Origin of the sequence: Pseudomonas sp. AL 58, from assembly GCF_036348395.1 — a bacterium.
Lineage (GTDB): Bacteria > Pseudomonadota > Gammaproteobacteria > Pseudomonadales > Pseudomonadaceae > Aquipseudomonas > Aquipseudomonas defluvii.
This window is the reverse complement of record NZ_JAZBQR010000005.1, coordinates 345,557-388,106: the sequence shown is the minus strand read 5'-3', so window position 1 is coordinate 388,106 and position 42,550 is coordinate 345,557. Positions and strand designations below refer to the sequence as shown.

At 60.7% G+C, this 42,550-nt stretch carries 34 protein-coding genes and 1 pseudogene (1 of these 35 only partly in view); 22 read left to right on the top strand and 13 right to left on the bottom strand.

Going from position 1 to position 42,550, the window contains the following annotated elements; genetic code table 11:
* Positions 1-598 precede the first annotated feature (598 nt).
* From tpx to UIA24_RS09285, 6 genes are all read left to right on the top strand, one after another.
* Positions 599-1,099, top strand: coding sequence for a thiol peroxidase (tpx, locus tag UIA24_RS09310; RefSeq protein WP_099774504.1), 501 nt, complete (start codon positions 599-601; stop codon positions 1,097-1,099).
* Positions 1,100-1,315: 216 nt separating this feature from the next.
* Entirely contained in the window at positions 1,316-2,608 is a 1,293-nt protein-coding gene (locus UIA24_RS09305) for an MdtA/MuxA family multidrug efflux RND transporter periplasmic adaptor subunit (protein ID WP_330522733.1), read from the top strand.
* Positions 2,605-5,700 (top strand): MdtB/MuxB family multidrug efflux RND transporter permease subunit, encoded by a 3,096-nt coding sequence (locus UIA24_RS09300; RefSeq protein WP_330522732.1) that lies wholly within the window; start codon positions 2,605-2,607, stop codon positions 5,698-5,700. The genes UIA24_RS09305 and UIA24_RS09300 overlap by 4 nt, the downstream gene beginning before the upstream one ends.
* A gap of 22 nt (positions 5,701-5,722) precedes the next feature.
* Positions 5,723-8,833, top strand: a complete 3,111-nt coding sequence (locus tag UIA24_RS09295) for an efflux RND transporter permease subunit (RefSeq protein ID WP_330522731.1) — start codon at positions 5,723-5,725, stop codon at positions 8,831-8,833.
* The gene (locus UIA24_RS09290; protein WP_330522730.1) at positions 8,830-10,317 is read left to right on the top strand and encodes an efflux transporter outer membrane subunit; all 1,488 of its coding nucleotides are present in this window, start codon (positions 8,830-8,832) and stop codon (positions 10,315-10,317) included. The genes UIA24_RS09295 and UIA24_RS09290 overlap by 4 nt, the downstream gene beginning before the upstream one ends.
* Positions 10,318-10,488: 171 nt before the next feature.
* The gene (locus UIA24_RS09285) at positions 10,489-12,570 is read left to right on the top strand and encodes a putative bifunctional diguanylate cyclase/phosphodiesterase (RefSeq protein WP_330522729.1); all 2,082 of its coding nucleotides are present in this window, start codon (positions 10,489-10,491) and stop codon (positions 12,568-12,570) included.
* A gap of 3 nt (positions 12,571-12,573) precedes the next feature.
* Here UIA24_RS09285 and UIA24_RS09280 read toward each other — a convergent pair whose 3' ends face one another.
* A complete protein-coding gene (locus UIA24_RS09280; RefSeq protein ID WP_330522728.1) occupies positions 12,574-12,831 on the bottom strand; it encodes a DUF1652 domain-containing protein in 258 nt (85 codons plus the stop codon).
* A 303-nt stretch (positions 12,832-13,134) separates the two neighbouring features.
* Here UIA24_RS09280 and UIA24_RS09275 point away from each other — a divergent pair, with 303 nt between their 5' ends.
* Entirely contained in the window at positions 13,135-14,331 is a 1,197-nt protein-coding gene (locus UIA24_RS09275; protein ID WP_330522727.1) for a pyridoxal phosphate-dependent aminotransferase, read from the top strand.
* Here UIA24_RS09275 and UIA24_RS09270 read toward each other — a convergent pair.
* A complete protein-coding gene (locus tag UIA24_RS09270; RefSeq protein ID WP_065757873.1) occupies positions 14,320-14,967 on the bottom strand; it encodes a DUF1345 domain-containing protein in 648 nt (215 codons plus the stop codon). The two genes, UIA24_RS09275 and UIA24_RS09270, sit on opposite strands and share 12 nt — an antisense overlap.
* A gap of 80 nt (positions 14,968-15,047) precedes the next feature.
* On the opposite strand from UIA24_RS09270, the gene UIA24_RS09265 reads away from it, so the two are divergent.
* The 3 genes and pseudogenes from UIA24_RS09265 to UIA24_RS09255 form a co-directional block, all read left to right on the top strand.
* Positions 15,048-15,719 (top strand): DUF3313 domain-containing protein, encoded by a 672-nt coding sequence (locus tag UIA24_RS09265; RefSeq protein WP_102052130.1) that lies wholly within the window; start codon positions 15,048-15,050, stop codon positions 15,717-15,719.
* 262 nt (positions 15,720-15,981) lie between these two features.
* Complete coding sequence (locus tag UIA24_RS09260; RefSeq protein WP_409277229.1) at positions 15,982-16,827, top strand: site-specific integrase; 846 nt, start codon at positions 15,982-15,984, stop codon at positions 16,825-16,827.
* 124 nt (positions 16,828-16,951) lie between these two features.
* Positions 16,952-17,041: pseudogene (locus tag UIA24_RS09255) on the top strand (hypothetical protein); the annotation flags it as partial.
* On the opposite strand, the gene UIA24_RS09250 reads toward UIA24_RS09255, so the two are convergent.
* On the bottom strand, positions 17,041-17,706 hold the full coding sequence (locus UIA24_RS09250) for an HAD family hydrolase (RefSeq protein WP_102052132.1): 666 nt from the start codon (positions 17,704-17,706) through the stop codon (positions 17,041-17,043). The pseudogene UIA24_RS09255 and the gene UIA24_RS09250 sit on opposite strands and share 1 nt — an antisense overlap.
* Before the next feature lie 101 nt (positions 17,707-17,807).
* Here UIA24_RS09250 and lexA point away from each other — a divergent pair, with 101 nt between their 5' ends.
* The 6 genes from lexA (at position 17,808) to UIA24_RS09220 (ending at position 25,123) form a co-directional block, all read left to right on the top strand.
* Positions 17,808-18,425, top strand: coding sequence for a transcriptional repressor LexA (gene lexA / locus UIA24_RS09245; RefSeq protein WP_065757877.1), 618 nt, complete (start codon positions 17,808-17,810; stop codon positions 18,423-18,425).
* Positions 18,425-19,042 carry a translesion DNA synthesis-associated protein ImuA gene (gene imuA / locus UIA24_RS09240; protein ID WP_330522725.1) on the top strand — a complete coding sequence of 206 codons (618 nt, stop codon included), beginning with the start codon at positions 18,425-18,427 and terminating at the stop codon, positions 19,040-19,042. Before lexA ends, imuA begins: the two co-directional genes overlap by 1 nt.
* Positions 19,043-19,048: 6 nt before the next feature.
* The gene (locus UIA24_RS09235; RefSeq protein WP_330522724.1) at positions 19,049-20,464 is read left to right on the top strand and encodes a Y-family DNA polymerase; all 1,416 of its coding nucleotides are present in this window, start codon (positions 19,049-19,051) and stop codon (positions 20,462-20,464) included.
* Complete coding sequence (locus tag UIA24_RS09230; RefSeq protein WP_330522722.1) at positions 20,440-23,538, top strand: error-prone DNA polymerase; 3,099 nt, start codon at positions 20,440-20,442, stop codon at positions 23,536-23,538. The genes UIA24_RS09235 and UIA24_RS09230 overlap by 25 nt, the downstream gene beginning before the upstream one ends.
* A 193-nt stretch (positions 23,539-23,731) precedes the next feature.
* Positions 23,732-24,430 carry a CoA transferase subunit A gene (locus tag UIA24_RS09225; protein ID WP_330522721.1) on the top strand — a complete coding sequence of 233 codons (699 nt, stop codon included), beginning with the start codon at positions 23,732-23,734 and terminating at the stop codon, positions 24,428-24,430.
* 36 nt (positions 24,431-24,466) lie between these two features.
* On the top strand, positions 24,467-25,123 hold the full coding sequence (locus UIA24_RS09220; protein ID WP_065757882.1) for a CoA transferase subunit B: 657 nt from the start codon (positions 24,467-24,469) through the stop codon (positions 25,121-25,123).
* An 89-nt stretch (positions 25,124-25,212) separates the two neighbouring features.
* Here the strand turns inward: UIA24_RS09220 and UIA24_RS09215 are convergent, their stop codons facing one another.
* Both UIA24_RS09215 and UIA24_RS09210 read right to left on the bottom strand, forming a co-directional pair.
* Complete coding sequence (locus UIA24_RS09215; protein WP_330522720.1) at positions 25,213-26,097, bottom strand: dihydrodipicolinate synthase family protein; 885 nt, start codon at positions 26,095-26,097, stop codon at positions 25,213-25,215.
* Between the two features lie 25 nt (positions 26,098-26,122).
* The gene (locus tag UIA24_RS09210; protein ID WP_065757884.1) at positions 26,123-26,905 is read right to left on the bottom strand and encodes an aldolase; all 783 of its coding nucleotides are present in this window, start codon (positions 26,903-26,905) and stop codon (positions 26,123-26,125) included.
* A 160-nt stretch (positions 26,906-27,065) separates the two neighbouring features.
* Between UIA24_RS09210 and UIA24_RS09205 the strand changes: the two genes are divergently transcribed.
* The gene (locus UIA24_RS09205) at positions 27,066-27,608 is read left to right on the top strand and encodes a helix-turn-helix domain-containing protein (RefSeq protein WP_065757885.1); all 543 of its coding nucleotides are present in this window, start codon (positions 27,066-27,068) and stop codon (positions 27,606-27,608) included.
* 26 nt (positions 27,609-27,634) lie between these two features.
* Positions 27,635-28,420, top strand: a complete 786-nt coding sequence (locus UIA24_RS09200; protein WP_102052137.1) for an AraC family transcriptional regulator — start codon at positions 27,635-27,637, stop codon at positions 28,418-28,420.
* Here the strand turns inward: UIA24_RS09200 and UIA24_RS09195 are convergent.
* Positions 28,409-28,996, bottom strand: a complete 588-nt coding sequence (locus UIA24_RS09195; RefSeq protein WP_330522719.1) for a LysE family translocator — start codon at positions 28,994-28,996, stop codon at positions 28,409-28,411. The two genes, UIA24_RS09200 and UIA24_RS09195, sit on opposite strands and share 12 nt — an antisense overlap.
* A 272-nt stretch (positions 28,997-29,268) precedes the next feature.
* Between UIA24_RS09195 and UIA24_RS09190 the strand changes: the two genes are divergently transcribed.
* Positions 29,269-30,840, top strand: coding sequence for a TerC family protein (locus UIA24_RS09190; RefSeq protein ID WP_330522718.1), 1,572 nt, complete (start codon positions 29,269-29,271; stop codon positions 30,838-30,840).
* On the opposite strand, the gene rarD is transcribed toward UIA24_RS09190, so the two are convergent.
* The gene (gene rarD, locus UIA24_RS09185) at positions 30,803-31,690 is read right to left on the bottom strand and encodes an EamA family transporter RarD (protein WP_102052139.1); all 888 of its coding nucleotides are present in this window, start codon (positions 31,688-31,690) and stop codon (positions 30,803-30,805) included. The two genes, UIA24_RS09190 and rarD, sit on opposite strands and share 38 nt — an antisense overlap.
* Positions 31,691-31,739: 49 nt before the next feature.
* On the bottom strand, positions 31,740-33,311 hold the full coding sequence (locus UIA24_RS09180; RefSeq protein WP_330522717.1) for an EAL domain-containing protein: 1,572 nt from the start codon (positions 33,309-33,311) through the stop codon (positions 31,740-31,742).
* Positions 33,312-33,738: 427 nt separating this feature from the next.
* Between UIA24_RS09180 and hppD the strand changes: the two genes are divergently transcribed.
* Complete coding sequence (gene hppD / locus UIA24_RS09175) at positions 33,739-34,815, top strand: 4-hydroxyphenylpyruvate dioxygenase (protein WP_065758954.1); 1,077 nt, start codon at positions 33,739-33,741, stop codon at positions 34,813-34,815.
* An 84-nt stretch (positions 34,816-34,899) separates the two neighbouring features.
* Here the strand turns inward: hppD and UIA24_RS09170 are convergent, their stop codons facing one another.
* The gene (locus tag UIA24_RS09170; RefSeq protein WP_065758955.1) at positions 34,900-35,691 is read right to left on the bottom strand and encodes a CSS-motif domain-containing protein; all 792 of its coding nucleotides are present in this window, start codon (positions 35,689-35,691) and stop codon (positions 34,900-34,902) included.
* 168 nt (positions 35,692-35,859) lie between these two features.
* On the bottom strand, positions 35,860-36,555 hold the full coding sequence (locus UIA24_RS09165) for a type 1 glutamine amidotransferase domain-containing protein (RefSeq protein ID WP_330522716.1): 696 nt from the start codon (positions 36,553-36,555) through the stop codon (positions 35,860-35,862).
* Positions 36,556-36,711: 156 nt separating this feature from the next.
* Here UIA24_RS09165 and UIA24_RS09160 point away from each other — a divergent pair, with 156 nt between their 5' ends.
* Together UIA24_RS09160 and UIA24_RS09155 are read left to right on the top strand one after the other, a co-directional pair.
* Entirely contained in the window at positions 36,712-37,161 is a 450-nt protein-coding gene (locus UIA24_RS09160) for a nucleoside deaminase (protein WP_330522715.1), read from the top strand.
* A 36-nt stretch (positions 37,162-37,197) separates the two neighbouring features.
* A complete protein-coding gene (locus UIA24_RS09155; RefSeq protein WP_330522714.1) occupies positions 37,198-38,448 on the top strand; it encodes a two-component system sensor histidine kinase NtrB in 1,251 nt (416 codons plus the stop codon).
* Positions 38,449-38,471: 23 nt separating this feature from the next.
* On the opposite strand, the gene UIA24_RS09150 is transcribed toward UIA24_RS09155, so the two are convergent.
* The 3 genes from UIA24_RS09150 to UIA24_RS09140 form a co-directional block, all read right to left on the bottom strand.
* The gene (locus UIA24_RS09150; protein ID WP_330522713.1) at positions 38,472-39,524 is read right to left on the bottom strand and encodes a tetratricopeptide repeat protein; all 1,053 of its coding nucleotides are present in this window, start codon (positions 39,522-39,524) and stop codon (positions 38,472-38,474) included.
* 181 nt (positions 39,525-39,705) lie between these two features.
* Positions 39,706-41,130 carry a TolC family protein gene (locus UIA24_RS09145; RefSeq protein WP_330522712.1) on the bottom strand — a complete coding sequence of 475 codons (1,425 nt, stop codon included), beginning with the start codon at positions 41,128-41,130 and terminating at the stop codon, positions 39,706-39,708.
* On the bottom strand, positions 41,127-42,550 hold the 3' portion of the coding sequence (locus tag UIA24_RS09140) for an efflux RND transporter permease subunit (RefSeq protein WP_330522711.1). Its footprint extends 1,756 nt past the window's final position; only the last 1,424 of its 3,180 coding nucleotides appear in the window; the start codon falls outside the window, past its right edge; the stop codon is at positions 41,127-41,129. The genes UIA24_RS09145 and UIA24_RS09140 overlap by 4 nt, the downstream gene beginning before the upstream one ends.

Genomic DNA, 42,550 nt, shown 5'->3' with positions numbered 1-42,550 from the left:
AAAGTGGGCAAAACGCCCTGTCCCGACATCCGGCCCTACGCTGCGCTTCGGGTGCCTTCCTTACGCCATCGCTCCCGCGTGGACGCGCCGACGGGCCATCCATGGCCCATCAGCGCTTGCGAGGCATCCATGCCTCGCACCCCACTACGCGACGGCTCCACTCAGCCTACTGAAGGGACACCCTGCCGCGCCTGCCACTGCGCGCACTGACAAACAAAGCCCACGCAGGAAATCGACGTTATCCATCAAGGCGCCAACCTTGCCGGCGATGCTTTTTCATACGCTGAACTTGCAGGCGCTGCCAAATTGTCCCTTCAGCACGGCCCCGACAAAAGTGACACGCCGTAAAAGCGGAACGGGGCATCAGGCCCGACATCGCGAATGGATATGCCTGCTCTCATCAGGAGGGTGCGTGTTTGAGGGCGCTTGACCAATCCCGCTAATTGGGCGAACAGTATGCCGAGGGCCGGGTTTAAGCTTGCAGATTGTCTACAAGAATTGTCTGAAAACTCAACAATTTTTGTCTGCCCATAGGTGACGGGGCACTTTCGTGGTTAACTCTGGTCCTTTACTCAACTCCCGCATAAGGACTCCGTTCATGGCTCAAGTGACTCTTAAAGGCAATCCGGTTCAGGTCAACGGTGAACTGCCGCAGGTTGGTACCCAGGCACCTGCGTTCAGCCTGGTCGGCGCCGGCCTGGCTGATGTGTCGCTGAAAGACTTCGCCGGCAAGCGCAAAGTGTTGAACATTTTCCCAAGTGTCGACACCCCGACCTGCGCCACGTCCGTGCGCACCTTCAATGCCAAGGCCAACGATGTCGCCAACACCGTTGTGCTGTGCATCTCGGCTGACCTGCCGTTTGCCCAGGCCCGTTTCTGCGGTGCCGAAGGCCTGGAAAACGTCAAGAACCTCTCGACCCTGCGCGGCCGTGAGTTCATCGAAAACTACGGTGTGGCCATTGCTGACGGCCCACTGGCTGGCCTGACGGCACGTGCCGTAGTGGTTCTGGACGAGAATGACAAGGTGCTGCACAGCGAGTTGGTCAAGGAAATCGCCGAAGAGCCAAACTACGACGCGGCCCTGGCTGCGTTGAAGTAACGTTGAAGTAATCCGACGCCATCGCCGGTAATACCGGCGATCAAGGCGTATGGATTTGCAAGCGTTTGTAACGGCCTGGCCTTCGTCCAGGCCGTTTTTATTTATAGTTCAGCATCTTGCCTCTGTCAGCGCTAAGTAAATTGCCGGTAAAGGCGCTTTGCTTAACGGTCTCATCTGCTTATCGTTCAGCCTTCTCAAAAGATATCCCTGCGCACAATGGTCGATCACCCAATGCATGCTCCTGCTTCCCGTTCCCCTCGTCCCTGGCTCGTTGGCCTGCTGATCCTGTTGCTGGTCGCCGGCCTGTGTTGGTGGCTGTGGCCTTCGACGCCGGTAAAAAACACCAGTATGGCGCCAGGAAAGGGCGGTCGACCGGGCTTCGGGGCCTTTGGTGGGCCGGTGCCGGTGCGTGTGGCGCCTGCTACCGTGGCGGATTTTCCGGTGTACCTCAAGGCATTGGGCACGGTTACGGCCACCAACACGGTGAACGTGCGCAGCCGCGTGGCCGGTGAGTTGGTAAAGGTCAACTTCCAGGAGGGGCAGAAGGTGAAAGCCGGTGATCTGCTGGCTGAGATCGATCCGCGCAGCTATCAGATCGCCTTGCAACAGGCAGAAGGCACCCTGGCGCAGAACCTTGCGCAACTGAAAAATGCCCAGATCGACCTGGAGCGTTACAAGGGCCTTTATGCCGAAGACAGCATCGCCAAGCAGACCCTCGATACCCAGGCGGCCTTGGTTGAGCAGTATCAGGGCACCATCAAGACCAATCAGGCGGCCGTTGGCGATGCCAGGCTGAACCTGGAGTTCAGCAAGATCCGTGCGCCGATCGGTGGTCGTCTGGGCCTGCGCCAGCTTGATGTCGGCAACCTGGTGGCGGCCAACGACACCACGGCGCTGGTGGTCATCACTCAAACCCAGCCGATCACCGTCGCCTTTACCTTGCCCGAGGCCGAACTGTCGACGGTGCTTGCGCGTTATCGCAGTGGCGCCAAGCTGGCGGTGGAGGCCTGGGATCGGGGGGATCTCAAGCAGCAGGCCGTCGGGGTGCTGAGCAGCCTGGACAACCAGATCGACACCACGACCGGTACCCTGAAGTTCAAGGCACGCTTCGAGAACCAGGACGAAGTGTTGTTCCCCAACCAGTTCGTCAATGTGCGCTTGCTGGCCGATACGCTGAAAGACGTGGTGTTGGCCCCGTCGGCAGCGATTCAGTTCGGTACCGAGGGCTCCTTCGTGTATGTGATGGACGGCGACAAGAAGGTGCGCATCCGCAAACTCAAGGTCGGTGCCAGCGATGGTGAGCACACTGTGGTGATCGAGGGCCTGGCCAAGGGCGAGCGGGTGGTGCTGGAAGGCACCGACCGTTTGCGTGATGGCAGTGATGTGGATGTGGTCAATGACAGTTCCGAGGTGCCTGCGACCCCCGGCCAGCACTTGCAGGGGCAGGAGCAGCAGGATGCCTCGGCGCGCCCGGGTGCTCAGGGTGCCAAGGGTAAGGCGGGCGCATGAACCTCTCGCGGCTGTTCATCCTGCGCCCGGTGGCGACCACACTGAGCATGCTGGCCATCGTGCTGGCGGGCCTTATCGCCTACAGGTTGCTGCCGGTGGCAGCGTTGCCGCAGGTCGATTACCCGACCATTCGGGTCATGACGCTCTATCCCGGTGCCAGCCCTCAGGTGATGACCAGCGCTGTTACCGCGCCGCTTGAGCGCCAGTTCGGGCAAATGCCCGGGCTGACCCAGATGGCCTCCACCAGCTCGGGCGGTGCTTCGGTGCTGACCCTGCGGTTCAGCCTGGACATGAACATGGACGTCGCCGAGCAACAGGTGCAGGCGGCGATCAACGCTGCCAGCAACCTGCTGCCCAGCGACCTGCCGGCGCCACCGGTGTACAACAAGGTCAACCCGGCCGATACCCCTGTGCTGACCCTGGCCATCACCTCGAAAACCATGCTGTTGCCCAAGCTCAATGACCTGGTCGATACCCGGGTCGCGCAGAAGATTGCGCAGATCAGCGGGGTAGGGATGGTCAGCATCGCCGGCGGCCAGCGCCAGGCGGTACGCATCAAGGTCAACCCCGATGCCCTGGCGGCGGCCGGGCTTAACCTGGCCGATGTGCGTACATTGATCGGTGCGTCCAACGTCAACCAGCCCAAGGGCAACTTTGACGGCCCGACCCGGGTGTCGATGCTCGACGCCAACGACCAGCTGCGTTCGCCCGAGGAATACGCCAACCTGATCCTGGCCTACAACAACGGCGCGCCGCTGCGGCTCAAGGATGTTGCCGAGATCGTCGACGGTGCCGAGAACGAGCGTCTAGCGGCCTGGGCCAACCAGAATCAGGCAGTGCTGCTCAATATTCAGCGCCAGCCGGGGGCCAACGTCATTGAGGTGGTCGACCGGATCAAGACCCTGCTGCCGTCGATTACCGACAACCTGCCAGCCGGCCTTGATGTCGTGATACTCACTGACCGTACCCAGACCATTCGGGCCTCGGTCAAGGACGTACAGTACGAGTTGTTGATCGCCATCGCCCTGGTGGTCATGGTCACTTTTGTCTTCCTGCGTCGCTTGAGCGCCACCTTGATTCCATCCATCACTGTGCCGCTGTCATTGATCGGCACCTTCGCGGTGATGTACCTGGCGGGCTTCTCGATCAACAACCTGACGCTGATGGCGCTGACCATTGCCACCGGTTTTGTGGTGGACGATGCCATCGTCATGCTGGAGAACATCTCCCGGCATATCGAAGAAGGCGAAACGCCGCTGCAGGCTGCGCTCAAGGGCGCCCGGCAGATCGGCTTTACCCTGGTGTCGCTGACCTTCTCCCTGATTGCGGTATTGATCCCACTGCTGTTCATGGCCGACGTGGTGGGCAGGCTGTTCCGTGAGTTCGCCATTACCCTGGCCGTGGCCATCCTGATTTCCCTGGTGGTTTCGCTGACACTGACGCCGATGATGTGCGCGCGGCTGCTCAAGCGTGAACCCAAGGCAGAGGAGCAGAGCCGTTTCTACCGTGCCAGCGGCGCCTGGATCGACTGGATGATTGGTCATTATGGCCAGGGTTTGCAGTGGGTGCTGCGTCACCAGCCGCTGACCCTGTTGGTGGCGGTGGCAACCCTGGGCCTGACCGTCGTGTTGTACCTGATGGTGCCGAAGGGGTTCTTCCCGGTGCAGGACACCGGGGTTATCCAGGGGATTTCCGAGGCGCCGCAGTCGGTATCGTTCGCCGCCATGAGTGAGCGTCAGCAAGCCTTGTCGGCGATCATCCTCAAGGACCCGGCGGTGCAGAGCCTTTCGTCCTACATCGGGGTTGATGGCGACAACGCCACGCTGAACAGTGGCCGCTTGTTGATCAACCTCAAGCCGCACAATGAGCGTGACCTGACTGCGGCCCAGGTGATCCAGCGTCTGCAGCCAGAGGTCGACAAGCTGGTCGGTATGCGCCTGTTCATGCAGCCAGTGCAGGACTTGAGCATCGAAGACCGGGTCAGCCGCACGCAGTACCAGTTCAGCCTGTCATCACCGGACGCCGAGTTGCTGGCGCAGTGGAGCGGCAAGCTGGTCGATGCCTTGCGCCTGCGCCCGGAACTCACTGATGTTGCCAGCGACCTGCAGGACAAGGGCTTGCAGGTGTACCTGGCCATCGATCGCGATGCGACCGGGCGCCTGGGCATCAGCGTTGCCGACATCACCAACGCGCTCTATGACGCCTTCGGGCAGCGCCAGATTTCCACCATCTACACCCAGGCTACCCAGTACCGTGTGGTCTTGCAGGCTGCTGACGCTGCCACCCTTGGCCCACAGGCGCTGGAGCAGGTCTACGTCAAGAGCGCCGATGGCGGGCAGGTCCGTTTGTCGAGCCTGGCACGTATCGAGCAGCGTCAGGCGCAGTTGGCAATTGCCCATATCGGCCAGTTCCCGGCAGTGATGATGTCGTTCAACCTGGCGCCCGGTGTTGCGCTGGGCGAGGCGGTCAAGGCGATTGAGCAGGTGCAGCAGGACATTGGCATGCCGCTCGGGGTGCAGACACGCTTCCAGGGCGCAGCCGAAGCGTTCCAGGCCTCGCTGTCGAGTACCTTGTTGTTGATCCTGGCTGCCGTGGTAACCATGTACATCGTGTTGGGGGTGCTCTACGAGAGCTACATCCACCCGGTTACGATCCTCTCGACCTTGCCGTCTGCTGCGGTCGGGGCCTTGCTGGCCTTGTTGCTCAGTGGCCATGACCTGGGGATGATTGCAATCATCGGCATCATCCTGCTGATCGGTATCGTCAAGAAGAACGCGATCATGATGATCGACTTCGCCCTGGAGGCTGAACGTACCCGCGGTGTTGATCCACAAACGGCGATCTATGAAGCGGCGTTACTGCGTTTCCGTCCCATTTTGATGACTACCCTGGCGGCGCTGTTCGGTGCTGTGCCGTTGATGCTGGCTACTGGCTCTGGCGCAGAACTGCGTCAGCCACTGGGTCTGGTGATGGTGGGTGGCCTGTTGGTCAGCCAGGTGCTGACGCTGTTCACTACGCCGGTGATCTACTTGTATTTCGATCGGCTGGCGCGGCGTTTCAGTGGTCGCAGTGCCGCGGGTGTGCCGGTATGACGTTGGACTGGAGCTGCCGCCGATGAACCTGTCCGGCCCGTTTATCCGCCGTCCGGTGGCGACGATGTTGTTGAGCCTGGCGATCATGCTGCTGGGTGGCGTGAGTTTCGGCTTGCTGCCGGTGGCACCGCTGCCGCAGATCGATTTCCCGGTGATCGTGGTGTCGGCCAACCTGCCGGGGGCCAGCCCCGAGGTCATGGCCTCGACCGTGGCGACCCCGCTGGAGCGCTCGATGGGCGCCATTGCCGGGGTCAACACCCTGACCAGCCGGTCCAGCCAGGGCTCGACGCGGGTGATTCTTGGCTTTGAGCAAGGGCAGAATATCGACGCCGCTGCCCGCGAAGTGCAGGCGGCGATCAATGCCTCGCGCAACCTGTTGCCCAGCGGCATGAAAAGCATGCCTACCTACAAGAAGATCAACCCGGCCCAGGCGCCGATCATGGTGTTGGCGCTGACGTCCAGCGTGTTGCAGAAAGGTCAGTTGTACGACCTTGCATCGACCATCCTGTCGCAGAGCCTGTCTCAGGTGCCCGGGGTAGGGGAGGTGCAGATTGGTGGTAGCTCGCTGCCGGCGGTGCGCATCGAGCTGGAACCACAGATGCTTAACCAGTATGGCGTGGCCCTGGATGAGGTGCGCGAGACCATCGCCAACGCCAACCAGCGCCGTCCCAAAGGCTTCGTCGAAGACAGTGCGCGCAACTGGCAGGTCCAGGCTAACGATCAACTGTACGAGGCCAAGGATTATGAGCCCCTGGTGATCCGTTACCAGGACGGTTCGGTGCTGCGCCTGAGCCATGTGGCCAAGATCAGTGATGGCGTGGAAAACCGCTATAACAGTGGCTTTTTCAATGATCAGGACGCGGTGCTGCTGGTCATCAACCGCCAGACCGGGGCCAACATCATCGAGACCGTGGCGAAGATCAAGGAGCAGTTGCCGGCCCTTGAAGCGCTGATGCCGGCCAGTGTCAAACTGGACCTGGCCATGGACCGTTCGCCCGTGATCAAGGCCACCCTCAAGGAGGCTGAGCATACCTTGCTGATTGCGGTAGCCCTGGTCGTCCTGGTGGTGTTCCTGTTCCTCGGCAACCTGCGCGCCTCGTTGATTCCGACCCTGGCGGTACCCGTATCGCTGGTGGGTACCTTCGCAATCATGTACCTCTGTGGTTTTTCCCTGAACAACCTGTCGCTGATGGCCCTGATCCTGGCCACCGGGCTGGTGGTGGACGATGCCATCGTGGTGCTGGAAAACATTTCCCGGCACATCGATGAAGGCATCGCGCCGATGCGTGCAGCGTTTCTCGGGGCCAAGGAGGTGGGTTTCACATTGTTGTCGATGAACGTGTCGCTGGTGGCGGTGTTCATCTCCATCTTGTTCATGGGTGGCATTGTTCAGTCGTTGTTCCGTGAGTTCTCCATCACCCTGGCGGCCGCGATCATCGTTTCGCTGGTGGTGTCGCTGACCCTGACACCGATGCTCTGTGCCCGCTGGCTCAAGCCGCACCCGGTTGGCCAGCAGACCCGCCTGCAGCGTTGGAGCGAGCAACTCAATCAGCGCATGATGGCCGGTTATGACCGTACCCTGGGCTGGGCACTGCGTCATCGTCGGCTGACACTCATCAGCCTGTTGCTGACCATCGGTGTGAACATTGCCCTTTACGTCGTGGTGCCCAAGACCTTCATGCCGCAACAGGACACCGGCCAGCTCATGGGGTTCGTGCGCGGTGACGATGGCCTGTCGTTTTCGGTCATGCAGCCGAAGATGGAGATCTACCGTCGGGCGTTGCTCCAAGACCCTGCGGTGGAAAGTGTCGCTGGCTTCATCGGTGGCAACAGCGGCATCAACAACGCCATGGTGTTGGTACGCCTGAAGCCGATCAAGGAACGCAAGGACTCGGCACAGAAAGTCATCGAACGTTTGCGCAAGAACATGCCCAAGGTGCCGGGCGGGCGCTTGTTCCTGATGGCGGATCAAGACCTGCAATTTGGCGGTAGTGGGCGCGAGCAGAGCTCTTCACAGTTTCTCTACACCTTGCAAAGCGGCGACCTGGCCTTGTTGCGCGAGTGGTACCCGAAGGTTGTTGCCGCCCTGAAGACCTTGCCAGAGCTCACCGCGATCGATGCGCGTGAAGGCAGCGGTACCCAGCAAGTGACGCTGGTGGTTGATCGCGAACAGGCCAAACGCCTGGGCATCGACATGAACATGGTCACTGCGGTGCTGAACAATGCCTACAGCCAGCGGCAGATCTCGACCATCTACGACAGCCTGAACCAGTATCAGGTGGTGATGGAGGTCAACCCGCAGTACGCCCAGGACCCACGTACCCTGGAGCAGGTGCAGGTGATCACAGCGGCGGGCGCGCGCGTGCCGCTGTCGGCGTTTGCCCGCTATGAAAACAGCCTGGCCAGCGACCGGGTCAGTCATGAAGGGCAATTCGCCTCTGAAGACATCGCCTTCGATATTGCTGAAGGCTACAGCCAGGAAGCGGCCATGGCCGCCGTGGAGCGTGCAGTGGCCAAGGTCGGCCTGCCCGAAGAGGTGATCGCCAAGCTGGGCGGTACCGGCAATGCCTTTGAGGAAAGCCAGAAAGGCCAGCCGTTCATGATCCTCGGCGCACTGCTGGCGGTGTACCTGGTGCTGGGCATTCTGTATGAAAGCTACATTCACCCGCTGACCATTCTGTCGACGCTGCCGTCGGCCGGGGTCGGCGCCTTGCTCACGTTGTACCTGGTGGGCAGCGAGTTCAGCCTGATCTCGTTGCTGGGGCTGTTCCTGCTGATCGGGGTGGTGAAGAAAAACGCCATCCTGATGATCGACCTTGCCTTGCAACTGGAGCGGCATGACGGGCTGAGCCCTGAAGAATCGATCCGTCGCGCGTGCCTGTTGCGTTTGCGGCCGATCCTGATGACCACCCTGGCGGCCATCCTCGGTGCGCTACCGCTGTTGCTCGGCGGTGCCGAGGGTGCCGAGATGCGTCAACCGCTGGGCCTGACCATCATTGGTGGGCTGGTCTTCAGCCAGATCCTCACGCTTTACACCACCCCTGTGGTCTACCTCTACCTGGACCGTCTGCGCCATCGCTTCAACCGTTGGCGTGGCGTGCGTACCGATGCTGCTCTGGAAACCCCGCTATGACTCAACGCCCGTTACTTTCCGACCGCACCCTGCAGCAGTTGCTGGCCGCTCGAGGCTCGCGCTTGCTGGCGACCGGCATGTGCCTGGTGATGCTCAGTGCCTGTACCCTGAGCCCGAATTACCAGCGCCCGGAAACCCCTGCGCAAGCGCCGTTCAAGTATGCCGAAGGCTGGACACCGGCAACGCCGTCCGATGCATTGGCCCGAGGCGCCTGGTGGGAACTGTATGGCGATAGCCTGCTCAACGACCTGATCGTGCAACTCAATGCCAATAACCAGACGGTCGCCCAGTATGAGGCTCAGTACCGTCAGGCCCAGGCCTTGGTGCGCAGTGCTCGCGGCTCGCTGTTTCCCAGCATTGACCTGAGCGCCGGCAAGACGCGCTCAAGCCAGGGCACCGGTAGCAGCAGCTCGAGCCTGAGCAATAACAGCAGTGGTATCCGTAATACCTACAGCACCCAACTGGGCGTGAGTTGGGAGGCTGATCTGTGGGGCAAGCTGCGCGAGGAGTTGGCCGCCAACGAGGCCAGTGCTGAAGCGAGCCTGGCCGATATGGCGGCGATTCGTCTGAGCCTGCAGTCGGAGCTGGTGCAGAATTACCTGCAACTGCGGGTGCTGGATGAGCAAAAACGCCTGCTTGAGGCGACTGTCGAGGCTTACCAGCGTTCGCTGAAAATGACCGAGAACCAGTACCGTGCCGGCATCTCCGGCAAGGATGCCGTGGCTCAGGCACAAACCCAGTTGAAAACTACCCAGGCTGACCTGATCGATCTGATCTGGCAGCGTGCCCAGTTGGAAAACGCGATTGCCGTATTGCTTGGCAAGGCACCCTCTGAGTTTGCCTTGGCGGCGAGCGATCGCATCCCGGCGTTGCCTCAGGTGCCGCTGGCCTTGCCGTCACAACTGCTGGAGCGTCGTCCCGACATCGCGTCGGCTGAACGCAAGGTGATGGCTGCCAATGCCAGTATTGGCGTGGCCAAGGCGGCTTACTTCCCCGACCTGAGCCTGAGCCTCAGTGGTGGTTACAGCAGTAGCAGTTTCAATGATTGGGTCAGCCTGCCGAACCGTTTCTGGTCGGTCGGGCCGCAACTGGCCCTGACCTTGTTCGACGGCGGCAAGCGCGCCGCTGAAGTCGACCGTACCGAAGCGGTCTATGACCAGACCGTCGCCCAGTACCGGCAAACGGTGCTGGACGGTTTTCGTGAGGTGGAAAACTACCTTGTGCAGTTGAAAGTGTATGAGGATGAGGCCCAGGTACGTAACGAGGCGCTGGCCTCGGCTCGCGAGTCGTTACGCTTGACCAATAATCAGTACAAGGCCGGCTTGATTGGCTACCTGGATGTGGTCAATGTGCAGGCCACGGCCTTGAGCAATGAGCGCAGTGTGCTGACCTTGTTGCAGGGGCGTCTGGTGGCCAGTGTGCAGTTGATCGCGGCCCTGGGTGGTGGTTGGGACACACAGACGGCGTTCGCCCCGCAGCCTTGACGGTTCTGTCAGCGAGGGTGGCGGTACGGTGCCCGCTTTGGCACGGTGCCGCAGCCCGCGCAGGTTGGAACGTACCCACTGAAACTCCGTGCGTTTCGCTAAAGCTTGAGTACAATCATCGGTTTTATCGGGCCTCAACACAGGTCCTCCAACCCGGTTGTCAAAGGCCTCATGTTGATTGGTAGTTACTCCCCCTCGCTGGTATTGATTTCCCTGTGTGTGGCCATCCTTGCATCGTATACCGCGCTTGACCTCTCCGGCCGCATCGCGACGGCCAAGGGGCGTGCGGTACACCTGTGGATGGGCGGAGGGGCCATGGCCATGGGCTTTGGTATCTGGTCGATGCATTTTATCGGGATGCTCGCCTTCAGCCTGCCGATCCCGCTGGGGTATGACATCACCTTGACGGCCTTGTCATTGCTGGTTGCGGTGTTGTCGTCGGGTTTCGCCCTCTGGCTGGTCAGCCAGCCGCGCTTGCCTTGGCGTACGTTGGGGCTGGGTGCCTTCATCATGGGTGCCGGCATCAGTTGCATGCATTACACCGGCATGGCGGCCATGCGCATGCAGCCGGGCATCGAGTACGACCCCGTGTTGTTCGTGGCCTCCTTGCTGATCGCCGGGGGCGCATCGGCGGCGGCGCTGTGGATCGCATTTCGCTTGCGCCTGCACACGCCTTATGTTCGTCAGTTCCGAGGCTGTGCCGCCGTGGTGATGGGGATTGCCATTGTCGGCATGCACTACACCGGCATGGCCGCGGCCAACTTCGCCGATGGCAGTTTCTGTGGTGCCCAGGGCGGTCTGAGCGGCAGTGGTCTGGATTATCTGGTGTTGATCACCACCCTGGCAGTATTGGCCGTGGCGTTGTTGACGTCGGTGCTGGATGCGCGCCTGGAAGCGCGCACGGCTGAACTGGCGCGCTCGTTGACGCTGGCCAACGAGGAACTGACCCAACTGGCCTTGCATGACACCTTGACCGGGCTGCCCAATCGTACCTTGCTGGCCGACCGGATCGATCAGGCCATCAGCAAGGTGGCGGAGCAGGGCGGCTGCTTTGCCCTGATGTTTATTGACCTTGATGGCTTCAAGCCGGTCAACGATGCTTTCGGCCACCATACGGGGGACCAGTTGCTCAAAGAGGTTGCCTTGCGTCTGCGCGGGCACCTGCACAGCCAGGATACCCTGGCGCGTATTGGCGGCGACGAGTTTGTCTTGCTGGTAGAGCTGGATGAGCCGGATGATGCCCTGGGTGTCGCGACCAAGCAGGTCAACCTGATATCGCGACCGTTTCGCATCAGCGATCAAAACCTTCAGGTATCCGCCAGCATCGGCATTTCCCTGTACCCCGGCAACGGCACCGATCAGCACGAGCTGCTGCGCAATGCCGACGCGGCGATGTACCACGCCAAAAGCGCGGGCAAGAACGGCTACAGCTTTTTCGATGTATCGATGAACAGCAATGCCCGCTTGCAGCTGCAATTGCTTCAGGATCTGCGCATGGCGCTGGAGCAGGGGCAGTTTCGTCTCTTCTACCAGCCCAAGTTCGATGCCCAGAAGTGCCAGCCCATTGGCGCGGAGGCCCTGCTGCGTTGGGAGCATCCGCAGCACGGACTGTTGTTGCCGGATCGTTTCATTGTGCTGGCGGAAAAGACCGGCCTGATCATCCCCATCGGGGATTGGGTGCTGAATGAAGCGTGCCGACAAATGCGCCTGTGGATCGATCAGGGTTATGCCGATTGGCGTATCGCCGTGAACCTGTCGGCGATCCAGTTCTGCCATGCCAGCCTGGTCGAGAGCGTTGCCGGGGCATTGGCACGGCATCGCTTGCCGCCCAATACCCTGACGCTGGAGATTACCGAGACCACTGCCATGCGTGATGCCGATGCCAGTTTGCTGGTATTGCAGCAGCTCTCGGACATGGGTGTGGACTTGTCGATCGACGACTTTGGCACGGGCTACTCCAGTTTGATGTACCTCAAGCGGCTGCCGGCCAACGAGCTGAAAATCGACCGCGGTTTCGTGCGTGATCTGGAACAAGATGGCGACGATGCGGCCATTGTTTCGGCAATTGTTGCGTTGGGCCAGGCGCTGGGCTTGCGCATCGTTGCCGAAGGGGTGGAAACCGATCGGCAACAGGACTTCCTGACGCGCTTGGGCTGTGACTCGCTGCAGGGCTATCTGTTGGGTCAGCCGCAGTCCGCCGAAGACTTCATTGCCAGAATCGAGTCGGCCAGCCAGGCCGGTGTACCGGCCTAGCTGTCATGCCGAGTGCAAGGTGCTGGACGGTGCAAAGGCATCGAGCTTGGCCTCCACGGCCTCGATGATCAACTCGACATCAGTAGCCTGCATCACGGTGGCGCAAGGAATGCCGGTAATTGCCAGCAAGGTTTCGCCCGTGGCGCGGTCAAACAGGCGGGCTACCATGCTGCTGGGCGCATTCATGCTTGCCTCAAAGCCTAATGGATGGAAATGCCAACGCATTACCTGACAGGCGTTTGGAAACGTCAGTTTGCTCATGCTGGTCTCCTTGATTTTCAGCGTCACACGGTGTGTTGGCTATTTCTCAGGGTACAGCGCGTCCCTAACCATAGCATTCACTGGGACGTTGTCCGGGACCTGAACGCGGTTTATCACCGGTTTTTTGACCCTGGTCATGGCCCTTCGTTCGGATAGTTTTTCAACGCAAACGTTTGTCTTTGGGGGTTGAGCCGCCAGGCACACGGCATTCTGCTATTTTTACCGGCAGTCGGCTGGGATGCCCGCCTGGAGGTTTCTGACCAGCGGTACGCCCGAGGTGTGCCATCAGTCAAGGAGCCTTCCATGCAGTATTCAACCCTGACCCAACGTATAGCCGGTGATGGTGCTGCCGTCTGGAACATTCATTACCGAGCCTTGGAACTGCAGCAGCAAGGCCGTGACATTTTGTTGCTGTCGGTTGGCGACCCTGATTTCGACACACCGAAGTCGATTGTCCAGGCGGCGGTCGACAGCCTCGCAGCAGGCGACACTCATTATTCGGATGTGCGTGGCAGCCTGGCCTTGCGCCAGGCCATTGCCCGCCGACACGCACGGCTCAGCGGGCGAGCGGTGGATGCGCAAGAAGTCGTCGTGCTGGCCGGAGCACAGTGTGCACTGTACGGCGTGGCCCAATGCGTGTTCGATCCCGGGGATGAGGTGATTGTCGCCGAACCCATGTATGTCACCTATGACGCGGTGTTCGGTGCTTGTGGGGCCAAGGTGGTGCCCGTCGCGGTCAAGCCTGAAAAGGGGTTTTGTATTGAGCCGGCGGATGTCCGGGCGTTGATCACCCCGCGCACGCGTGCCCTGCTCATCAATAGCCCGCACAACCCTTCAGGCGCCAGCCTGCCACGGGCCACATGGGAGCGCCTGGCGCGGCTGTGTATTGAGCATGACTTGTGGCTGATCTCCGACGAGGTCTATAGCGAATTGCTGTATGACGGCGAACATGTCAGCCCGGCGAGCCTGCCGGGTATGGCTGAGCGTTGTGTGACAATCAACAGCCTCTCCAAGTCCCATGCCATGTCCGGTTGGCGGGTAGGGTGGATGATCGGTCCGCCAGCCCTGGCCGATCACTTGACGCACTTGGCCCTGTGCATGCTCTATGGCCTGCCGGACTTCATCCAGAATGCGGCTCGGGTGGCCCTGGAGCACGAACTGCCAGAGCTTGTGCAGATGCGCGAAGCCTACCGCGAGCGGCGTGACCGGGTGTGCACTAGCCTGGAAGGCTGTGCGGGAATCCGTGTGCACAAGCCGGATGGCGGCATGTTCGTGATGATCGATATCCGTGAAACCGGCTTGAGTGCACGGGCCTTCGCTGAGCGCCTGCTGGAGGAGCATGGTGTGGCGGTGTTGCCCGGCGATGCATTCGGCCCCAGTGCCGCCGGGCATCTGCGCCTGGGCCTGGTACTGGACAGTCAACGACTGGTGTTGGCCTGCCAGCGCATTGCCCGCTGTGCGGTGCAAGCGCTTGAGGGGCAGGGCCCGTCAGCTCAGTAAGCCGGCAGCAATATTGATCGTGAAACCCAGGATGGCCGTGTTGAAGAGAAAGCCGATCAGTGAGTGCGCCAATACCACGCGGCGCAGCTCACGCCCGGCGACGCCGACATCGGCGGTTTGTACGGCCACGCTCAGGGTGAATGAGAAATAGTGGAAGTCCCAGTAATCGGGGTTGCATTCGCCATCGGCAAAACGCAACAAGGGTGCCTTTGCCTCATCGGTGTAGAACAGCCGCGCATAGTGCAGACTGAAGACAGTGCCGATCAACAGCCATGAACCGCTTACGGTGAGCCCGGTGAAGGCATAGCGCAACAGCTGTTGGCCATTCTCCAGGCCCCGGCTGCCGACCAGTTCGAGGGTGACGGCGGCCAGGCTGGCGATGGCGGCGATACTCACGGTGAACAGTACCAACCCGGCATTTTCGTCTTCGATGCTGGCCACCTTGCGAACCCGTTCCGGGTTGGCTCGCAGGGTCAGCCAGAGCACCAGTGCCAGGTAGAACCAGACACCGATGTTCCAGCCAATCAAGATGTGCTGGATCAGGTCATGTGCGGGAATCAGTATGCCTGCAATAGCGCCCAGTAGAGCCGCTGCGCTCAAGCGTGGATGAGTGTGTGCCAGTTTGTGAAATGCCATGCTGCCTCGTTTTGTTGGATGCCTGCGCAACTCTAGCCTATACCTACAGAGCCTTCCTTTGCGCGCCATGGAGCGAGAGCATGAAAAGAGCGTTGATCGTCGGTACGCTGTGCCTGAGCGGGCTTGTTCTGTCCGGCTGTTCGAGCAAAGTCGTCGAACCGGAGCAATATTCCGGTTTTCTCAGGGATTACAGCCGTTTGACTGAGAACACATCGCCTTCCGGGGCAACGGTGATGCGCTGGGTGGACCCTGACCTGAAGGTTGGCCGTTACACGAGCGTCTACATCGAGCCCAGCCAGTTCTACCCCAAGCCACAGGCGACCGAGCGTATACCGCAAAGTACCCTGCAAGGGATTACCCGCTACTATGACGCAGCACTCAAGCGAGAAATCAGCAAATCGATGCCGCTTGCCAAGGGGCCTGGCCCAGGAACTATTGTCGTCAGGCCGGCAATCACTGCGGTCAGCAGCAAGACCGAAGGCTTGAAACCGTATGAAGTGATTCCGATCGCCTTGGTGGCTGCTGCCGTGAGTACCGCTTCGGGAATCCGTGACCAGGAAACCGAGATCGCCACCGAAGCGGCATTTCTCGACGGGGGCAATAACAAGGTACTGGCTCAGGTCGTGCGCAAGGGCAGCGGCAAACCCCTGGAGAATGAAAAACAGGTATTGGTCCCGGACGATGTCAAGGTCGTACTGGATACGTGGGCCTCGGATATGAACCTGTCGTTCCAGAAACTCAAGTCCCATTAGGTTTGTTGGTTTGTCCTGAGGCCGACTGCTCGACCGGGGTATCGGTTTCCATGATGGGAGGGCTTGTCGGCTATTGGCAGCAGCGTTACGCGGGATGAGTTACCATCCGCCCGGTGCCAGGTCAAAATGCTTGGCAATCAATGACCTGGCTCTGGCCTCGGACCATGCTGGCGCTGCTACAGGACCTCCCGTTTTGCCCGATTCACTGCACAACCCGCTGCTGCAATACCTTGCGCGTCTGGCGCCTTCCAGCCAGTTGACCATGAAGTACGTCCTGCAGGATGCTGCCGACCGGCTCGGCTTTGAGGATTGCGACATTGCCGAGGTACCCTGGCACCTGCTCGACCCCGCACATGTCACCGCGCTGGTGGCGGCGCTGCGTGCCGACGGTTTTACCCCCAACACCTCATCGCTGTATGTCAATGCGGTACGGGGCGTCATGAACGAGGCCTGGCGGTTGAGCCTGATCAGCCACGAACAGCTGCTGAAAATTCGCACGGTGAAAGCCACCCAGGGTGTACGCCTGCCCGTGGGGCGTAACCTCAAGCGCAGCCTGATACGCGAGCTCATGGAGGTGTGCGCCGCTGACCCACGCCCACAAGGGTTACGTGATGCAGCGGTAATTGCCTTGCTCTATGGCACAGGGATGCGCAAGTCCGAGTCGGTCGATCTGAAACTCTCGCAGATCGACTTTTCCGAGCGCAGCCTGCAGGTGCTGGGCAAAGGCAACAAACAACTGATCAAGTATGCGCCGGCCTGGGCGTTCGACAGGCTCAATGCCTGGTTGGCCTTTCGTCGCTCGCAACTGCCGGAAGGGCAGGCCGATGACGACTTCCTGTTCAACCGCATACGACGTGGCAGCCATATCACCCGCGAACGTATCACCAAGCATGCGATCTATTACATCGCCCGCCAGCGGGGGCAGCAGGTCGGGGTGAAGATCATGCCCCACGATTTTCGCCGCTCGTTCATTACCCGGGTGATCGAAGAGCACGATCTGTCGATTGCCCAGAAGCTTGCGCACCACAGCAACATCCAGACCACTGCCAACTATGACATGCGCGACGACAACGAGCGGCGGCGGGCGGTGGATCGTTTTGATATGTAGCGGTCGGTGTCGCGGGCTTCCTGGCCAGTGAATGCTCGAGGCCAGCTCGAAGATCGGTATGTACATCAGGATCACGTCGAGCAACCTTCGGCTATCTGCGCACTGGCGCGTCCTGTGCAACGATGGCTGCGCGTGTGGCAGCGGGGCGTTCTGTACCGGCCCTCGGGGTGGTGTGTATTGCCTGACGCCAAGTGGCAAGAAAAGCTACCGGCGTCACTGGGCCTGGTTGGACATCCCGTCAATCAATGCCCACAAGCGGGCATCGGTGAAGTCCTCCACCACCAGTTGCGCGCCAGCGGCTAGCAGCACCTCTGGCCGTTGGCTGGTGCTCAGGCCAACAGTGAAAATGCCGGCCTTGCTGGCTGCCGTTACCCCAGGAATCGAGTCTTCGAACGCCAATGCGTATTCGGCGCGCGCGTGCAGGCGCTCAAGGCCGGTGAGATAGGGCAGGGGGTCGGGCTTGGCGCAGGGCAGCTCTTCGGCCACCAGGATATGTCGAAAACGCCCGGCCATACCCATGGCGGCGAGCATGTGCTCGGCATTGGCCCGTGGTGCATTGGTGACGACGGCCATGCCCAGGCCGGCAGCCTCGCCATGTGCAAGCAGGCGCGACAGACCGGGTGTCGGTTGCAGGCGCGGCGACAAGGCGCGAAAGCGCTCCTCCTTGCGCTCGGCGAAGGCCCGGTGCTCGGCAACCGAGCGTTCCGGGAACAGGTAGCGGCACAAATCGGCATTGGCTCGGCCACTGACATGCGCATCGAACTCTTCTTCGGTAAAGACCCGGCCTTCTTCGAGCAACAACTGCTGCATGGCCAGCAAGTGCAGCTTGTCGGTATCGGTCAGGGTGCCGTCGAGGTCGAACAGCAGGGCATTGAGCATGGTGGGTTTCCGCTACAGGTCTGATGGCGACGATCATAACGGACTCATTTCGCCTTGGGGCGATCAATGGGGCTGGTCAGTGTTTTACGAAAAGAGTACAAATGTACTCCATGACTAGATTATCGCCCAAACGCACCGCCATCCTGACCTTCATCCGTGAACGCATTGCCGAGCACGGTCAGCCACCGAGCCTGGCCGATATCGCCCAGGCCTTTGGTTTTGCTTCGCGCAGTGTGGCGCGTAAACACATTCAGGCCCTCTGCGAGGCGGGGCTGATCGAGGTCACGCCGAACCAGGCACGCGGTATCCGCCTGGCCGGTGTGTTGCGTCGGCCCGAGGTGCTGGAAATTCCGGTGCTGGGGCAGGTGGCGGCCGGGCGACCGATTGGCCCGGATATCGATATTCATGAGCAATTGCTGCTGGACCCGCAGTTGTTCAGCCGTACCCCGGACTACCTGCTCAAGGTGCGTGGTGACTCGATGATTGACGACGGTATCTTCGATGGCGATTTGGTCGGCATCAAACAACAAGCCGATGCCCGTGACGGGCAGATCGTGGTTGCCCGCCTGGACGGTGAGGTGACCATCAAGCGCTTCCAGCGTGCCGATGGGCATTACCGCCTGTTGCCACGTAACCCGGCCTATGCGCCGATTGACGTTGGCCCCGAACATGAGCTGGTGATCGAAGGTGTGTTCTGCGGCCTGCTGAGGCGTGGCTAATGGGTGCCGTCGTCAGTCTCGACGGGCTGCTGGACACGCGCCAGGTCTGGAAAGGGCGGCCGGTTGCCCCGCCGCGTGAGGTACAACCCACCGGGCATGCGCCGCTGGATGCAGCCTTGCCCGATACTGGCTGGCCGTCCGGGGCGCTGACCGAAGTGCTGCTGGCGAGCGCTGGCAGTGGCGAGCTGCAGTTGCTCTGGCCGAGCCTGGCGCGCTTGACCACAGGCGGCGAGCGGGTGGTGCTGGTAGCGCCACCCTATATCCCGTATGCCCCTGCCTGGCAGGCCGCTGGTGTCGACTTGCGCTGGCTGTCGCTGGTGCAGGCCGACCCGAGCGAGGCACTCTGGGCCACCGAGCAATGCTTGCGCTCGGGCAGTTGCGCCGCAGTGCTGTGTTGGCCGCAGCATGCCGATGATCGAGCCCTGCGCCGTTTGCAGGTCGCTGCCGAAACGGGCCAGGCCCTGGCCTTCGCCTGTCGCCCTCAACACGCGGCGTTGAACCCTTCACCGGCGGCCTTGCGTATTGCCGTCGATTGCCAGCCAGCGCAGTGGCGGGTGCTCAAGTGCCGTGGCGGACGGGCTCCGGCAGCCCCCATTGCTGCGTGCTGGCGAGGCTGATGCAGCATGCTCTGGGCCTGTATCCTGCTGCCGCAGCTGGCACTCGATGGTGTACTGCGCGGGCGTAATGATCCCGACGCACCGTTGGTATTGATCAGCGGTCCTAGCCAGCGCCGGGTGTTGCAGGCCGTCAACCCGGCGGCCCATGCCCTTGGCTTGCGTGCGGGGCAAACGCTGAGTACAGCGCAAGCCCTGGCCCAGGGGTTTACGTGTGTTGAGCATGACCCCGCAGCCACGGAACACTTGCAGCAATTGCTTGCGGCCTGGGCGTACCGCTTCAGCTCGCAGGTCAGCCTGGATTACCCCCGAGCCCTGTTGCTGGAGGTCGAGTCCAGCCTGGGGCTGTTCGGGCCCTGGCCTGTGTTTGAGGCGCGCTTGCGTGAGGAGTTGACGGCCCTCGGTTTTCGCCATCGGATCGTGCTGGCCAGCAACCCGGTAGCCGCTCGGATGCTTGCCAATGGGCATGACGGGCTGGCCGCTTTCTGCCCCGAACAAACCCGCGCCGCCTTGGTGCGGATGCCCGTTGAGCGTATCGGTCTAGCGCCGGACGCCGCCACGGCGCTTGTGCGCATGGGGTTGCGCCGCCTGGATCAGGTGCTGGCGCTGCCGCGTGATGCGTTGGCCCGACGTTTCGCCGCACCGGTGCAGTTGCATCTGGATCGGCTGCTGGGTCTGCGGGCCATGGCATTGACGTGCTACATGCCGGCAGACTGTTTCGATGCGCGGCTGGAGCTGAATTTCGATGTTGAATCCCATCAGGCGCTGTTGTTTCCCTTGCGCCGGTTGATCAACGATCTGGCGGTGTTCCTGGTCGGACGGGATGTGGGGGTTCAGCGCTTTACGCTGCACCTGGAGCATGCCGAGGTCGAAGACACCCGCGTGGTGGTCGGCTTGCTGGCGGCTGAGCGTGAGGCGGGCATGTTGTTCGAGCTGGCCCGTGGGCGGCTGGAGGCGCTGCAGCTTGCGGCCCCTGTGCGTAATCTGCGTTTGCTGGCTGAGGATTTGCCACGTTTCGTACCGCCGCTGGCAGAGCTTTTCGAAGCCCGGCCGCAGCAGTACCAGCCATGGGAGCAGTTGCGCGAGCGGTTGCGTGCGCGCCTTGGTGATGACGCCGTAGGGACGCTGCAGGTGCAGGCTGACCACCGTCCCGAGTGCGCCTGGTACTCAGGGGAAGGGCGTTCGGCTGACGTGTCGCTGCCGGCTGCACCGCGTCCTGGCTGGTTGTTGGCCGAGCCGCAAGCGTTGCTGCCTGAGGGTTTGCAGGTGTTGGCCGGGCCTGAACGTATCGAGTCCGGTTGGTGGGACGGTGACGATATACGCCGTGACTATTACCTGATTGAAACCGCCAGCGGCCAGCGCGGCTGGGCCTACCGCAATGTCGGCGACAGTCGCGTGCTGTGGTTGCAAGGCTGGTTCGCATGAGCGTTGCTTATGCCGAACTGCACTGCCTGTCGAACTTCAGTTTCCAGCGCGGCGCCTCCAGTGCGCAGGAGCTGTTCGCGCGTGCTCGCCAGCAAGGTTACCAGGCTCTGGCGATCACTGATGAATGTACCTTGGCCGGTATTGTGCGGGCCTGGCAGGCGGCGAAGGACAGTGGCCTCCCACTGATCATTGGCAGCGAAATACGCCTGGAAAATGGCCCGAAACTGGTGCTGTTGGTGGAGGACCTATGTGGTTATCAGCACCTGTGCAGGCTGATCACCCTGGGGCGTCGTCGGGCAAAGAAGGGCGAGTACTGCCTGTACCGCGATGACTTCAACAGCCCTTTCCCGGGGCTGCTGGCGTTGTGGGTACCGGATGACGAGCGTGACGCCAGTAACGGCCACTGGTTGCGTGAAGTGTTTGCTGAGCGCCTGTGGCTGGCGGTGCAGTTGCACCGTGGCCCGGATGACCGCCAGCGGCTGGCGAACCTGCTGGCGTTGGCCGCTGAGACCGGCATTCCTGCGGTCGCCTGTGGCGATGTGCATATGCATGCCCGTGGACGTCGGGCCTTGCAGGACTGCATGACCGCTATCCGCCATCACACGACCGTGGCCGAGGCCGGGCACCGTCTGTTCGCCAATGGCGAGCGACACTTGCGACCGTTGCAGCACCTGGCCGAGTTGTACCCACCCGAATTGCTCCAGGCCAGTGTGCAAATCGCCGAGCGCTGCCAGTTCGACCTCGGTCAATTGCGCTATCAGTACCCTCGGGAAGTGGTGCCGCACGGCCATACCTCGACCAGTTGGCTACGTCAGTTGTGCGAGCACGGTCTACGTTGGCGCTGGCCTGAGGGTGTCGACGACAAGGCCCGTGGCATGCTGGAGCATGAACTGGCCCTGATCACCGAGCTTGGTTACGAAGGGTACTTTCTCACGGTCCATGACATCGTGCGGTTTGCCCGCGAGCAGGGCATCCTCTGCCAGGGGCGGGGCTCGGCAGCCAACTCGGTGGTGTGCTTCGTGCTGGGTATCACCGAACTGGACCCCATGACCTCGCACCTGTTGTTCGAGCGTTTCCTCTCCCGCGAGCGTAACGAGCCTCCGGACATTGATGTCGATTTCGAACACGAGCGCCGCGAAGAGGTGCTGCAGTATGTGTTTCGTCGTTATGGGCGTCATCGCGCAGCGCTCACGGCCGTGGCCAGCACCTACCATGCCGCCGGTGCCGTGCGGGATATTGCTCGGGTGCTGGGGTTGCCGCCCGATCAGATCAACGCATTGGCTGATTGCTGTGGCCGTTGGAGTGACCGTGTGCCGTCGGCCGAGCACCTGCGTGAAGCGGGTTTCGACCCTGAAAGCCCGTTGTTGCACCGGGTACTGGCACTGACGGGGACCTTGATCGGCTTTCCCCGGCACTTGTCCCAGCACCCGGGCGGTTTTGTCATTTCCGAGCAGCCATTGGACAGCCTGGTGCCGGTGGAGAACGCGGCCATGGAAGACCGTACGGTGATCCAGTGGGACAAGGACGACCTCGACCTGGTCGGGTTGCTCAAGGTCGATATCCTGGCCTTGGGCATGCTCAGCGCCTTGCGTCGGTGTTTTGACCTGCTTGAGCGCCATCGTGGGCGTCGCTTGAGCATCGCCACGGTGCCTCCCGAGGATGCAGCGACGTATGCCATGATCGGTCGGGCCGATACCATCGGCGTGTTCCAGATCGAGTCGCGGGCGCAGATGGCCATGTTGCCGAGGCTCAAGCCGAAGACGTTCTATGACCTGGTCATTGAAGTGGCGATTGTTCGCCCCGGGCCGATTCAAGGCGATATGGTCCACCCCTACCTGCGTCGCCGCAACAACGAAGAACCTGTCGATTTTCCTTCGCCCGCGCTGGCGAAGGTGTTTGAACGCACCCTTGGCGTGCCGCTGTTCCAGGAGCAGGTCATGGAACTGGCCATCGTCGCGGCAGGCTACAGCCCGGGCGAGGCCGATCAACTGCGTCGCTCGATGGCCGCGTGGAAACGTCATGGCGGGCTGGAGCCGCACCGTGAGCGCTTGACCCGCGGCATGCTCGACAACGGTTACACCGAGGCCTTTGCTGCGCGGATCTTTGAGCAGATCAAGGGTTTTGGCAGTTACGGATTTCCCGAGTCCCATGCGGCCAGCTTTGCCTTGCTGACCTACGCCAGTTGCTGGCTCAAGTGCCATGAGCCCGCTATTTATGCCTGCGCGTTGATCAACAGTTGGCCGATGGGCTTCTATAGCCCGGACCAGATTCTTCAGGATGCGCGGCGACATGGCATCGAGATTCGCCCGGTGGATGTGTGCCACAGCAACTGGGATTGCAGCCTGGAGCCGGTCACCGATGATGCCTTGGCGATTCGTCTGGGGCTGCGTCAGGTGCGAGGCTTTCGTGAGGAAGATGGCCGGCGTATTGAGCAGGCGCGCGCCGTGAAGGCATGGGCCGATGTCAGCGATCTGAGCCTGCGGGCCGGTCTGGATGCACGCGCACGTGAGTTGCTGGCCGATGCCGGAGCCTTGCAGGGGCTGGTCGGGCACCGTTACCAGGCACGCTGGGAAGTGGCGGCGGTTCAGGCCCAGTTGCCGTTGTTCGCCGGGCTGGCGGCGCCTTCAGACGAGGCGGTGGCCTTGCCCGCGCCAACCTTGGGTGAGGACCTGTTCGCCGACTACAGCAGCACCGGCACGACCCTGGGGCCGCATCCATTGGCCTTGCTGCGGCGTCGCCTCGAAGGCCTGGGTTGTCGCAGTTCGCAGCGGCTGGTCGAGTTGGCTCATGCTGACAAGGTCAGCGTCGCCGGTATTGTCATCGGACGACAACGACCGCAGACCGCCAGTGGGGTGACTTTCGTCACCCTGGAGGATGAGTTCGGCATGATCAATGTGGTGGTCTGGCGCACGCTGGCCGAGCGTCAGCGCCGCATCTTGGTGGGGGCACTGCTGTTGCGGGTGGTGGGGCGGCTGGAGTGCGAGAGTGGGGTGCGCCATGTGATTGCCCGACGCCTTGAAGACCTCAGCCCGCTGTTGAGCGGGCTGGACGTGCGCAGCCGGGACTTTCATTGATGTTTCAGCGCGTCGCCCAGCGCCGCTTGCGGGTCGATGCCTGCGCAGTAAGCGGTAGAGGGTCTATTGTTTTTTAAAACCAATTAATCAATGAAAAAAACAAAATTAACAAATGAGTCAGGAGGGGTGAAGATGGCCCAGACGCTCCTCCGACACCTGAGGTCGGTTCTACAACTACAAAAGGCGGATCAGCATGGCCGGACTGGACAAGCGCGTAGCAACCTATGAAGAGGCCCTCGAAGGCCTGACCGACAACATGACGGTACTGGCCGGCGGTTTCGGCCTGTGCGGCATCCCGGAAAACCTTATCGCTGAAATCAAGCGCCGTGGCGTCAAGGGCCTGACCGTTGTCTCCAACAACTGCGGTGTCGATGGCTTTGGCCTGGGTGTGCTGCTGGAGCAGCACCAGATCCGCAAGATGGTTGCTTCCTACGTTGGAGAAAACGCCGAATTCGAACGCCAGTTGCTCAGCGGCGAACTGGAAGTGGAATTGACCCCGCAAGGCACCCTGGCGGAAAAAATGCGCGCTGGCGGTGCGGGTATCCCGGCGTTCTATACCGCCACCGGTTACGGCACCCCGGTTGCCGAAGGCAAGGAAGTGCGCGAGTTCAATGGGCGCAAGTACATCATGGAAGAAGCCATTACCGGCGACTTCGCCATCGTCAAGGGCTGGAAGGCCGATCACTACGGTAACGTGGTCTACCGCAACACCGCACAGAACTTCAACCCGCTGGTCGCTACGGCCGGGAAGATCACCGTGGTCGAAGTCGAAGAAATCGTCGAGCCAGGTGTCCTGCTGCCCAGCGAGATCCATACCCCAGGCATCTATGTCGACCGGGTAATCGTCGGCACCTTCGAGAAGCGCATCGAGAAGCGCACCGTCAAAGCCTGACCCGCCCCCGCACAGAACAACAAAGAGATCCTGACCATGGCACTTACCCGCGAACAAATGGCCCAGCGCGTCGCCCGCGAACTCAAGGACGGCTACTACGTGAACCTGGGCATCGGTATTCCGACCCTGGTGGCCAACTATGTCCCGGCCGATATGGACGTGATGCTGCAATCGGAAAACGGCCTGCTCGGCATGGGTGAATTCCCGACCGAAGCACAACTGGATGCCGACATGATCAACGCCGGCAAGCAGACCGTAACGGCGCGCCGCGGCGCTTCGATTTTCAACTCTGCCGAGTCCTTCGCCATGATCCGTGGCGGCCACGTCGACTTGACCGTACTGGGCGCTTTCGAGGTGGACGTGGAGGGCAACATCGCCTCCTGGATGATCCCGGGCAAACTGGTCAAGGGCATGGGCGGGGCGATGGACCTGGTGGCCGGTGCCGACAACATCATTGTCACCATGACCCACGCCTCCAAGGATGGCGAGTCCAAATTGCTGTCGCGCTGCAGCCTGCCGCTGACCGGTGCGGGCTGCATCCGCAAGGTACTCACCGACCTGGCTTACCTGGAGATCGAGAACGGTGCGTTCATCCTGCGCGAGACCGCTCCGGGCGTCAGCGTCGAGGAAATCATCGAGAAAACGGCCGGCAAGCTGATCGTCGCGGACGATGTGAAGGAAATGACCTTCTAAGCAGTCGTTTTTATCTTGACCGTACCGGGCCTGTCGCCCGCAAGACGGGTTCCTGCAAAGAGCGGAGCCTGCCTTGCGGGCGGGCATTGTCAGATCAGTTGATCCAGCAACGCCTGCAACTGCATACGGCCAGTTTCATTCAGCCCGAACACCGGGCGACGCGGCTCGCCCACGGGCAGGCCGGTTAGCGCCAGGCCGGCCTTGATGGTTGCCGGCAAGCCACCCTTGAGAATGAAGTCGAGCAATGGCAACTGTTGGTAGAACAGTGCTTTTGCGCGCTCCAGATCGTTGGCTTGTACTGCCTGATAAAGGGCCAGGTTAAGTGCCGGAATCAGGTTGGCGGCGGCAGTACACCAGCCTGTCGCGCCTGCCACGAATGCTTCCAGCGCCAGTGGGTTGCAGCCGTTGTAGAACGGCACCTGGCCTTCGCCGAGCACCTGCAGTTTGTGCATGCGCTGGATATCGCCAGTGCTCTCCTTGACCATGGTCACGTTCTCCACCGTCTTGACGATGCGCAGAATCAGCTCCACCGACATGTCGGTGCCGCTGGTGGCCGGGTTGTTGTAGAGCATGATCGGCACACCAATGCTGTCGCCAATGGCCTGGTAGTGCTGGAGAATCTCCGCTTCACTGAGTTTCCAGTACGCGGTCGGCAACACCATGACCGCATCGGCGCCCAGGCGTTCGGCCAGTCGCGCACGGCGTATGGCGCCGGCAGTGGTCAGGTCGGAAACACTGACGACCGTGGGGACGCGGCCGGCGATGTGCGCCAGGCTGAACTCCGCCACCTGATCCCATTCGTGATCACTGAGGTAGGCGCCTTCGCCAGTGCTGCCCAAGGGCGCGATAGCGTGAGCGCCGCCTTCGACCAGACGATCGATAGAACGACCCAGCGCGGGCAGATCAAGGCCTTCGCCGTCTGCGGTGAAGGGCGTGATGGTGTAGCCGATGATGCCGTGAATTGCGGTGGACATGGACGAGGCTCCGATAAGAATGTGATCAGTTCAGGCAGTCGGCGTGCTGGCGCAGGCTTTGCCGGGCATAGTAGTTGAAGGCGGCAACGTGGCGCTTGGGGCGGGCGATCCAGTCATGGGCTTCACGACCCAGTGCCGGCTCGATCGGTTTGATCTGCCCTGCGGCCATGGCCAGTAACTGCAGCTTGGCGGCACGCTCGATCAGCTGTGCTATCACGCAGGCCTCTTCAACACTGGCGCCTGTCGCCAATTGGCCGTGATGCGAGAGCAACAGCGCCCGCTTGTCACCCAGTGCGGCGCTGATGATTTCGCCTTCTTCGTTGCCCACCGGTACCCCGGGCCAGGCCTCCAGGAACGCGCAGTCTTCGTACAGCGGGCAGAGGTCCATATGGGAGACCTGCAGGGGAACCTCCAGCATCGACAAGGCCGCGACATGGGTCGGGTGGGTGTGAATGATGCAATTGACGTCCGGGCGAGCACGGTACACCCAGCTATGGAAGCGGTTGGCCGGGTTGGGCATACCATCGCCTTCGAGCACTTCAAGGTCCTCATTGACCAGCAACAGGTTGCTGGCCGTGATTTCATCGAAGCCCAGGCCCAACTGTTGGGTGTAATAGGTCCCGGGCTGCGGGCCACGTGCAGTGATTTGCCCGGCCAGACCGGAGTCGTGGCCATGTTCAAAGAGAATCCGGCAGGTGAGGGCCAGCTTTTCTCGGGTAGTCCACGTATTATCGGCAAGCGAGCCTTGCATATGCGCAAGGGCCTGCTTGATCAATTGATCCTTGGGCAGTGTTAATGTCTTGGCCATGGAGATGTCCTGTGCAGTAGTCATGGGTGTCAGGGAGGTATGTCGCCGGGTTGCTGGGAGGTGGCGCGGCGACACGCGTATGACACAAAAGATGCTATATGACACAAAGTGTCATTGGCAAGGCAAAATCGCACACGCCTGTGGGGATCTACGGCTTCGCATGTCTATCCGATTGAAATTATTGAGAAAAAAATTGGGGATAACGCTGGAGGCGCTGGCTGAAAAAGCCGGTATGACCAAGAGCTACTTGTCCAAGGTCGAGCGTGGCCTGAACACCCCTTCGATTGCCGCTGCCTTGAAACTGGCCAGTGCGTTGAACGTCAAGGTTGAGGAGTTGTTTGCCGCCGACACGCCAACGCAAGAGCGTTATAGCCTGGTGCGCAGCCACCAGCGCCAGTTGCTGCCAGGTGCCCGCGAGGTCTCCGGCTATGCCGTTCTTGCCAGCCAGATCAGCCATCGCAGCCTGTTGCCGTTCATGCTCAGCCCGCCAAGCGAGTTCAGCGATTCAACGTTCAAGGAGCATGAGGGCGAAGAATTCCTGTTTGTTCATGAGGGCCAGGTAGAAGTTGACTTCATGAACGAGCGGGTCATTCTAGAGCGCGGTGATGCGCTGTATTTCAACGCACAGACACCGCATCGATTGCGCTCGCTGGGGCCACAACCCGCGCAGTTGCTGGTGGTGGTGCATGAGATGAACGGGTAGACGAGCCTTCAGGACCTGAGCCAGCCATGAGCATTCATTCACAATTCTGGCGTGACCCGGCCTTGCCCTTCATTGAGGCCCGCAGCGTGGAAGACGGACGCAAGGTCTGTTATGCGCGACATTCCCACGCCGGCTTTTCCATCGGTGCCGTCACGGCGGGGCGCAGCACCTACCTGAACGGTGATCACTGGCACGAGATCAGCGCAGGCACGGTGGTCATGATGAACCCGGGTACGGTGCATGCCTGCAACCCGATTGCCGATCAGCCCTGGTCCTACCTCATGCTGTATGTCGATACCCCCTGGCTTGAGCGATTGGGATTTCAGCCATTGGCGGCGACCCATACCACGTCGGTACAGGTGTACAGCGAGCTCTTGAGGCTGTATGCGTGGCTGGTTGATCCAGCACGCAGCCCCCAGGAGAAGGCCGCGGCAGCAGAGGCATTCTTTGTCCAACTGCTGGATCAATTGGGGCCCGTTTGGGTCGAGCCAGCGCAGGGCAACCAGCGTCTGGAGCGTGCCGCCGACTATATTCGCCAGCACTGCACCGAGCCGCTGAAACTGGAGGACATCTGTCAGGCCGCCGGGCTATCGGCGTCTTACCTGATTCGGGCCTTCAAGCAGCATTACGGCCTGACGCCTCACGGCTACTTGCTTGACCATCGCATCCAGTATGCCCGGGCGCAGTTGCGTCGGGGGCGGCTGATTGCCGAGGTGGCCGCCGACGCCGGATTTGCCGATCAGGCCCACCTGCAGCGGGCTTTCAAGCAGCACCTGGCCGCCACGCCCGGGCACTACCGTTCAGCCGAGTAACAGGTAGATCGCGCTGGCCACTAACAACAGCGCCAGGCTGCGATTGAACAGGCGCATGCGTCGAGGGTTGTTCAGGTAGTGGCTGATGACACTACCGGCCCAGGCCCAACTGGCGACAGACAGATAACAGATCACGAAATACAACCCGGTGAACTGCCACAGCAGGCCCACCTCGCCTTCGCCGACGTACGCGCCAATACCGGCAACGCTCGCCAGCCAGGCCTTGGGGTTCAGCCATTGCAGTGTTGCCCCGTAGAGCATGGAGGGCGGCTCTTCACGGTTCCCTGCGCCAAGCTCGCCATTGTCGCTGCTCAGCTTCCAGGCCATGTAGAACAGAAACAGCACACCCCCCGCCTGCAGCAGGCGGGCCAGGCCGGGCCAGTGGCGCAACAGCTCGTGAAGGCCAAGCCCGACCAGCACCAACAGCAGGCAAAAGCCTAGCGTCGCCCCCGTGACATGCGCCAGGCTGGCGCGCAAACCATGCCGGGCTCCGGCACCGAGGGCGACGATATTGACCGGGCCGGGAGAAATCGAAGCGGCCAGCGCAAAGGCGGCCATGGATAAAATCAGGCTCATAGTGACCTTCTGGGTTAAGGGGAACGGTCACATAGCCTAAGCAGCAGGGGAGGCTGGGTATTGAAGAAAATCACCCTGGAGAGGCGTCATGGAGGAGGGCGTTACAGCTTTTGTAATAGTTTCCCGCTATATCAAGAGCACCTGACGCTTGTAGGATCGATGTCCCTTATTGATATCAAGGTTGATATGACTTCGTTCTCGGAGCCCCCCAGTAGCTGGCCGTCCTGGCCTTTCTCTCGTCCCTGTGACGCCTTGCTTGCGAGTACCTCTCCATGGAATGGCTAGCCGACCCCACGGCCTGGCTGGGCCTTGCCACGCTGATTGTCCTGGAACTGGTACTGGGCATCGACAACCTGGTATTCATCGCCATCCTTGCCGACAAACTGCCGCCGCATCAGCGTGATCGCGCGCGGGTGATTGGTTTGAGCCTGGCGCTGATCATGCGCTTGGGCCTGCTGGCCAGTATTTCCTGGATGGTGACCCTGACCGCGCCGCTGTTCGAGATTCTCGACAAGTCGTTCTCCGGGCGAGACCTGATCATGCTGTTTGGTGGTGTGTTCCTGTTGTTCAAGGCCACCATGGAGCTGCATGAGCGCCTTGAGGGGCATGTTGCCCAGACAGGCGGAACGGTTCGTCACGCGGCTTTCTGGCCCATCGTGGCGCAGATTGTGGTGCTTGACGCCGTGTTCTCGCTGGATGCCGTGATTACTGCGGTGGGTATGGTCGAGCACTTGTCGATCATGATGATCGCGGTGGTGTTCTCCATCGGCATCATGATTGTCGCCAGCAAGCCGCTGACTCGCTTCGTCAATGCCCACCCGACCGTGATCATGCTCTGCCTGGGCTTTTTGATGATGATCGGCTTCAGCCTGACGGCCGAAGGCCTGGGTTTCCACATACCCAAAGGTTACCTGTATGCCGCGATTGGTTTCTCGATTCTGATCGAAGTGTTCAACCAACTGGCCCGTGTGCGCCGCAAGCGCAGCCTGCAGCAGCACCGACCACTGCGTGAGCGCACCGCCCATGCCGTGCTGCGTCTGCTCGGCGGGCGCCGGCTTGAGGCAGACGAAGTCGGCGAGGAGATCGCCGATCTGGTCGAGGGTGGAACCGAACAGGTGCTATTCGATCGCCGCGAGCGTGTGATGATCAGTGGCGTGCTGAACCTCGCCGAGCGCCCGATCAAGACCGTGATGACGGCTCGGGCCGAGGTCGATGTCATTGACCTGGCACAATCGGCAGAGGCGATTCGCACGGCACTGATGCATTCGTCCTATTCGCGTTTGCCTTTGATTCGTGATGGGAACGTCGAAGAGCCGTTGGGTTTTGTGCACAAGAAAGAACTGCTCAAAGAGCTGCTGGCCGGCAATGAGCCAGACCTGGAGCGCCTGGCGCGCACACCGTTGCATGTGCTGGAAAGCTTCAGCGTGCTCAATGCCCTTGAGCAAATGCGCAACCAGTCGACTCACATCACCTTTGTGGTGAACGAGTTCGGCGATTTCACAGGCGTGCTGACCATGACCGACATTCTTGAGTCGATTGCCGGCGAGTTGCCGGATGCCAGTGAGATCGAGGGGCCGGACATCGTCGAAGGCCCAGAGGGGTACCTGGTCAACGGCGCCTTGAACCTGAGCCAGATTCAGGCCCGTACCGGCTTTGTAGCCAAGGCCACCGAGGATTACCAGACCCTTGCGGGCCTGGTCATGAGCCTGCTTGACCGGTTGCCGATGGTCGGCGACAAGCTGAACTGGAACGGCTGGCAGCTCACGGTGGTGGCGGTGGCCGAGCGCAGGGTGCGGCAGGTGCGCCTTACGCCAGGCGGCGACGCTGACGCAGCAGGTGCTTGATGCCCTCAAGCACCAGCACCACTACAGCCAGCCAGATCGGGATATAGGTCAGCCATTGGTCGGCGTCGATGCTTTCACCCAGCATCAGCGCTACCGCGACCAGCAATACCGGCTCGACATAGCTAAGCAGGCCGAACAGGCTGAACGCTAACAGCCGGCTGGCCAGTACGTAGCAAATCAGGGCCAGCGCGCTGATCACGCCGAGCAGCGGGATCAGCGCGTAAAGCCCCGGATGCTCAACCAGATCGGCCGCCGACAGTGGTCCCTGTACAATGAAATAGAGTGCCGCTGGCAGCAGCAGACACATGTCGGTCCACAGCCCGCCCAGGTGATCGGTGCGCAGTTTGCGCCGCAGTACGAAATACACAGGGTAGCCGCCGGCCACCAGCAGGGTCTCCCAGGCGAAGCTGCCATGTTGGTAGAGCGCGTGAGCAACACCGGCCATGGCGCAAAGCACGGCCAGTTTTTGCAGGCGTGACAGACGTTCGCCATAGACCATGCGCCCGGTCAGCACCATGCTCAGCGGCAGCAGGAAGTAGCCCAGGGAGACTTCCAGGCTACGACCGTGTAGCGGTGCCCAGAGAAACAGCCAGAGCTGCACGCCCATCAGTGCCGACGTGGCGCACAAACCCAGCAGTAACATCGGCTTCTGACGGATTCTGGCGAGTAACCCGATGACCAGTGACCAGTCCCTGGAAATCAGCATGAACAGGGTAACGCAGGGCATTGTCAGCAGTACGCGCCAGCCGAAGATCTCCTCACCGTCCAGCGGGCTGAGCAGCGAGGTGTAGAAATACATCACGGCAAACAGGAACGAAGCCATGACGGATGAAACGATACCTTTGGACAAGGGTGCCTCTAACTAACGCAAGTGACAGAACGGTTGACCTGCAATGATCTCAGGGGCAGGAGGGCTGGGCAACCGCAGGCTCCTTTTTCTGGTGGGCCAAGGCGTCGATGAAACCGTTCAGCGGCAAGGGCTTGCCGAACAGGTAGCCTTGCTGGAAGTCCACTTGGCGTTGGGCCAGGTAATCCCGTTGCGCCTGTGTTTCTACGCCTTCGGCAACGACGCCCATGTCCAGCTTGTTGGAGAGCTCGATGATGCTGTCGAGAATGTGCAGTGACAAGGCATCCACACCGATCATGCCGACAAAACTCTTGTCGATCTTCAGGTAATCCACCTTGAACTGGCGCAGGTAGGTCAGGCTCGACTGACCCGTGCCGAAGTCATCCAGGGCAATCATCACCCCCAATTCGTGCAGCTTGGCGAACAGGTTGAACGTGCAGTCGGTGGGGGTTATCAGCGTACGCTCGGTCAGCTCCAGGGTCAGCCGAATGCGCCCAGTCGGAAAGGCCGCCAGCAGCTTCTGGCAGTCATCGTAGAGCGCCAGGTCCTGGCAGTGGGCTGCGCTGATATTGATACCGATATGAAAACCTTCCTCGAAGTTGTCCGCATGGGGTGCCAGTTGTTCAGCGACCTGCTGCATCAGGCGACGGGTCATTGGGATGATCTGGCCACTGTGCTCGGCGTAGGGAATGAACAGGTCAGGACGCACCAGGCCGTCACGCGGGTGCATCCAGCGCATCAGCACTTCGACGCCGGCCCAACGATAGTCACCCTGGCGTACGACGGGTTGAAAGTACGGCACGAATTCATCTGCCTCGAGTGCCCGTTGCAGTTCAGCCCGAGGCGAATTGGCGCGCTTCAGTTGCCAGTTGCAGGCTACTCCGGCAATGATGCCGAGGAAGACCAGCAGGCCGAACAAGGGGCCGTACTGGCGTTGCATCAGGCGCCATACCTCGCCCTCCGGGTAACCGCTATGGACCGTGAAGCTGAAATGCGAGGACTTCAGGGCTGTCGGGGCCACGGCAAAGTCTGGCACGGGGTCGTTGCGCACCCGGCCGTCAGTTCCCATCCAGTGCGTGCCCACCTGTACACGCAGGTCGGAATCCGGGTCGATCAGGCGCAACAGGTGTATCAAGTGATCGCCATCGACGGTTGTGATTGCTCCCTTGCTGCCTTCACTGAGGCGGTAGACCAGCAGCGGGTGCCCCGGGGAGACGGAGTTGCCATCCATCAGCCAGAGGCTGCCGTCGGTATAGTCGCCAGGGTTGACTGCTTCGCGGTAGCTGCCGAACAGTGAGCTGCAGTAAAGGGCATCGTCGTAGAACAGGTTGGTCGAACGAACGAAGGTGCCTCGCGTGACCTGTTCACGCAAGGGCAGCTTGACCTGCTCGCAAGGTTGGCCCGCCAGCGGCAGCAGGTTGCGTGCGGCCTGGGCGATGTTGTCCAGCACCCGGTCGAACTGTTCGATGGCGTGCTCTGCGTTGAGCTGTGCCCTGGCGTGCAGCTCTCGCTGTGCCTGCCAGTTCAGCAGAAGCACACCGCAAATTACCGGAATGAAACCCACCAGCCAGGGCAGCAGGACGCGTCCAGTGGAGCGGCTGCGGCGTTTTCGCGAAAGGGGCATGGTTGACTACCTGTCATGGCAAAGGGTCCTTCGTTGGCAAGCATAGCGCTTGCCCCGCCCGCCTGTGATAGCGGGTGTGGCAGTAGTCTATTATGGCTACAGTGTACTCACCATCCTGATAGGGCACCGGCGTTGTCCGAGAGTGTGCCCTGCAACCCCCATGGCCGTGCAAGCAGTGGCGTGAACTAAAGTGCGGACAAATGTTTTTACGCCATGTAGAATCAGGTTACGCATACAATAATAAGGTTCTCCGCCTCCGGGGAATCAAACCCGCCGAGAATGGGTCCATATGAAGTGTCATGGGTTCAAACTGATCTTTGGTGACTACCTCGCACGCAGTGTGAGGGGCATCTCCTGCGCGCCACCCCGTCTGCTCGACATCGATAGCAATTGAACCTGTTTTTACCGTATTGATGAGGACACGAGCATGGCTGATATCTTTGACAACCCGATGGGCCTGATGGGCTTCGAATTCATCGAGTTTGCTGCACCGACCCCCGGGGTTCTGGAGCCGATCTTTCAGATCATGGGCTTCACCAAAGTGGCGACCCACCGCTCCAAGGACGTCCATCTGTACCGCCAGGGCGGTATCAACCTGATCCTCAACAACGAACCCAAGAGCATTGCCTCGTACTTTGCTGCCGAGCACGGTCCGTCGGTGTGCGGTATGGCGTTTCGCGTGCGTAATGCCCACGAGGCGTATGCCCGTGCACTGGAACTGGGTGCGCAGCCGGTGGAAATCGAAACCGGGCCAATGGAGCTGCGCTTGCCAGCGATCAAGGGTATTGGCGGCGCGCCACTCTACCTGATCGACCGCTTCGAGGAAGGTAGTTCGATCTACGACATCGACTTCAACTTCATTGAAGGTGTCGACCGTCATCCAGAGGGTGCGGGCCTCAAGATCATCGATCACCTGACGCACAACGTTTATCGCGGTCGTATGGCCTATTGGGCGGCGTTCTACGAGAAGCTGTTCAATTTCCGCGAGATCCGCTACTTCGATATCAAGGGCGAGTACACCGGCCTGACCTCCAAGGCCATGACCGCACCGGATGGCATGATCCGCATTCCGTTGAACGAAGAATCGTCCAAAGGTGCCGGGCAGATCGAAGAATTCCTGATGCAGTTCAACGGTGAAGGCATTCAGCATGTGGCCTTCCTCACCGACGATCTGCTCAAGAGCTGGGATGCCCTGAAGAAACTGGGCATGCGCTTCATGACCGCACCGCCGGAGACCTACTACGAAATGCTTGAAGGCCGCTTGCCTGGCCATGGCGAGCCGGTAGAAGAGCTGAAGGCGCGGGGCATTCTGCTCGACGGCTCCTCGCAGCCTGACGACAAACGCCTGCTGCTGCAGATTTTCTCGGAGACCCTGATGGGGCCGGTGTTCTTCGAATTCATTCAGCGCAAGGGTGACGACGGTTTCGGTGAAGGTAACTTCAAGGCACTGTTCGAGTCGATTGAACGTGATCAGGTACGCCGTGGTGTATTGGCTACCGACTGATTACCGATAGCGTGATACACAAGAGGCCAGCGTTCGTACGCTGGCCTCTTTGTTTTTCAGGTGATGACGCCTGCTCGTGCTGCCCTAAAGCTTGCGGTTGCGTCGGGAAAACAGGCTCCAGTACACAAAGGCGGAGGTAATGATGCCGACCAGTAGTAGCGAGGGCGCACTGGCAAGCATGTTGCTGCGCACTTCCTGCCAGGTGCTACCGTCCGCAAAGCCGCTGTGTACGATAAAGCCGTGTTTGTGGGACACGACGTGAAGGTACTGTTCGTTGATGTTGGTGTGGCTTATATCTTCGACAATGTCCGTCGCTGACAAGTATTCCGTACCGAATTGAACGACCACGGTCGCGGGCTCCTTGATGGCACTGATCATTTGCTGCAAAAGCAAGCCGTTGGTCAGCGCCAGTACCCCGAACGGGTATTCCTGAAGGCGGTAGTACAGAACTGGGGAGTCGGGTGTTACCTGGTTACCGGCGGCCAGCAACAGTTTCTGGTTATGGAAAGTGCCTGGGTCGACGATGATTTCGCTCTCTCCATGTTGAGTGCTGCAGTAGGCGCGGTTTTCTCTCAGCAGCACCAATGAGCGCAGATTCGGCTCGGAGACGACTTCCACGCGCAGTTTGGGCATTGCTTTATCACAGGCCAGCTCTGCAAGACTGAGCACTTTACTGCTGGTAGTGTGCAGCGTTTCGATAACGGTCTCGATTCGATCAAGCGCTTCATGAGCGGCTTTTTCAGCCGCCTCCAAATGCTTTCGGTCTACTTGCAGGGCAATGATCAGCAGGCCGCTGGCCACAGGGGTCAAACCGATCAACATGATCGTCAGGAATTCGAGCAGGACACGGCCTGCGCGTTTTTTATGGATAGCCACGGTTCACCTCTGGACGCTGAGTGAAAGCCAGGGCTCGTATGCCCCGCAGAGGGGCGTTGCGAGCTTTTCGACTGTGTCGTCAGCATAAAGGGTGTTGTGGGGCGCTCCTGTAGTCCCTGAAAACGATCCGCCGTGGTATCGGTCAACAGCGAAGGTCAGGCGTATCGGTCAGGCACGCGGCAGTGTTGCCAGTACCCGCTGCGCTACTGCCGCAGCAGATGCCGGATTTTGCCCGGTAATCAGCCTGCCGTCCTTTGAGTCAACGGCTACAAAGGACGCCCAGGGCTCTTCAGCTTTCTGATAGAGGCCGCCCCGTGCGATCAACTCGGTTTCCGTTAAAAACGGAACGGTTTTGTCCAACTCTGCCAGTTGTTCTTCGATATTGGAGAAACCCGTGACCTCACGGTCCTTGACCAACAAGGAGTGATCGCTGAGCTTGATGTTCAGCAAGCCAACGGCGCCATGGCACACGGCCGAAACAATACCGCCGTTGTCAAAAATCGTTCCAGCAATGCCTTGCAGTGCCGTGTTTTCCGGGAAGTCCCATATCACGCCATGACCACCGGTGTAATAGATGGCATTGTAGTCCTGCACCTTGACCTGCTTTGGGTTCAGGGTCGTGCCCAGCCTGTTCATGAAGGCCTTGTCTTCATACCAGGCCCAATCGATATCGGCAGCCATGCTCAGGCTATGCGGGTCGATGGGGACGTAGCCACCCGCAGGGCTGACATAGTCAACTGCCAGGCCCGCCTGTTGAACCGTATCGACAAAATGCACCGCTTCGCCCAACCACAACCCTGTGGCGCGTTTGAGTGAGGGGTATTTGGCAGTATTGGTCAACACCACCAGGATTTTCTTGCTCATTACGGTCCTCCTTAGACGATCGGTGTCTTGGCGTACACCGGCAGCTCAATCTCGGACTTTTGAGCATAGCTGTCGGCTTGAAAGGTGCCATGGTGACTGCCGCGTTAATGGCCTTGTGCTAGTGTTCATTTATCCAAATGCCATTGAGTCAGCCTTATGAGTACTAACCATTCGTCATTCATGCAGGCGGCTATCGATGAGGCCCGCGCCGGTCTCGCCGAGGGCGGCATTCCGATTGGCTCGGTGATTGTCTATGAGGGCCGGATTATCGGGCGCGGCCACAATCGTCGGGTGCAGTCGGGCAGTGCAATCCTGCATGGCGAAATGGACGCCTTTGAGAATGCCGGTCGCCAGCCTGCCAGCGTGTATAGGCAAGCCACCCTTTACACCACATTGTCACCCTGCTCGATGTGTAGTGGGGCGATTCTGCTCTACGGTATCAAGGAGGTGATCATCGGTGAGAACAGTTCGTTCATGGGGGAGGAGGCCCTGCTCAAGTCGCGGGGCGTGCATTTGCAAGTGTTGCAGGATCCCGACTGCATCAAGCTGATGAACGATTTTATCGCCGATAACCCCAAGTTGTGGAACGAAGATATCGGTCTATAAGTTTCAGTTGCAGCATTTGAGGACATGGAGTCGACAATGCGCATGAAGCATCTTGCTTCGCCGCTCATGCCACCGAGCGAAATGGGTGAAAAAGTCAGGCAGTTCCCTTGGGAAGACACGCCGCTGGGGCCTATCTTGAGCTGGCCCGCGACCTTGCGCATTGCGGTGGACATGCTGCTGGTATCAAAGGTGCCGACGTGTCTGGTGTGGGGGGCGCAACTCTCCACGATCTATAACGACGCCTTCAACGAGATGCTGGGCAAGCGCCAGGTATTGGGCTGCAGTTTTGATGACGTGCTGGGTGAGAGTTGGGAGAAGGTTGGCCCGATCCTGTTCAAGGCGCTTTCGGGTGAAGCGACGCTGATCGAAAACCTTCCGTTGATCATCAACCGTAATGGGGCATCAGAACCCAGTTACTTCACCTTCAGTTGTACGCCTGTACGGGATGAGAGTGGCGCTATTGTCGGGGTGCTCGACAAGGTGATCGAAACAACGGCCCATGTTCAGTCCGAGCAGCAATGGCGCATGCTGGCGTTTGCCCATGAACAGCAAGTGCGGGCGCGCACCGCCGACCTTGAGCATCTCTGGCAGTTGTCGGGTGGTATGGCGCAGGATGTGAAAAACCTGCTGGGCGGCATTTGCTCCAGCCTGGCATTACTTGAACAACGTTTGGCGCAGGGGCACCTGGAGCGTCTGGACACCTGTATTGAAAGCGCCAGGGGGGCGGCAAACCAGGCCATTGCACTGGCAGATCGGTTACTTGCCTTTTCTTGTTTCCAGGCGCTTGACCCTCAACCTGTCAATGTCACTCAACTGATTGATGGCATGGCAGCGGTGTTAAGCCAATCCCTCGGCTCGCAGATCACCCTGCAGATGCACCTGGAGCTGTTGCCCTGGACGGTGCTGGTGGATGTCGAGCAACTGCAGCACGCGTTGCAGAGCCTCTGCTTGAATGCCTGTGATGCCTTGCCGAACGGCGGCAGGGTGATCGTCAGCACCGGCAATGTGCGCTATGACGCGTGCGAGCAGGGCCATGACGGCCTGCTGCCTGGCGATTACACCTACGTGCAGGTAGAGGATAACGGTTGTGGCATGGGGCCTGAGGCTGTGGTGCGAGCCTTCGAGCCATTTTTTACGGGCAAGTCTGCAGGGCAGGGGCATGGACTGGGGTTGGCGATGATCTACGGTTTTGTCCGGCAGTCGGGGGGACGCGCCTTGATCGAGTCCGAACCAGGCAAGGGCACCCGGGTAAGACTGCTGTTGCCTCGGCACTTGACTCAGGATTGAGTGTTGCGCAATCGCCGCAGCGCTCAGAGGCCTTGTTGTACCAGCGGATCGTCTGGGTTCTGCTGCTCCAGTTGGGCCAACAGAATCTGTACATTCTGCAACTGGCCGGTTTCCTTCCAGTAGTTGATCAGCAAGACCCTGGCCTTGCGGTTGGCCGGTTGTCGGGCAAGGATGGTTTCCAGCTGTTTCTGTGCTGCATCGGTCTGGTCGAGGTCGTGCAGGCTGGTGGCCAGGGTATAGCGGTAATCGTTGTTGGCCGGTTCAAGCTCAAGCGCTCGGGCAAACGCCAGCAGTGCATATTCATCCTGATGATGACGCAGCAGCCAGAGGCCCAGCTCATGTTGCAGGAAGGCAGACTCGGGGTGGCGCTGCAGGGCCTTGGCCAGCACCTCGCGAGAAGCGTCAGTATGACCTTGGCGCTCAAGCAGGCGCACCTGGGTTGCCAGTGCCTGCAAGTCATCGGGCGCCAGGCTCAATGCGCGCTCCAGTGCGATGCCTGCCTGGTCGAAGCGTTGTTCGTGGATGTACAGCCGTGCCAGATGCACTTGAGCGGAGGGGTCGTCGACACTTTGCAGTACATGTTGGTACTGTTCCAGTACATCCTGCAACGGGCCAAAGTACAGGCCGATTTCATCAGGGCTGAGCCCCAGCAGGGCGTCGGCAGCGGCGAAACGTACGCTTTGATCCTTTTCATCGAGCAACGGCCCCAGCAACAGGCTGCGCTGCGCTGCCGGAACCAAGGCGGCAATGCTGGTGATTGCGGCGCGGCGTACCTGCGGGTCTTCATGCTGCAGGTCTTTGCTGGCCAGCTTCAACGCCAAGGGAGAAGGGTAGTTTGGCAATTCGGCATGCAAGCTGGCTCGGCGGATGGGCGACAAGTCGTTGCGGGCCAGTTGCTGGTAGAGCACGCGTGCGGCGCCTGGCAGGCCGTCATGGGCCTGGGCCAAGGCGTTAGCGTAGCTGTTTGTGAGCGCTGGGGAAGGCTCAGGGCTGTCGTCGCGCCAAAAGTAATTGCCCAGCCCGAGAACAATGAGCAGGGCCAGACTGATCAGCGTGTAAGTTTGACGCTTGGGCATGCTGAATCCGCGTGTACGGCTGGAGCCAAAAGGGCAGCTTGTGGCAGTGCGCTGTTGGAGTCAAATCGGTTGTCGGCGTGACGCCTGGGGGCGGGCAATTCCAGTCCTGATAAAAAAGCCCCGCAAGCCATGAGCTGCGGGGCAAAGGGTTGGTTTGCAACCAACCAAAGGAGCCGTTGCGTCAGTGCGCCGAGGCGACGGTTTCGGCTTGCCAGCCTCCACCCAGTGCCTTGTAGATGGCGACGACACCGCTATAGAGTTCAACTTCCGCTTGGGCCTGGGCATCTTCGGCGCTGAGCCGTTCACGCTCGGCATCCAGTAGCACCAGGTAGTCCACCGTACCTTCGCGGTAGCGAATGGATGCCAGCTCGGCCGCCTTGCGACTGGCCTCACTTTGGCGCAGCAGCGCAAGCAGGCGTTGCTGGCGCTTGCTGTAGTCGCTGAAGGCATTTTCCGACTCTTCCAGGGCGAGCAACACCTGCTGCTCGTAGCTGGCCAAGGCGCCTTCGGCTTCAGCATTGGCCCCGCGCAAGCGGGCTTTGACGCTGCCCAGGTCGAAGGCTGCCCAGGTAATGCTCGGGCCCAAGGCCCATGCCTGTGCCGCCGAGGAGCCCAGTTGGGAGCCGCGTGCGGCGGTGAAACCGAGAAAACCGCTCAGGCTGACCCGTGGGAACAGGTCGGCGGTTGCCACCCCGACATTCGCGGTCGCCGCCGCCAACTGGCGTTCGGCACTGCGGACGTCCGGGCGGCGCTTGAGCAGCTCGGCAGGATCACCGATCGGCAGCGCCTTGGCGATGGCGGGCAGTTGCGCCGGGGACAGGTCGACGCTCAAGGTGTCCGGACGCTGACCCAGCAGGGTGGCGATACGGTTACGTGCCCGTACCTGTTCTGCCTGCAATTGCGGCACCGTAGCTTCTACTGCGGCCAGACGCGCATCGGCACGCACCACATCCAGCTCATTGCCGACGCCGGCCTCGTTCAGGGTCTGCGTAATGGCCCTGGAGTCCTGCTGGGTTTTCAGGTTGGCCACGGCGATCTTTTCACGCAGCTGGGCGCCGCGCAGTTGGCCGTAGGCATCGACCAGCTCGGCGATCAGGCTGACCTGTAGCTGCTGCAAGTCGGCTTCGGCAGCGTCCTGTTGCGCCTCACTGGCTTCCAGTTGCCGCTGGATACGACCAAACAGATCGAGCTCCCAGGCCATATCCAGGCCCAGGTCATAGCGCTCGCTGTTGACCCGATGGTCGCTCTGGCCTGGAATCTGGCCTTTACCCAGATCACTGCTGGCGCGGCTGGTCACTGTTGGCAGGGCATCGTTGCTGACGTCATCGCGGATCGCCCGCGCGGACTTCAGACGGGCGAACGCCACGCGCAGCTCACGGTTATCGGCCAGCGACTGAGCCACCAGCTGGTTCAGCACCGGGTCATCGAACTGGCGCCACCAGGCTGCTTCAAAACGGTTGCGGTCGAAGGCTTTGGGCGCCTCCGGCTGGTCCGCTGCACTCAGGTGTGCCGCTGCGGTATCGGGTGCGCGGTAGTCTGGCCCGACCGCACAGGCGGCAAGGGCCAGCACCAGCAGGCTGGGCATCAACAGTTTAACGTGGCTCATGCGTGCTGCTCCCGCTGGGCAACCCGGGCCGCCTTGCGGGCCTGGCTGCGTTCGACATAACGACGGATCAAGACAAAGAACACCGGGGTCAGCAACAGGCCGAAGAACGTTACCCCGATCATCCCGGAGAACACCGCGACACCCATGGCATGACGCATTTCAGCACCGGCACCGGAAGAGAACACCAGTGGTACGACACCCATGATGAAGGCGATCGAGGTCATCAGGATTGGCCGCAGACGCAGGCGGCAGGCTTCCAGTACCGCTGCCAGCGGGTCGAGGCCTTCTGCCTGTTTATCCTTGGCGAACTCGACGATCAGAATCGCGTTCTTGCAGGCCAGGCCCACCAACACGATCAGGCCGATCTGGGTGAAGATGTTGTTGTCGCCACCGGACAGGATCACCCCGGTAATGGCCGACAGCAGCGTCATGGGCACGATCAGGATCACGGCCAGTGGCAAGCTCCAGCTTTCGTACTGGGCTGCCAGCACCAGAAAGGCCAGCAGCACACAGAGCGGGAACACGAACAGCGCGGTGTTGCCGGCAAGGATCTGCTGGTAGGTCAGTTCGGTCCATTCGAAGGTCATGCCGTTGGGCAGTTCTTCCTTGAGCAGCTTCTCCATGGCTTTCTCGGCTTGCCCGGAGCTATAGCCTGGCGCTGCGGCACCGTTGATTTCGGCCGTGATAAAGCCGTTGTAGTGCATCACCCGGTCGGGGCCGGCGGTGTCGCTGACCTTGATGAAGGTCGCCAGCGGGATCATCTCGCCTTGGTTGTTGCGCACCTTCAACTGGCCGATCTGCTCGGCATCAAGGCGGAACTGCTGTTCAGCCTGGACGTTAACCTGATAGGTGCGGCCAAAACGGTTGAAGTCGTTGGTGTACAGCGAACCCAGGTAAATCTGCAGGGTGTCGAAGATGTCGTTGATCGCAACGCCATGGGTCTTGGCTTTTTCGCGGTCAATAGCAGCATCGACCTGTGGCACGTTGACCTGGTAGCTGGTGAACAGCCCCGCCAGCTCCGGCACGCCACGGCTCTTGGCGATAATGTTCTGGGTTTCCTTGTACAGCGCTTCATACCCCAGGTTGCCACGGTCCTCGATCTGCAGGCGGAAGCCGCCGATGGTACCCAGGCCCTGTACTGGCGGTGGAGGGAAGATCGCGATGTAGGCGTCCTGGATGTCCGCGAACTGGGCATTCAATGCGGCAGCGATGGCGCCGGCCGACTGGCTGGGGTCCTTGCGCTCATCGAAGGGCTTGAGCGGAGTGAACACGATGCCGCTGTTCGGGCTGTTGGTGAAACCGTTGATCGACAGGCCCGGGAAGGCGACCGAATCGGCAACGCCAGGCTGCTTGAGGGCAATCTCGCTCATCTTCTTGATCACCGCTTCCGTACGGTCAAGGCTGGCCGCATCGGGCAACT

Excerpts from the sequence above, each read along its gene's own strand:
- UIA24_RS09155 (WP_330522714.1), top strand. The coding sequence starts at position 37,198 with ATGCGCATGAAGCATCTTGCTTCGCCGCTCATGCCACCGAGCGAAATG.
- UIA24_RS09210 (WP_065757884.1), bottom strand. The coding sequence starts at position 26,905 with ATGGCCAAGACATTAACACTGCCCAAGGATCAATTGATCAAGCAGGCC.
- UIA24_RS09190 (WP_330522718.1), top strand. The coding sequence starts at position 29,269 with ATGGAATGGCTAGCCGACCCCACGGCCTGGCTGGGCCTTGCCACGCTG.
- UIA24_RS09145 (WP_330522712.1), bottom strand. The coding sequence starts at position 41,130 with ATGAGCCACGTTAAACTGTTGATGCCCAGCCTGCTGGTGCTGGCCCTT.
- UIA24_RS09305 (WP_330522733.1), top strand. The coding sequence starts at position 1,316 with ATGGTCGATCACCCAATGCATGCTCCTGCTTCCCGTTCCCCTCGTCCC.
- UIA24_RS09280 (WP_330522728.1), bottom strand. The coding sequence starts at position 12,831 with ATGAGCAAACTGACGTTTCCAAACGCCTGTCAGGTAATGCGTTGGCAT.
- UIA24_RS09290 (WP_330522730.1), top strand. The coding sequence starts at position 8,830 with ATGACTCAACGCCCGTTACTTTCCGACCGCACCCTGCAGCAGTTGCTG.
- UIA24_RS09150 (WP_330522713.1), bottom strand. The coding sequence starts at position 39,524 with ATGCCCAAGCGTCAAACTTACACGCTGATCAGTCTGGCCCTGCTCATT.
- UIA24_RS09250 (WP_102052132.1), bottom strand. The coding sequence starts at position 17,706 with ATGCTCAATGCCCTGCTGTTCGACCTCGACGGCACCCTGACCGATACC.
- UIA24_RS09275 (WP_330522727.1), top strand. The coding sequence starts at position 13,135 with ATGCAGTATTCAACCCTGACCCAACGTATAGCCGGTGATGGTGCTGCC.
- imuA (WP_330522725.1), top strand. The coding sequence starts at position 18,425 with ATGGGTGCCGTCGTCAGTCTCGACGGGCTGCTGGACACGCGCCAGGTC.
- UIA24_RS09165 (WP_330522716.1), bottom strand. The coding sequence starts at position 36,555 with ATGAGCAAGAAAATCCTGGTGGTGTTGACCAATACTGCCAAATACCCC.
- UIA24_RS09300 (WP_330522732.1), top strand. The coding sequence starts at position 2,605 with ATGAACCTCTCGCGGCTGTTCATCCTGCGCCCGGTGGCGACCACACTG.
- UIA24_RS09160 (WP_330522715.1), top strand. The coding sequence starts at position 36,712 with ATGAGTACTAACCATTCGTCATTCATGCAGGCGGCTATCGATGAGGCC.
- UIA24_RS09215 (WP_330522720.1), bottom strand. The coding sequence starts at position 26,097 with ATGTCCACCGCAATTCACGGCATCATCGGCTACACCATCACGCCCTTC.
- tpx (WP_099774504.1), top strand. The coding sequence starts at position 599 with ATGGCTCAAGTGACTCTTAAAGGCAATCCGGTTCAGGTCAACGGTGAA.
- UIA24_RS09265 (WP_102052130.1), top strand. The coding sequence starts at position 15,048 with ATGAAAAGAGCGTTGATCGTCGGTACGCTGTGCCTGAGCGGGCTTGTT.
- UIA24_RS09195 (WP_330522719.1), bottom strand. The coding sequence starts at position 28,996 with ATGAGCCTGATTTTATCCATGGCCGCCTTTGCGCTGGCCGCTTCGATT.
- UIA24_RS09180 (WP_330522717.1), bottom strand. The coding sequence starts at position 33,311 with ATGCCCCTTTCGCGAAAACGCCGCAGCCGCTCCACTGGACGCGTCCTG.
- UIA24_RS09285 (WP_330522729.1), top strand. The coding sequence starts at position 10,489 with ATGTTGATTGGTAGTTACTCCCCCTCGCTGGTATTGATTTCCCTGTGT.
- UIA24_RS09200 (WP_102052137.1), top strand. The coding sequence starts at position 27,635 with ATGAGCATTCATTCACAATTCTGGCGTGACCCGGCCTTGCCCTTCATT.
- UIA24_RS09260 (WP_409277229.1), top strand. The coding sequence starts at position 15,982 with ATGAAGTACGTCCTGCAGGATGCTGCCGACCGGCTCGGCTTTGAGGAT.
- hppD (WP_065758954.1), top strand. The coding sequence starts at position 33,739 with ATGGCTGATATCTTTGACAACCCGATGGGCCTGATGGGCTTCGAATTC.
- lexA (WP_065757877.1), top strand. The coding sequence starts at position 17,808 with ATGTACTCCATGACTAGATTATCGCCCAAACGCACCGCCATCCTGACC.
- UIA24_RS09220 (WP_065757882.1), top strand. The coding sequence starts at position 24,467 with ATGGCACTTACCCGCGAACAAATGGCCCAGCGCGTCGCCCGCGAACTC.
- UIA24_RS09235 (WP_330522724.1), top strand. The coding sequence starts at position 19,049 with ATGCTCTGGGCCTGTATCCTGCTGCCGCAGCTGGCACTCGATGGTGTA.
- UIA24_RS09295 (WP_330522731.1), top strand. The coding sequence starts at position 5,723 with ATGAACCTGTCCGGCCCGTTTATCCGCCGTCCGGTGGCGACGATGTTG.
- UIA24_RS09205 (WP_065757885.1), top strand. The coding sequence starts at position 27,066 with ATGTCTATCCGATTGAAATTATTGAGAAAAAAATTGGGGATAACGCTG.
- UIA24_RS09270 (WP_065757873.1), bottom strand. The coding sequence starts at position 14,967 with ATGGCATTTCACAAACTGGCACACACTCATCCACGCTTGAGCGCAGCG.
- UIA24_RS09225 (WP_330522721.1), top strand. The coding sequence starts at position 23,732 with ATGGCCGGACTGGACAAGCGCGTAGCAACCTATGAAGAGGCCCTCGAA.